Source organism: Mediterranea sp. An20 (assembly GCF_002160055.1).
In the GTDB taxonomy this organism is placed as follows: domain Bacteria; phylum Bacteroidota; class Bacteroidia; order Bacteroidales; family Bacteroidaceae; genus Bacteroides; species Bacteroides avicola.
On the sequence record NZ_NFJV01000013.1, the window covers coordinates 1 to 57,671 of the forward strand.

General features: G+C 46.8%; 43 protein-coding genes, 1 tRNA gene and 3 pseudogenes (1 of these 47 running past the window's edge). 29 read left to right on the forward strand and 18 right to left on the reverse strand.

Features of this window, described 5'->3' with window-relative positions; all coding sequences use genetic code 11:
* Positions 1-641: 641 nt before the first annotated feature.
* The 4 genes from B5F34_RS08900 to B5F34_RS08915 all read left to right on the forward strand — a co-directional run bounded on the left by B5F34_RS08900 (position 642) and on the right by B5F34_RS08915 (position 7,272).
* Positions 642-2,558 (forward strand): fimbrillin family protein, encoded by a 1,917-nt coding sequence (locus tag B5F34_RS08900; RefSeq protein WP_087337582.1) that lies wholly within the window; start codon positions 642-644, stop codon positions 2,556-2,558.
* 464 nt (positions 2,559-3,022) lie between these two features.
* Entirely contained in the window at positions 3,023-4,189 is a 1,167-nt protein-coding gene (gene nagA, locus B5F34_RS08905) for an N-acetylglucosamine-6-phosphate deacetylase (protein ID WP_087337585.1), read from the forward strand.
* 20 nt (positions 4,190-4,209) lie between these two features.
* The gene (gene nagA, locus B5F34_RS08910; protein WP_087337588.1) at positions 4,210-5,379 is read left to right on the forward strand and encodes an N-acetylglucosamine-6-phosphate deacetylase; all 1,170 of its coding nucleotides are present in this window, start codon (positions 4,210-4,212) and stop codon (positions 5,377-5,379) included.
* A 279-nt stretch (positions 5,380-5,658) separates the two neighbouring features.
* Positions 5,659-7,272 carry a DUF6377 domain-containing protein gene (locus tag B5F34_RS08915; RefSeq protein WP_239448897.1) on the forward strand — a complete coding sequence of 538 codons (1,614 nt, stop codon included), beginning with the start codon at positions 5,659-5,661 and terminating at the stop codon, positions 7,270-7,272.
* A 452-nt stretch (positions 7,273-7,724) separates the two neighbouring features.
* Here the strand turns inward: B5F34_RS08915 and B5F34_RS08920 are convergent, their stop codons facing one another.
* A complete protein-coding gene (locus B5F34_RS08920; RefSeq protein ID WP_087337594.1) occupies positions 7,725-9,083 on the reverse strand; it encodes an MFS transporter in 1,359 nt (452 codons plus the stop codon).
* 158 nt (positions 9,084-9,241) lie between these two features.
* A complete protein-coding gene (locus tag B5F34_RS08925) occupies positions 9,242-11,914 on the reverse strand; it encodes a 4-alpha-glucanotransferase (RefSeq protein ID WP_087337597.1) in 2,673 nt (890 codons plus the stop codon).
* 404 nt (positions 11,915-12,318) lie between these two features.
* Here B5F34_RS08925 and pulA point away from each other — a divergent pair, with 404 nt between their 5' ends.
* From pulA to coaW, 3 genes are all read left to right on the forward strand, one after another.
* Positions 12,319-14,316 (forward strand): type I pullulanase, encoded by a 1,998-nt coding sequence (pulA, locus tag B5F34_RS08930; protein ID WP_087337600.1) that lies wholly within the window; start codon positions 12,319-12,321, stop codon positions 14,314-14,316.
* A gap of 753 nt (positions 14,317-15,069) precedes the next feature.
* Entirely contained in the window at positions 15,070-17,229 is a 2,160-nt protein-coding gene (locus B5F34_RS08935; RefSeq protein ID WP_239448899.1) for a DUF5686 family protein, read from the forward strand.
* A gap of 132 nt (positions 17,230-17,361) precedes the next feature.
* Entirely contained in the window at positions 17,362-18,186 is an 825-nt protein-coding gene (gene coaW / locus B5F34_RS08940) for a type II pantothenate kinase (protein ID WP_087337607.1), read from the forward strand.
* 106 nt (positions 18,187-18,292) lie between these two features.
* Here coaW and B5F34_RS08945 read toward each other — a convergent pair whose 3' ends face one another.
* Positions 18,293-19,657: a TrpB-like pyridoxal phosphate-dependent enzyme gene (locus B5F34_RS08945; protein ID WP_087337610.1), complete on the reverse strand. Its 1,365-nt coding sequence runs from the start codon at positions 19,655-19,657 to the stop codon at positions 18,293-18,295.
* A 442-nt stretch (positions 19,658-20,099) separates the two neighbouring features.
* Here B5F34_RS08945 and B5F34_RS08950 point away from each other — a divergent pair, with 442 nt between their 5' ends.
* From B5F34_RS08950 to B5F34_RS08965, 4 genes are all read left to right on the forward strand, one after another.
* The gene (locus B5F34_RS08950; RefSeq protein WP_087337613.1) at positions 20,100-20,681 is read left to right on the forward strand and encodes a DUF4738 domain-containing protein; all 582 of its coding nucleotides are present in this window, start codon (positions 20,100-20,102) and stop codon (positions 20,679-20,681) included.
* 48 nt (positions 20,682-20,729) lie between these two features.
* Positions 20,730-21,407, forward strand: coding sequence for a response regulator transcription factor (locus B5F34_RS08955; RefSeq protein ID WP_087337616.1), 678 nt, complete (start codon positions 20,730-20,732; stop codon positions 21,405-21,407).
* Entirely contained in the window at positions 21,404-22,678 is a 1,275-nt protein-coding gene (locus B5F34_RS08960; protein ID WP_087337619.1) for a HAMP domain-containing sensor histidine kinase, read from the forward strand. The genes B5F34_RS08955 and B5F34_RS08960 overlap by 4 nt, the downstream gene beginning before the upstream one ends.
* Positions 22,679-22,775: 97 nt before the next feature.
* A complete protein-coding gene (locus tag B5F34_RS08965; protein WP_087337623.1) occupies positions 22,776-23,216 on the forward strand; it encodes a PepSY-like domain-containing protein in 441 nt (146 codons plus the stop codon).
* Between the two features lie 3 nt (positions 23,217-23,219).
* On the opposite strand, the gene B5F34_RS08970 is transcribed toward B5F34_RS08965, so the two are convergent.
* Entirely contained in the window at positions 23,220-24,431 is a 1,212-nt protein-coding gene (locus B5F34_RS08970; protein WP_087337626.1) for an L-serine ammonia-lyase, read from the reverse strand.
* A 159-nt stretch (positions 24,432-24,590) separates the two neighbouring features.
* Entirely contained in the window at positions 24,591-27,110 is a 2,520-nt protein-coding gene (locus B5F34_RS08975) for a Smr/MutS family protein (RefSeq protein ID WP_087337629.1), read from the reverse strand.
* Positions 27,111-27,221: 111 nt separating this feature from the next.
* Between B5F34_RS08975 and B5F34_RS08980 the strand changes: the two genes are divergently transcribed.
* Positions 27,222-27,306: transfer RNA gene (locus tag B5F34_RS08980), tRNA-Ser, on the forward strand.
* A gap of 98 nt (positions 27,307-27,404) precedes the next feature.
* On the opposite strand, the gene B5F34_RS08985 is transcribed toward B5F34_RS08980, so the two are convergent.
* Positions 27,405-27,953, reverse strand: coding sequence for a GNAT family protein (locus B5F34_RS08985; RefSeq protein WP_087337809.1), 549 nt, complete (start codon positions 27,951-27,953; stop codon positions 27,405-27,407).
* A 313-nt stretch (positions 27,954-28,266) separates the two neighbouring features.
* Between B5F34_RS08985 and B5F34_RS17340 the strand changes: the two are divergent.
* Positions 28,267-28,475: pseudogene (locus B5F34_RS17340) on the forward strand (IS1595 family transposase); the annotation flags it as partial.
* Here the strand turns inward: B5F34_RS17340 and B5F34_RS08990 are convergent.
* The 3 genes and pseudogenes from B5F34_RS08990 to B5F34_RS09000 all read right to left on the reverse strand — a co-directional run.
* A pseudogene (locus B5F34_RS08990) lies at positions 28,474-28,680 on the reverse strand (hypothetical protein); the annotation flags it as partial. The pseudogenes B5F34_RS17340 and B5F34_RS08990 sit on opposite strands and share 2 nt — an antisense overlap.
* Before the next feature lie 37 nt (positions 28,681-28,717).
* The gene (locus tag B5F34_RS08995; protein WP_087337632.1) at positions 28,718-29,365 is read right to left on the reverse strand and encodes an HAD hydrolase-like protein; all 648 of its coding nucleotides are present in this window, start codon (positions 29,363-29,365) and stop codon (positions 28,718-28,720) included.
* Positions 29,358-29,960, reverse strand: coding sequence for a sugar O-acetyltransferase (locus B5F34_RS09000; RefSeq protein WP_087337812.1), 603 nt, complete (start codon positions 29,958-29,960; stop codon positions 29,358-29,360). The genes B5F34_RS08995 and B5F34_RS09000 overlap by 8 nt, the downstream gene beginning before the upstream one ends.
* 103 nt (positions 29,961-30,063) lie before the next feature.
* Here B5F34_RS09000 and B5F34_RS09005 point away from each other — a divergent pair, with 103 nt between their 5' ends.
* On the forward strand, positions 30,064-30,906 hold the full coding sequence (locus B5F34_RS09005) for an AraC family transcriptional regulator (protein WP_087337635.1): 843 nt from the start codon (positions 30,064-30,066) through the stop codon (positions 30,904-30,906).
* 112 nt (positions 30,907-31,018) lie between these two features.
* On the opposite strand, the gene B5F34_RS09010 is transcribed toward B5F34_RS09005, so the two are convergent.
* A complete protein-coding gene (locus B5F34_RS09010; protein ID WP_204245591.1) occupies positions 31,019-31,606 on the reverse strand; it encodes a DUF2271 domain-containing protein in 588 nt (195 codons plus the stop codon).
* A gap of 8 nt (positions 31,607-31,614) precedes the next feature.
* Positions 31,615-32,043, reverse strand: coding sequence for a PPC domain-containing DNA-binding protein (locus B5F34_RS09015; protein ID WP_087337638.1), 429 nt, complete (start codon positions 32,041-32,043; stop codon positions 31,615-31,617).
* A 261-nt stretch (positions 32,044-32,304) separates the two neighbouring features.
* On the opposite strand from B5F34_RS09015, the pseudogene B5F34_RS09020 reads away from it, so the two are divergent.
* The 6 genes and pseudogenes from B5F34_RS09020 to B5F34_RS09045 form a co-directional block, all read left to right on the forward strand.
* Positions 32,305-32,502: pseudogene (locus tag B5F34_RS09020) on the forward strand (AraC family ligand binding domain-containing protein); the annotation flags it as partial.
* Between the two features lie 401 nt (positions 32,503-32,903).
* Positions 32,904-33,176, forward strand: a complete 273-nt coding sequence (locus B5F34_RS09025; RefSeq protein ID WP_087337818.1) for a co-chaperone GroES — start codon at positions 32,904-32,906, stop codon at positions 33,174-33,176.
* A gap of 90 nt (positions 33,177-33,266) precedes the next feature.
* On the forward strand, positions 33,267-34,892 hold the full coding sequence (gene groL, locus B5F34_RS09030; protein WP_087337641.1) for a chaperonin GroEL: 1,626 nt from the start codon (positions 33,267-33,269) through the stop codon (positions 34,890-34,892).
* Between the two features lie 191 nt (positions 34,893-35,083).
* On the forward strand, positions 35,084-36,109 hold the full coding sequence (locus B5F34_RS09035; protein ID WP_087337644.1) for a low specificity L-threonine aldolase: 1,026 nt from the start codon (positions 35,084-35,086) through the stop codon (positions 36,107-36,109).
* Positions 36,110-36,244: 135 nt separating this feature from the next.
* Entirely contained in the window at positions 36,245-37,204 is a 960-nt protein-coding gene (locus tag B5F34_RS09040) for a J domain-containing protein (protein WP_087337647.1), read from the forward strand.
* 15 nt (positions 37,205-37,219) lie between these two features.
* Positions 37,220-37,516 carry a chaperone modulator CbpM gene (locus B5F34_RS09045; protein ID WP_087337650.1) on the forward strand — a complete coding sequence of 99 codons (297 nt, stop codon included), beginning with the start codon at positions 37,220-37,222 and terminating at the stop codon, positions 37,514-37,516.
* 105 nt (positions 37,517-37,621) lie between these two features.
* Here the strand turns inward: B5F34_RS09045 and B5F34_RS09050 are convergent, their stop codons facing one another.
* The gene (locus tag B5F34_RS09050; RefSeq protein WP_087337821.1) at positions 37,622-37,933 is read right to left on the reverse strand and encodes a GNAT family N-acetyltransferase; all 312 of its coding nucleotides are present in this window, start codon (positions 37,931-37,933) and stop codon (positions 37,622-37,624) included.
* A gap of 212 nt (positions 37,934-38,145) precedes the next feature.
* Here B5F34_RS09050 and B5F34_RS09055 point away from each other — a divergent pair, with 212 nt between their 5' ends.
* The 7 genes from B5F34_RS09055 to B5F34_RS09085 all read left to right on the forward strand — a co-directional run bounded on the left by B5F34_RS09055 (position 38,146) and on the right by B5F34_RS09085 (position 43,787).
* Positions 38,146-38,538 (forward strand): DUF4783 domain-containing protein, encoded by a 393-nt coding sequence (locus B5F34_RS09055; protein WP_087337653.1) that lies wholly within the window; start codon positions 38,146-38,148, stop codon positions 38,536-38,538.
* Positions 38,535-39,383 carry a carboxylating nicotinate-nucleotide diphosphorylase gene (gene nadC / locus B5F34_RS09060; RefSeq protein WP_087337656.1) on the forward strand — a complete coding sequence of 283 codons (849 nt, stop codon included), beginning with the start codon at positions 38,535-38,537 and terminating at the stop codon, positions 39,381-39,383. The genes B5F34_RS09055 and nadC overlap by 4 nt, the downstream gene beginning before the upstream one ends.
* Before the next feature lie 603 nt (positions 39,384-39,986).
* Positions 39,987-40,541, forward strand: coding sequence for a sigma-70 family RNA polymerase sigma factor (locus B5F34_RS09065; RefSeq protein ID WP_087337825.1), 555 nt, complete (start codon positions 39,987-39,989; stop codon positions 40,539-40,541).
* The gene (locus B5F34_RS09070) at positions 40,525-41,625 is read left to right on the forward strand and encodes a hypothetical protein (RefSeq protein WP_087337659.1); all 1,101 of its coding nucleotides are present in this window, start codon (positions 40,525-40,527) and stop codon (positions 41,623-41,625) included. Before B5F34_RS09065 ends, B5F34_RS09070 begins: the two co-directional genes overlap by 17 nt.
* Positions 41,626-41,638: 13 nt before the next feature.
* The gene (locus tag B5F34_RS09075; protein ID WP_087337662.1) at positions 41,639-42,196 is read left to right on the forward strand and encodes a DUF4943 family protein; all 558 of its coding nucleotides are present in this window, start codon (positions 41,639-41,641) and stop codon (positions 42,194-42,196) included.
* Between the two features lie 32 nt (positions 42,197-42,228).
* A complete protein-coding gene (locus tag B5F34_RS09080) occupies positions 42,229-42,795 on the forward strand; it encodes a DUF4858 domain-containing protein (protein WP_087337666.1) in 567 nt (188 codons plus the stop codon).
* A 53-nt stretch (positions 42,796-42,848) separates the two neighbouring features.
* Entirely contained in the window at positions 42,849-43,787 is a 939-nt protein-coding gene (locus tag B5F34_RS09085; RefSeq protein ID WP_087337669.1) for a nitronate monooxygenase, read from the forward strand.
* An 86-nt stretch (positions 43,788-43,873) separates the two neighbouring features.
* Here B5F34_RS09085 and ald read toward each other — a convergent pair whose 3' ends face one another.
* On the reverse strand, positions 43,874-44,977 hold the full coding sequence (gene ald, locus B5F34_RS09090) for an alanine dehydrogenase (protein ID WP_087337672.1): 1,104 nt from the start codon (positions 44,975-44,977) through the stop codon (positions 43,874-43,876).
* Between the two features lie 147 nt (positions 44,978-45,124).
* Positions 45,125-47,353, reverse strand: a complete 2,229-nt coding sequence (locus B5F34_RS09095; RefSeq protein WP_087337675.1) for a S9 family peptidase — start codon at positions 47,351-47,353, stop codon at positions 45,125-45,127.
* A 244-nt stretch (positions 47,354-47,597) separates the two neighbouring features.
* On the opposite strand from B5F34_RS09095, the gene B5F34_RS09100 reads away from it, so the two are divergent.
* A complete protein-coding gene (locus B5F34_RS09100) occupies positions 47,598-48,152 on the forward strand; it encodes a DUF4890 domain-containing protein (RefSeq protein ID WP_087337678.1) in 555 nt (184 codons plus the stop codon).
* Between the two features lie 244 nt (positions 48,153-48,396).
* Here B5F34_RS09100 and B5F34_RS09105 read toward each other — a convergent pair whose 3' ends face one another.
* From B5F34_RS09105 to B5F34_RS09115, 3 genes are all read right to left on the reverse strand, one after another.
* Entirely contained in the window at positions 48,397-49,731 is a 1,335-nt protein-coding gene (locus tag B5F34_RS09105) for an MATE family efflux transporter (protein WP_087337681.1), read from the reverse strand.
* A 108-nt stretch (positions 49,732-49,839) separates the two neighbouring features.
* Positions 49,840-51,699 (reverse strand): membrane protein insertase YidC, encoded by a 1,860-nt coding sequence (gene yidC, locus B5F34_RS09110; protein ID WP_087337684.1) that lies wholly within the window; start codon positions 51,697-51,699, stop codon positions 49,840-49,842.
* A gap of 50 nt (positions 51,700-51,749) precedes the next feature.
* On the reverse strand, positions 51,750-53,363 hold the full coding sequence (locus B5F34_RS09115) for a CTP synthase (protein ID WP_087337687.1): 1,614 nt from the start codon (positions 53,361-53,363) through the stop codon (positions 51,750-51,752).
* 242 nt (positions 53,364-53,605) lie between these two features.
* Here B5F34_RS09115 and B5F34_RS09120 point away from each other — a divergent pair, with 242 nt between their 5' ends.
* Complete coding sequence (locus tag B5F34_RS09120) at positions 53,606-55,216, forward strand: DUF3078 domain-containing protein (protein ID WP_087337690.1); 1,611 nt, start codon at positions 53,606-53,608, stop codon at positions 55,214-55,216.
* 347 nt (positions 55,217-55,563) lie between these two features.
* Here the strand turns inward: B5F34_RS09120 and B5F34_RS09125 are convergent, their stop codons facing one another.
* Positions 55,564-57,671: the 3' portion of an elongation factor G gene (locus tag B5F34_RS09125; protein WP_087337828.1), read on the reverse strand. It continues 49 nt past the right edge of the window; 2,108 of the gene's 2,157 nt are visible here — the last part of the coding sequence; its start codon lies off the right edge, out of view; the stop codon is at positions 55,564-55,566.

Sequence of the window (57,671 nt, forward strand, 5' to 3'; positions counted from 1 at the left end):
ACACCTGCTTTGTTGCGGGGCTGGTCATTTTCCACAGTAGAGAGGAATGTCGGGAAATCCACGGACAGGAAGTGGAAATTTCCTGCTGTCTGAGTGTTGTGTTTCCTTATTATTTTAACTTGTGATACGTTGAGGTGGAGTTAGGAAGTGAACTCAAGAACTTGTCGGCCGTTTGTGCTGGAGGAGTTCTTTCACTTCCTAACTTTTTTGTTTAAGAGGAAGTGGGAGGATGACTGTGGTAATATTGGGTCAGTTGATATTCCACCTTTTGTGTTCGTAAAAGCGTTTTCTAAGTATTAGTAGGTATATCTAAGTGGTTAAATTCGGTTAATTTTGACCGTAGCGGGAGAGTTTTATCAAAAGAAATATAGGCTGTTTTGTTTTATGCTAAGGCTGTGATTTGCTGTATAATTACTGCGTGTTAAGTTCTGTTTTTTTTAATAAATGGTTCAGAGCTTGGTTCCGAGAAAAAATTCCATTCTATTGTTTATGACAAAAAAAGCCTTACCTTTGCGGAGGCGTTTCCGGAGGTGCCTCGCTGAAATTAGATAAGTCGTGCGAAGGACATTTGGAGATTCCGCGGGTAGAGAAAATCTCTATCTGACTATTTTTGTTTTACTTAACCTTATTATTTTAACACCATGAAGTTAAAAAATAGGTGGGAAAAGTTTATTTTTCCCGTTTGTTGCTGCGTCTTATTGGGACATGCAGCTTGTGTTAATGAAATCTCCACAGATGTGGAGGAAAGTGATGTTCCTATAACTTTCTCGTTAAAAATCAAACCGACTTCTGTAACGAAAGCGAGTGGCTCTTCTTTTGAGGAGGGTGACCGTATCGGTCTGTATGCTATGGTGAGTGGCAACAGTGTAAGTGACAATCGCTACATTGATAATTTGCTGCTGACTTGTAGTGAGGCTGACAAGCTGGTTCCAGAACGGGTTGTGTTTTATCCGGAGGGCAACGTAGGATTGGACTTTGTTGCCTATTACCCCTATTCTAAAGAAGGCGTATCAAGTGGAAGTTCGTTGATTCCTGTTGCTTTACGTACCGATCAGAGCCAGGACAAAGATTATTCCAACAGCGATTTCATGACAGCCTCCCGCGATGCAGTTGTCGGCTCTGATGAAGCTGTAGTATTAGAGTTTGAACATAAACTGAGCAAGGTCAAAATCGCTTTGGTTCCTATGGGGGATGAAAGCGCAGAGGACATGCTGGAAGCTAATCCGAAGTTTGTTGCAACCGGCTTCTGTACACAGGCCAGTTACAATCTGGCAGAAGATTCTTTTGAAGATTTTAAGAATCCGGCTGACATTGTATCTCACGGTGAGTGGAAAGTGGAAGACGGTAAGCTGGTAGGGCATGAATTTATCCTGCTTCCGCAGAGCATTGACGGTAGCCAGTCGTTCCAAATGGAGTTGAACGGGAGAATATATACCTGTCCTTTGCCGTCGATGGAGAAGTTGGACAAAAACTGCCAATACCAGTTGGATATTAAGGTGACAGAGTCTGACAGCCATGTGCTCAGTGGTGTGGTTGCTTCCATTAAAGAATGGCCGGCTGTGGTAGACTTGGAGGATGTAACAAATGACGACAGCCACAAAACCGTGCATCTGTCCGTTCTTAGTTTTGAGACTTCCAATGTCTACCGGGTGCACATGAACGGTAGAGAGGTGGCAGAAATCTGCAAGGAGTATCTGCTTTCGGATGCCCTGGCTTCTGTAGCGATAACTTCTTATCCGATAGGGGAAGACGGAAAAGCTGACCTGACACGTGGCACTGTACTTCAATTGCTTGATTCAGAAGATAATAATTGTGGTGGCACTCTTTCTTGGGATGTGGATAAGAATACATTCCAATATACCGCTGGTGACAAGCCTTCTTTGTCGTGCATCTATTTTGATGAAAGTGGAGTGTTGTGTACGACAAAGCCCGAACAGCCTGCTTCCGTAAACGTCATTGCCCATACATTGCGTGATTTACGGACTGATCTGCGGGAATACCCCATTGTGAAAATCGGCACTCAATATTGGATGCGTGAGAACTTGAAGGCTGACCGCTATCGGAACGGTTCCAAGCTGACTGCCCAGGATGAACTGAATGAAAATGCCGGATATTTTTATGTAAGCAATTATGTGCTTTATTTCTATAATGGTGGCTCCCTGTTGGCAGGCGAACTTAGTCCGGAGGGCTGGCGTATTCCTACCTTGGAAGATTGGGATCGTCTGAATGCTTATGTCAAAGGTGATGTGTCGTTGCTGAAAAATGGTAAATGGGAAATATTGCCCGGTTATGATGAAGATGAGGATAGTTCGGAAATTCAACCTGCTACGAACGAAACCATGTTTAACCTGCGCGCTTCCGGCATATGGCAGACAGACGGCCATGTGAAGGCATGGCAGATGGTTGGCTTCTGGAGTTGGGATGCTGAAAAAGATACGATTCCTGAGAAGACTGTGTTTTTCGTTGGACAGAGTAACGAGATGGTGAAAGACAATACGATGTCAACAGGTCATGATTTCTACAAAGGTCTGGCTATTCGTTGTGTAAAGGCTGACTGACTTATCCCAATTGATTTATTTTGAAGAATCCCCTTTTCTTTCCTCCATTTCCCGATTTCTCCCGGTGAATAATGGCGGATGGAGGAGGGGATTAATCTTTTGTTTATCAAAGCTTTGCTCCTTATATATTGTGAGTTGGGTTCTTATATATAGGAAGTCCGTTTCTTATCTATTGGAAATGAGCCTCTGATAGCTTAGGTGGCAACTCAGAATGGATTCCGTGCGGCTGTTCGTAGTTCGTGGTCCATAGTTTGTCGCTGCATGTTTAGGGGGAATATTTCAGGTATGTCTGATGAAGTAAGTTCGTCCGACAAGTCAGGCTTTGTGTCTGATAGGGTAGAGACACAGTCACGTTTGCTATAATTAACTTTTCGCCTTAAAAAATAGTTGGCTTGTCAAATCCTATCCATTGGGAATATTAATTAATTTTGCAGCAAATAAAATTTTTAAATAACCTCGTCTATATGTTAACACAAATTTTTAATGCCCGTATTCTTACCCCTCAGGGATGGCTCAAGAATGGTTCTGTTTTGATCAGGGACAATAAGATTCTTGAAGTAATCAATTGTGACCTGCCTGTTGTGGGCGCAACACTTGTTGATGCTAAGGGAATGTATATCGTTCCTGGGGGTGTGGAGATACATGTTCACGGTGGAGGTGGACGTGATTTTATGGAGGGAAGCGAAGATGCTTTTCGTGCAGCAATTAAGGCACATATGCAACATGGTACAACCAGTATTTTTCCAACCTTGTCTTCCTCAACCATACCGATGATTAGGGCCGCGGCTGCTACAACGGAGAAATTGATGTCAGAAACCGATTCACCGGTATTGGGTCTTCATCTGGAAGGTCATTATTTTAATATGAAAATGGCCGGGGGACAGATGCCTGAAAACATAAAGAATCCCGATCCGGAAGAATACATTCCTTTGCTGGAAGATACACACTGCATCAAGCGTTGGGATGCGGCTCCTGAACTTCCCGGTGCCATGCAATTCGGTAAGTATATAACTTCTAAAGGTGTTCTGGCTGCTGTGGGACATACACAGGCTGAGTATGAGGATATCTATACGGCCTATCAGGTAGGATATACACATGCTACTCATTTTTATAATGCCATGCCGGGATTCCATAAGCGGAGCGGTTATAAATATGAGGGAACTGTAGAGAGCATTTATTTGATGGATGACATGACGGTGGAAGTGGTGGCCGACGGTATTCATGTGCCTCCCACTATTTTGCGCCTTGTTTATAAAATCAAAGGCGTGGAAAAGACAGCCCTGATTACAGACGCATTGGCATGTGCTGCCAGTGATAGTAAGGAAGCATTTGATCCTCGTGTTATTATAGAAGATGGCGTGTGCAAGTTGGCCGATCGCTCTGCTCTGGCAGGAAGTATTGCTACGATGGACCGTTTAATCCGCACGATGGTTCAGAAAGCCGAGATTCCTTTGGAAGATGCTGTGCGTATGGCTTCGGAAACTCCTGCACGCATCATGGGAGTAGCAGACCGTAAGGGTACATTGGAGAAAGGTAAAGATGCTGATATTCTTGCTCTTGATGAAGACTTGAATGTGCGTGCTGTATGGTCTATGGGTAAAATCGTGGAAGGTACCAATACTTTATTTTAAATCGATAAAAATAGAAAGTTATGTTGACACAAATTATAAATGGACACATTCTGACTCCTCAAGGATGGCTGAAAGATGGTTCAGTGCTTGTGGATGACGGGAAAATATTGGAAGTGACCAATAGCGACCTCGCTGTAATCGGTGCGAAAGCCATTGACGCCAAAGGTATGTATATAGTTCCGGGGTTCATATCCATGCACAGCCATGGGGGCGGAGGATATGATTTTACGGATGCTACTCCTGAAGCTTTTCAGGCTATTGTTCAAGCTCATTTAAAGCATGGTGCTACCTCGATATTTCCTACCTTATCGTCTACTACATTTGATGTGCTTCGCCAGGCCGTTGCAGTATGCGATGAGTTGATGCAGAAGCCAGACAGCGTTGTTATGGGATTGCACATTGAGGGACCATATCTCAATAAGAAAATGGCGGGGACACAGTGGGGCGATTTTTTGAAGGATCCTGACCCGGAAGAATACATTCCTTTGCTGGAAAGTACCCAATGCATTAAGCGTTGGGATATTAGTCCGGAACTTCCTGGTGCACATGATTTTGCACGATTTACTTCCGGACGTGGCATCCTGACTGCTATTACTCATACAGAAGCCGAATATCCGGAAATAAAGTCTGCATTTGAAGCTGGGTTTACGCATGCTGCCCATTTCTATAATGCCATGCCGGGATTCCACAAACGTCGTGAGTATAAGTATGAAGGTACGGTGGAAAGTGTTTATTTAATGGATAATATGACCGTGGAAGTCATAGCTGACGGTGTCCATCTGCCTGCTACCATTTTGAAGTTGGTATATAAATTGAAGGGGGTAGAGAAGACTTGTCTGGTAACGGATGCTTTGAAGTATGCTGCTTATAATGGCCGGACCATTGACGACTCTCGTTATGTAATCGAAGATGGAGTATGTAAATTGGCTGATCATCAGACACTGGCAGGTAGTATCGCTTCGATGGATAAACTGGTACAGACCATGGTAAAGAGTGCAGGCATTCCGTTGGCTGATGCAGTACGTATGGCTTCGGAAACACCTGCTGCAGTCATAGGAGTCGCTGATCGTAAGGGTACACTTCAGAAAGGGAAAGATGCGGATATTGTCATTCTTGATAAAGACGTGAATGTACGTTGCGTATTTTCTTATGGGAAAATGGTTGAAGGTACCAATACATTGATCCATTAAGGGCTTCTTTGAAAGCTGTAAGGATATATCAGGATTTGAAAAGCGGAGGGGTTGAATAACTCTTCCGCTTTTTGCAACAGAAAGTTTTCCGGAAATGGATGGTTCTACGATTTCTTGAATTGGGTTAGTCAAGTTAGGCGGATATAACTGTATGATGGGAAGTAAGATGAAGCAACAGAGAGAGGCTGCGGTAATTTTCTTCTGATTTTCTTCTCTTTTTTTTGTGCTTTATATATGATTTTCTCTTATCTTTGTCTAAATTATGAAATACATTTAAGCATGAAGGCACATTTCCCATTATTAATTTGTCTGCACTTGCTATTGTGGTTACCTTTTGTGGTTCAGGAGTCACAGAGCAAGGGGCGTGAATACCTTTTGCCTATATTGGAAGAGTTGGATGATGCCGTTGAGCATAAGAAGCAATATCATACCCAAAAGGAAGAAAAGATACAAGCCTTGAAACATCAGTTGATGTATATGTCCGGGGAGATTGAGCAATATGAATGTTATGGAAAGTTGTTTGAAGAATATCTGCACTATCAGGCTGATTCGGCCGTGTATTATCTGAACCGGCAGTCGGAGTTGCTGCCATTGGAGGAATATGAAAACGGAGAAGAAGAAGTGCTTATCGACCAGGCTGCTGTGATGGGAGTAATGGGCATGTATGCCGATGCCTTGCATGTGTTGGAAAAGATACAGCCGGATAAATTGAACCCGGAAATGCGGGCGAAATATTACCGGGCATGTCGCTCTTGCTATGGCTGGCTGGCAGATTATACCATAGAACAGAGAGTTAAACAGAAATATTTGGAGAAAACGGACCAATACAGAGATTCTATCTTGTTGGTGGACATACCTATCACTGCTGATATTGCGCGGGCTGAACGGGCTGCTTTGAATGGGCGTGCCGAAGAAGCTGTTGCCATTTTAGAGAAATATCTTCCTGCTGGAACAGATGATATGGAAACGTTGTCTTACCTTAATTATACCATGTACGAAGCTTATCTGGCTAAGGGAGATGTGGAGAAACAGATTGAATACCTGGCACGTACGGCTTTATGGGACATGAAACGCGTGGTGCGTGAATATGCTTCGTTGCATAAATTGGCTCGACTTTTGTATGAACAGGGCGATATAGACCGGGCTTACAATTACCTGAATTGTTCGATGGAAGATGCTGTGGATTGTCATGCACGTCTGAGGTCCTTGGAGGTTACCGAAGTTTATCCTATCATTGACCGGGCCTATAAAGAAAAAGAGGCTCATGAGCGTGCTGTGGTGACAGGGTTGTTGATTGGCATCAGCGTAGTGTCATTGTTGTTAATAGCGGCTGTCTTTTATTTGTATAGTTGGATGAAGAAGTTGACAGCCATGCGGCACAATCTCAGTGAAGCCAATCTGCAGCTACAGGCGGTCAATCAGAACCTGGAGCAAACGGGTAAAATCAAAGAAGTGTATATTGCCCGGTACCTGGATCGTTGTGTGGGGTATTTGGACAAGTTGGAGCAATATCGTCGTTCTTTGGAGAAGCTGGCCATGGCTTCGCAAATCGAAGCATTGTTCGCGGCCATCCGTTCTGACCAATTCTTGCGTGATGAGCGGAAAGCGTTTTATCGCGATTTTGACCATTCTTTTTTGGATCTTTTCCCGCATTTCATTGAGGATTTTAATAATCTGTTGGTAGAAGACGGACGGATTGTGGTGAAGCCGGGAGAATTGCTAAATACTGAGTTGCGTATTTTTGCATTGATACGTCTGGGGGTAACAGATACCAACAGCATTGCTCATTTCTTAGGTTATTCTATAACGACAGTTTACAATTATCGCAGTAAATATCGTAACAAAGCACTGGGGAATAGAGATAAGTTCGAACAAGAAGTGATGAAAATCTAAGGAAAAGTGTTTTCTTGTTTCTTTCTCCGGGTGAAGGAGAAAGGGAGATGCTTATGGGGGATGAAGCTTAAAGCCGTATAAAAGACGAAGAGCAAGGATGGATTTTCCATTAAAAAAGGAATAACTCTGATTCTTTTTGCGGAAGAAGTTTAGGAATATGGCTGCTTCTTCCTATTTCGCTGTGAAATAAGCTATTGATTCGTGTATATTATACTTTCGCTTCTTAGCTATTGGAAGCGTGTTTCTAAGCGTTTGGAAATTTACTTCTGAGCGCTTAGCCATTTCCTTTGAAGACCCGTGGAAGGCCGGTCTGGCATTGGGTGTTATCCGATGTTAAGATGTTTTGCTACGGATAAAGCGGATTAAACAGATTATTCTTCCTTGTTAACCTGTTTAATCCGCTTGTAAAGAACTGCTTGTGTGCACTCTGTTTTGAATGCAACAGTGCCTTTTTATTCCTTTTCCTTGATTATACCTACGCAGCAAGCGCCCGCAATAAGCAGTATGCCTGCCAGTACCAGCATGTTTACTTCGGGAGGCACGCTGCCGGGAGTAGTGAATATTTGCAGAATCTGTCCACCCGTAGCGGCTGCCACAATCTGCGGTACACAAATGGTTCCGTTGAACAATCCTAAATAAGTGCCCATGTGCCCGCCGCTCAGCGAGTTGGTCAGGATAGTGAACGGCAATGCCAGCATAGCAGCCCATGCGCATCCTATCAGCAGAAACGACACGAACAGCAGGTATTGGTCGTGGATGAAGGAGGTGGAGATAAATCCCAGTCCACCCAGAATCAAACTGAGAGAATAGGCGAGTTTACGGTTTTTGAAGACAGGCAATACGATGGCCCAGATAACCGAGCCGATGGCCTGTATGGCAAAAAGAATGCCTACCCAGTCTCCGGCAGTCTGGTATTGTTGAGATTGCGTGTTGAGTACCAGCGTTGTCACTCCGTCTTTCACCGTTTCGACAGCGGGGGTATCGAATACGTTGGCTGCTACGGTTCCGTTGGTGTAGGTCCACATGAACATGAAAGCTGCCCAGCAAAAAAACTGCACCAGACCCACTGTCCAGAAGGCTTTGGGAGCCTTGAACAGCAGTCTGAATACATTCACCTTTTCTTCTTTCTCTTTCTTGCTGATGCCGTGGTATTCGGCATATAATTCGGGAGGATACTCCTTTACCTTCAATGTTGTATAGATGACACAAAGGATAAGGATGGCTGCACCGATGTAGAAAGAATAAATGACGGAATTGGGTATGACACCTTTGGGAGCCACGTTGCTGATGCCGATGGCGGCGAAGATGAACGGGAAAAGATAGCCAGCCAGGCTTCCGGCATTGCACAGGAAGCTTTGTATGGCATAGGCAAGCCCCTTTTGCTTTTCGTTTACCATGTCACCTACCATCATTTTAAAGGGTTGCATGGCGATGTTGATGGAAGTATCGAGCAGCATTAGTGAGAAAAGGCCGAATATCATGGCTGCGGAGACGCTCATGCCAAAACTGCCGGCATTAGGCAGCATGCACATGACAAGTACAGCAATGATGGCTCCTACGAACAGGTAGGGGATGCGTCGGCCGAATCGGCACCAGGTGCGGTCGCTGAACATGCCTATGAGCGGCTGCACGATGATACCTGCCAGGGGAGGCAGAATCCAGAAATAACTCAGGCTGTGCGGATCTGCTCCCAATGTGGAGAAAATGCGGCTGATGTTGGCACTCTGCAAGGCGTAGGCTATCTGTACGCCGAAAAATCCGAAACTAATGTTCCATAGCTTCGAAAAACTTAGATTGGGTATTTCTTTCATGATGTTTTTAGGGTTTGTAGATGCGATATAAAGGTTTCTCTCTTTCTGCCTGGTTTCACGCGGCTCTGTGCAGGGAGGTCACGTTTTCCCCGGTAAGGCGATGCAGACGACATCACCTTTTCCGGGGAAGAAGCGGGAAAGATGGCGGGAAAAACCGATTAACGTCCACACTCGTCAATCATCCGGCGGATTTTGTGGTTAAATTCATCTTGTTTCATCAGGTCTTCCAAAGTGATGTGCATGCGCCAGCGCCAATAATGGTGCGGGTTGGCAGGAATGTTGATGCGTTCGGCGGCAATGTCCGGGTTGCGTAGCGTTTCGTCCATCGAAGTCCAATCCTGCCAAGTCAGTATACACAACATGGAAGGGCTGTAGAGATGGCGCCGTACCACATCCTCGCACAACCATCCCGGCGCATGTTGGGGCATTTCTCCCCAATGTTTCAATTCATGGTAGAAAAAACGTGCCGATACGTTGCGGTCTTCCTCCCACCAGCCTCGGAAAGTGCTCATGTCGTGTGTGCCGATGGTGCAGACGGAGCGGAAAGGGTAGGAGCCTACGTGTCCGAATTCGTCTTCGGGCCGTTTGGGCATGCGTTGAATTTCAAGCGACAGAATTTGTAATTGTTCCATTACCCAAGGTACGCAGTCGGGCACCATGCCTAAGTCTTCGCCGCATACCAGCATCGGGGTAGATTGCGTCAGTATGGGTAGTTTCTTCATCGCTTCGTTATACCAGAAGTCGTTGTGCCGTCGGTAGTAGTAATCGTTGTACAGTCGATTGAAGGCATCTTTCTCTTGTTGGTTCAGTTGGCGGTAGATGAAATCATTCTGCACAGCGATGCGTGGGTGATACATGGCGGGATTGTCGCGGTCGGGCACGAACAGCACATTGCTGACAAGGGAGTAAAGGCCTTCTTTCAGGTTATTGCTTTCGGCGTCTTCCTTGTTGGCAAAGTAAGCCTCAATCTTACGCTGTGTGTCGAACTCAGGGCGCATGTCGTAGATGTCATCGTGCAAATGCCTTACGAATGTGTCACGCACTTCTTGGGCATGGGAGCCGAAGATTTGGTTGAGCATGAAGTCGTTGATGAATGGTCGGGTCATAAAATCCTTTTGGAAGTGTAGCCCGTAGCTTTGTATTTCGTCTACGCTCATCGGTAGGGCAGGCACGAACTGTCCCAACAGACCGTGTACAGAATGTAAGGGAATCTCCCAAATGCGGAAGAAGCCCAGAATATGGTCTATGCGGTAGGCGGTGAAGTAGTCTGCCATTTTGCGGAAACGACGTTGCCACCATTGATAACCGTCTTTTTCCATGGCTTTCCAGTTGTAGGTTGGCATACCCCAGTTTTGCCCTTTGGTAGAAAAGGCATCGGGCGGAGCTCCGGCTTGTCCGTTCATGTTGAAGTAGTAAGGTTCTACCCAGGCTTCTACGCTGGTGCGGCTGATACCTATGGGAATATCTCCTTTTACGATGACGCCCCGTTCTCTACCGTAATTGCAGGCGGCCAGTAACTGAATATGCAGCAAGTATTGCACGAAACAGTGGAAAGTTGTTTCCTGATAGGCTTCATTGTCAGGCGAGCAGAGGTCTTCTGCAAGTTCCTTGCGGTAAAAGCTGTAGTCTTGCCATTGATGGAAATCAGGCGTATGGAAGCGATCGCGCAAATAGCAGAAGGCAGCATATGGTTGCAGCCACTCTGCATTTTCCCGATAGAAGTTCTGGTAGTCTTCCAAAGCCAGGATATTTTCTTTCTCCTGTTGGAAAACCGCTTTTAGATAAGCCCGTTTCCAATGGTTTACCTCTTCATAATCTACCTGGGGCAGACTGTTCAGTTCCTTGCGCTTCTGTTCGAATGAGATAGCGGCTTCAGTATCGTGTAAGGAAGGTAATTGTCTCAGGTCAACATACATGGGATGAAAGGCATAGATGGAGATGCTGCTGTAGGGGTAGGAATCTGTCCAGGTGCCAGTCATGGTTGTATCGTTGATGGGGAGTACTTGTACGGCACGTTGGTGAGTATCTGCCGCCCATCCGATGAATGTCTTCAGATCGCCGAAGTCGCCCACACCGAAGCTGCCTTCCGAACGGATGGAGAAAACGGGTATGGCACATCCCGCGATTTTATAGTTCTCGTCAGGAAAGAAGATTTCCTCTTCGGGGCATACATACGTTTCGCCTGGTTCGAGTGAAGGGATGTGGGAAGTGTGATTGTCGTGTGCTTCCCACGCGGTGATACTTCCGTTTTCGGGATTAACGATGACATATTTATATTCGAAGTCGGGAGGAAGCAGAGCGGAGTCGATGGCTACTTGCCAGACGTGAGGGCGTATTTCGTGCAGACGCAACGGAGCAGACTTACCCCAGTTTCCTAAAGCTGGGCAATTGCCTGCGAGAGCTGGAATACGGTGTTGGATGCTGCTTGAAGGAAATAAAGCTCGGAATACGACATTTGACTTTCCTTCGGCGTGAGGTAGACATGTCGTCCCGGAGACGGCTTCATGTCCACAGAATGCCGAACTGAAGCGATAGGATGCTGCCGGCAGGTCTCGCCAGTTGTCTTGCAGAAGATAATGGGCGTTTTCATCGGTGGGCGGACAAAAGACGTGTGGAATAGCACCGAACTCGCGGCGTATGCTCCGTCCTTCGCGACAGACTTCATAGCGGTAGGTTATGGGTGCGCCGGAGATTTCCGGTGTGTAATAACCCTGTCCGTGCCAGTTATATCCGTCGACGGTAGATAGTCCAATAACCGTCTCTTTGCCGATAAGAACTTGGAGGCTCTCGCCCCACGTGGTGTAATACTGAATGCGAAAGGTAATTGTCATATTGGTATTAGTAAACATTTGTGGCGCAAATGTAGCGAGAGAAGATGAAAGGTCCTGTCAAAAGAATGAAAATATAAATCAATTTAGCCTAAAATATGGCCTGTAGCTATCTGTAGAGTGGTTTCGTTGAAATGAAAATATAAATGGATTATAAGGTTGCGCAGCGTTTTTGTCGAGTACCAGCTTATTTTATCTGCCGGATTCTATCGGTCGAAAAAGGCATTTTAATCTTTAAACAGCTTCTGTCTATTTTAAAAAATCAGAGTAGCCTTCCTTGATTATCAATGGGATAATGCTAAAATGATTTCTATTTTCTTTTTACTGCCTGTTATTTTACAGAGAAACGGATTATCTTTGCGGAAAATCCAGTTTTTTTATTATTATTACATCTAAAGAGTTACTCCATGAAGTTGAAACACTTATTGATTCTGCCGGTTTTGACGGCGGTAGGTTGCCAGCAAATGCAGCAAGGCAAGTATGATTCGTATGACGATTATCCTGTGGTAAAAGGAGATTGGGAGGAAATGACTTATACTCCTCAATCTACCCGGTTCGCGCTTTGGGCTCCTACAGCCGAAGAAGTGAATGTAAAGCTCTATGCTGCCGGAGAAGGGGGAGAACCTTCTCAGGTATTGGCGTTGAAACCGGGCGACGACGGCTTGTGGCATACGATGGTGGAAGGGGATTTAAACGGACAGTTTTATACGTTCGACGTGAAAGTGGCAGGCAACTGGCTGGGAGATACACCGGGTGTGTGGGCCAAGGCAGTAGGCGTGAACGGCGACCGGGCTGCCATCATCGATTTGAATGTCACTGATCCGGAAGGTTGGGAGCAGGATACACGTCCGAGCTTGAAGAGTTTTGCCGATATAATCCTTTATGAAATGCATCACCGTGATTTCTCCATCGATTCTCTTTCGGGCATTGAACACCGTGGCAAATTCCTGGCTCTGACCGAGGAAAACGCAAAAACGGCTCTGGGACAGCAGCGCACAGGCATAGCTCATTTGAAAGAACTGGGCGTGACGCACGTACACATACTTCCTTCTTTTGATTTCTCATCGGTAGATGAAACAAAGCTGGACCAGCCTCAATACAATTGGGGGTATGACCCGAAGAACTACAATGTTCCTGAAGGGTCGTATTCTACCAATCCTTTTGACCCTGCGGTTCGCATCCGTGAGTTCAAGCAGATGGTCATGGCTTTGCACAAGGCCGGTATCCGTGTGGTGATGGACGTGGTCTACAATCATACGGCTGTGACTGAGGGTAGTAATTTCGAGCGCACGGTGCCCGGATATTTCTATCGCCAGACTCCCGAAGGCAAGTTCGCCAATGCTTCCGGATGTGGCAATGAGACTGCTTCCGAGCGTGCCATGATGCGTAAGTTTATGGTGGAGAGTGTCAAGTATTGGGTAGAGGAATATCACATTGACGGTTTCCGGTTCGACCTGATGGGGATTCACGACCTCGGCACCATGCGTGCCATTCGTCAGGCGTTGGATGAGATAGATCCTACCATTTATATATATGGTGAAGGGTGGGCAGCCGGTGCCCCTCAGCTTCCGGCTGATTCGCTGGCAATGAAAAACAACATTGACCAACTGGAGCGGATTGCCGCCTTCAGCGATGAGTTTCGCGACAGTTTGCGTGGTCCCTTCGGCAATGATGCGCAAGGAGCTTTTCTGGCTGGTCTGAAAGGACATGAGGCCGGTATCCGTTTTGGCATTGCCGGCGGCGTGGAGCACCCGCAAGTGAATGACGGAGAGCATCAGGTGCCTAAGTTCTGGGCGCTTCAACCTGCCCAGTTCATAAGCTATGTGAGCTGTCACGATGATATGTGTCTTGCCGACCGTCTGAAAGCGACCATGCCCGATGCTTCGTTGGAAGTGCGTAAGGCTTTGCATAAGTTGGCAGAGACTGCCGTACTCACTTCGCAAGGCGTTCCTTTTATTTTTGCAGGCGATGAAGTGATGCGCGACAAGCAAGGTGTGCATAATTCTTATAACAGTCCCGATTCAATCAATGCCATTCGTTGGGCTTTGAAGAAGCAAAACCGTGATGTCTTCGATTATGTATGTGGCCTTATTGAGCTTCGCAAGGCGCACCCTGCTTTCCGTATGGGCGATGCCAAGCTGGTTAGGGAACATTTGGAATTCCTGCCCGGTACGGAGGATAATGTCGTGGCATTTTGTTTGAAAGGGCAGCCATGTGGCGATACATGGTCGGACATCACGGTCGTATTAAACGCGCGCGATGAGGCTACGACGCTTACTCTGCCTGAAGGCTCCTGGCAAGTAGTGTGCCGGGATGGTCGGATTGAACCGACGCGGGGATTGGGAACGATGCAGGGAGGCAAAGTGCAGGTCGGTGCCCGTTCTGCCCTTATCTTACACCGTTGAGCAATTGTTGTAGGACTATAGAAATCAATGCTGTAGAGGCACAGGGGCAAGAAACTTGGGGTTTCTTGTGCACTGTGCCTTTTGTTTGGGGAAAAAATGAATTTTGATTTTTTCTTTGTTAATAGGTTCAAAAGTATAGGGAGAACATGCTTCATTCCAAGGATAATGCCTATATTTGTTCCTTGAGATTAGTGGAAGTGATTTAAAATTTTGTGATAAGTATTTGTCGGAATTGGGTTTATGTCAAATGCTGAGGCACGGAGGCACAGAGCTTTTCCCGTGTCTGTCCGGGCAGAAGCGGCAGGAAAAGTAGAAAGCGCCGGATTCGCTACACCGCGGGCTGGAAACTATTCTTTGGAGAAGGTTGCGGAGTAAGGTTCCTGCTGAGGCTGACAGGTATAAAACAGTTGATGTCTTCGTGCCTCTGTGTCTGATATGAATCAATTCTTGCCAACTGCTTATAGCAGGGATGGATGATGCAACCATATTGGAGGCAAATTCCAAAGGTATAAGAAGCGGACTTCTAAGATATAAGAAGCAAGCTTGTTGTATATAGGAATTAATCATCTGATTACTAATAAAATGAGCGGTTTCCTATAAGGGGCGTTTACTCATGGGAAAAGTTTAAATCACTTTGCTGTGAAACAAGAAAGATTGAAACGGTTCGTCTACATATTAATCATTCTTCTGTTGCCGGTCGGTATGTGCGCTAAGAAACGGGTATCCTTATCGTCATCTGACTGGGAGACTCGTATGGCTGATTCTCTGATGTCGCGTGTCATTTTTTTCGCGCCAATGTATGAAGAAGCTGTGGGGGCTTATAAAGCGGAGATTTATGTGAAGGGGCGTATTAATATCCGCAAGCAGAATTTTCTGTTGCGTTTCTGGCCTTCTATTTTCCGGTTGCGCAAGGGGGTCCGTGAGTATATGATGGAAGCTTATGGCGATTTGAATTATACTTCACCAGACCATTACGATCACCGTATCAGGTCGGTGGCAGGCACTACATCGGAGTTCTGGCAGATGGATCACCGTTTGCCGGAATATTTTCATATCAATGTCTATTCTTCTTCCCTGTTGGGTGATAAGCTGATTTCACCATTGTCTCCGAATGCCCACAAGTATTATAAATTCAGGGTAGATTCGGTTTGGGGACCCGACTATCAGCGCGAATACAAGATACGTTTTATGCCCCGTAGCAAGAGTTTCCAATTGGTGGGAGGCTATTTTGTGGTGACGGAGAATGTGTGGAGTATTCGCGAAATGCGTTTTGCCGGCCGTTCAGAATGGTTCGCTGCCACGGTGCTGCTCCGGATGGGGGAGGTGGGAGAGGCCGATGAGTTTTTGCCGGTAAGCTGTAATGTCGACGGCTATTTCGGGTTGTTGGGTAATAAGATAGACGGTGATTATACAGCTTTGCTGGATTATAAGGAGATTACACCCCGATTCCCGCTTCAGGATGAACAAAACGAAGACAAGAGCCGTTATGATTTGACTTCTTCTTATATCTTGCGTTGTGATACCAATGCTTATGTGCGTGATACGGCCACTTTTAACAAGCTGCGTCCGATTCCTCTTTCCCCTCATGAGAAAGTGCTATATGCCGATTTTTTCTCCCTGAATGATTCCGTGTCCAAGAAAAAGAAATCTAAAAACAAACACCTTCAGTTCTGGGGAGAAGTGGGCGATGCTCTGATTAATGACTATACCATTAATTTTGCCAAGTTGGGAAGCATCCGTTGTTCTCCTCTTGTCAATCCGCTTCTTATCAGTTACAGCGGTTCCAACGGCATTTCTTATCGCCAACAGTTCAAGTATAACCGTCTGTTTCCCGGCGATCGTCTGTTGCATATCGTTCCTCAAATCGGTTATAATTTCACCCGTAAGGAGTTTTATTGGTCTGTGAATACGGATTTCGGTTACTGGCCCCGGAAGCGTGCTGCTTTCCATATCAATATCGGCAATGGCAACCGTATTTATAGCAGTGATGTTTTGGACGAGCTGAAAGCCATGCCGGACAGCCTTTTTAATTTTGACAAAATTCATCTGGATTATTTTAAGGATCTCTATTTCCGTTTGCGGCATACCTGGGAGATTGTGAACGGATTGACTTTAGACGTAGGTCTGTCTATCCACCGGCGTACAGAAGTTGAGCGTTCTAATTTTGAATTTATCTTCCCGGAAACACCTGCCGTCAAGTCGATTGGAAACATTCCCGATGAAGGTAGCGATGATACGCCAGTGATTCCTGCTTTTGATCCTTCAGTTTTAAAACGTTTCCGCCATGCTTATAACAGTTTTGCTCCCCGTGTCGTTCTGACGTGGACTCCCGGTCAGTATTATTACATGGACGGAGATCGCAAGGTAAATCTCTATTCGAACTATCCTACGATATCGGTCGATTGGGAGCGGGGTATAGGTGATGTCTTGCCTAATTCAGGTACTTATGAACGTATAGAGCTTGATTATCAGCACCAGATACCTATAGGGTTGATGCGAAACATATATTATCGTTTAGGTTGGGGTAAATTTACTAACCAGAAAGAACTCTATTTCGTAGATTTTGCCAATTTCTCCCGCCATAACCTGCCCGTCGGGTGGAACGATGAAATAGGGGGCGTCTTTCAGTTGCTTGACGGTCGTTGGTATAACTCTTCCCGGGAGTATTTCCGGGCGCATTTGATGTATGAGGCTCCTTTCTTATTGATGCGGCATTTAATGAAATATACCCAGTATGTACTGAACGAGCGTTTATATTTCAATGCGCTGGTTGTTCCTCATCTGAAACCTTATCTGGAGATAGGTTATGGCATAGGGACACACATCTTTGATTTTGGCGTTTTTGCTAGCTTTGCCAATTGGGATTACCAGGAAATAGGCTGTAAGTTTACTTTCGAATTGTTCAATCGCTGACAATTTATGGATGAAGAAGCGTTTTCTATGTTGTATGTGTATTGTATTCGAGTAGTTTCTATAATTTTTTCATGAAACCTGTATGTAATATATGCTAAATGCCTACCTTTGCCGCAAAAATAGTAGAAGATTATGGGAATGGTTATCGGAATAGATGTAGGTGGCAGTACAACGAAGATAGTTGGCATTGAGAACGGGCGTATTCAGTCGCCTATGTTCATAACCGCTGCCGACCCTGTCACTTCATTGTTCGGCGCTTTTGGTAAATATATTTATGACAATGGCATTGCGCTTTCTGATGTAGAGCAGGTCATGCTTACGGGGGTAGGAAGTGCTTATGTGGACAGTCCTCTTTATGGTTTGCCTACCAATAAGACGGATGAATTTCTGGCCAATGGATTGGGAGCCCGTCATGCTGCCGACAATGACCGTTTGATAGTAGTCAGTATGGGTACAGGGACTTCATTGGTGCGTATCGACGGCGAAAGCATCTGCCATATCGGCGGCATAGGCATTGGGGGAGGTACGCTGCAAGGACTGGCCCGTCTCTTATTGAAGACAAGTAATATTCGTCAAGTGGCAGAACTTGCGCAGAATGGAGATGTTACTCATGTAAATCTGTTGATAGGTGATATTTGCAATATGGCCTTACCTGATTTGCCGGTTAATGCCACTGCTTCGCTATTAGGAAAAGTCGATAGAGATGCATCAGAAGCTGATATTGCCTGTGGAATTATTTATATGGTATTGCAGACTATCGGACAAGCTGCTATTTTGTCTGCCATCAACAGTAAAATAAAGGATTTTGTGCTGATTGGCAATCTGACTCAACTTCCGCAATGCCCTGAAGTCTTCTCCAAAATAGAATCTCTTTATCAGGTACGTTTTCATGTTCCTCCCTATGCCGAATACCGCACTGCGATAGGAGCGGCTCTGGCTTATATGCAAAAAAAGTAGACCCTTTTGTAGAACTGGTCGTCTTGCATGATAAATCGGCTATAATGTTGTCTGCCAATTTGTATCAGTTGACAACATTATAGCCGTTCTTTTAGGTACAGGACGTTTATAGCTGGTCTATTTCGTCCAGATTCTTTTGGATTTCCTGGTCGCTTAGTTCGTAGTTCATAAGGTCGCCTGCCAAATATTTGTCATACGAGGCCATATCAATCAGTCCATGCCCGGAGAGGTTGAACAGAATGACTTTCTCTTCACCGGTTTCTTTGCATTTGTTGGCTTCCCGTATGGTAGCTGCGATGGCGTGGCATGATTCCGGAGCGGGTATGATGCCCTCTGCCCGTGCAAAAAGACATCCTGCTTCGAATGATTCGAGTTGCTGAATATCTACAGCTTCCATCAGTTTGTCTTTCAGCAGTTGTGATACGATGACACCTGCACCATGATAACGCAACCCGCCGGCATGTATGTTGGCAGGGGCAAAGTTGTGTCCTAAGGTGAACATAGGAAGCAAGGGAGTGTAACCGGCTTCATCTCCATAGTCATAGCGGAATTTACCGCGGGTCAGTTTGGGGCATGAAGCAGGTTCGGCAGCTATGTATCGGGTTTGTTTCCCTTCCAGGATGGTGTGACGCATAAAAGGGAAAGCGATGCCTCCGAAGTTAGAGCCTCCACCGAAGCAGGCGATTATCATGTCGGGATATTCGCCGGCCATTTCCATTTGTTTTTCTGCCTCTAAGCCGATGATGGTCTGGTGGAGTGTTACGTGGCTGAGCACGGACCCCAGGGTATATTTGCAGTTGGGAGTAGTGCGTGCCAGTTCAATGGCTTCGGAGATGGCTGTTCCCAGCGAGCCCTGGTAGTTGGGGTGGGCAGTCAGGATATCTTTACCGGCGCGGGTAGACATAGAGGGTGACGGGGTGACTTGTGCGCCGTATGTCTGCATGATGCTACGCCGGTACGGTTTCTGTTCGTAGCTTATTTTGACCTGATATACGGCAGCTTCCAGTCCGAAAAGTCGGGCTGCATACGACAAGGCTGCTCCCCATTGTCCGGCACCGGTTTCAGTTGTTACATTGGTCACGCCTTCTTTTTTGCAATAATAGGCTTGCGGTAGGGCGGAATTCAGTTTGTGCGAGCCCATGGGACTGACACTTTCATTTTTGAAATAGATATGTGCAGGAGTTCCCAGAGCTTTTTCCAGTCCATAAGCACGAACCAGAGGGGTACTGCGGTAATACTTGTACATATCGCGTACTTCTTCAGGTATTTCAATCCATTTATCTGTCTGGTTCAGTTCCTGCCGGCAGAGTTCTTCCGCGAAGATGGGATAAAGGTCTTCCGGCTTCAACGGCTGGTGGGTAGACGGATTGAGCGGAGGCATGGGCTTGTTTACCATGTCAGCTTGTATATTATACCAATAGCGGGGAATGTCTTCTTCCTCCAGCATGAATCTTTTTCTTTTATCGCTCATAATCTTTGTATTTAATTAGTAGTGGGCAAATGTAAGCATTAATTTTTTAACTTGGAAAGATTGTTTGCAAAAAGTTTCTCCTTCTTGTTCAAATCAAACAATTTGTCATTGCAGCGTTCGCTCTTCGGCATCGTATTTCTTGGACGTTCCGGCTTTGATTACCGAACGGCAGATTTCTACCCTTTGTGGGTAAACCTCTTATATATGAGAAGCAAATTGCTAAGGTATAAGAAGCGGATTGCCAATATGTAAGAAGCAAACAGCCGATATGGCAGACGAAAATATTGAGTCACACTATGCTGCCAGATGCCGGGAGGATATCTGCGCCATCCTGAGTAAAAGTGCTTGGGAAAGGAATGGTGGCTGGTACTTTTCTGTGTTTGAAGCTTGTATATGTCCGCTCCTTTTCGTTCCTTTGCTCCGGATTTCATAGCGATATACAATGAAAGTATTGACTTTATTAAATGCAGGCGGTTTGTTGTTCGCCGCCATATTGTTTATTTCATGTTCACAGCATCAGACGGATGAGGAAGCGTCTGACGATGCGGTTCATGTGGTAGCTAAAAATGACAGCGAAAAGAATGTGGCCGTGCGTATGCCTTTGTCTGATGTGACAACCAGTTTCCAGCTTCAGGGAAAAGATTATGAAGCCCGTATATTCCGTTCTCCTGACGAGACTATGCCCAAAGTCAAGAACGAGCAAGGAGATGAATTCGTTGATAACAGCATTACGTTGCGTGTGACCAGCGAGGGTAAAATCCTGTTAAACCGTTCGTTTACCAAAAGCAGTTTTGCTTCGTTGCTGAACGACCGTTTTTTGAAGTCTGCCATTTTGGAAGGTATCGTTTATGACACGGTGGTGGATGGGAAGGCTCGTTTTGCGGCCAGTGTGAGTTATCCGGAATCCGACCTGTATGTCCCCATCCACCTGTTGGTCTCTGCCAGCGGGCAAGTGTCGATAGAAAAAGCTGAGCTTTTGGATGATTTGGGCGATGAGGCCGGAGACCGGTACGAGAAACGATAAATAGCTGATTCCAATATTTTTCCAGTTTTATCCGTTTACTTTGCAGCCATGAAGATATTAGTAGTAGAAGATGAGCAGGATTTGCGTGAAACCATCCGCACCTCTCTCCAAAAGGAAAAGTTTACTGTTGAAACCGCATCCGATTTTTTTTCGGCGCTGGACAAAATCAACGATTATGACTATGACTGCATCTTGCTGGACATTATGTTGCCGGGAGGAAGCGGGCTGGATTTGTTGCGCGAACTGAAACGTCTGCGTCGCAATGACAGCGTGCTTATCATTTCTGCCAAAGACTCGCTGGACGACAAAGTGGACGGCCTGGAACTGGGAGCCGATGATTATCTGACAAAACCTTTCCACTTGGCCGAATTGAATGCCCGGGTAAAATCATTGATAAGACGTCGGGTAGCCCAGGGAGACCTGACTGTGTCGTTGGGCAACCTGACGCTGGATCCGGACAAGCACCTGGTGCAGGTAGAGGGGGCTCCCTTGCAATTGAACCGTAAGGAATATGACCTGCTCTATTATTTTGTAGTCAATCCTAATCGCGTCATCAATAAGATGAGCCTGGCAGAATCTGTATGGGGAGATAATATTGACCAGGCCGATTCTCTGGACTTTATTTATTCTCAGGTAAAGAATCTACGTAAGAAACTGAAGCTGGCCGGAGCTACCGTAGAGCTGAAAGCGGTTTACGGATTTGGTTACAAATTGTCTGAAGTATGAGACTCCTGCATTATACCTATCGCAAGCTGTCCATATTGCTCTTTCTGCTGATGGCAGGGTGGGGGGTCTTGTTCTATTATGCCATAGTGGAAGAAGTGGTGGATGAGACAGACGACACGCTGGAGAATTATGCCTATCTGCTGATAAAAGAAGTGTTGCGCGATCCTTCTCTGTTGAATACGAAGGGCAACCTGATGTCTGTGTATAGTTTCCGCCCCATTAGCGAAGCTGAGGCGTTGGATTACCGGGAAGTGTTTTATGATTCGTCTATTTATGTGGAGATAGAAGACGAGTATGAACCGGTGCGCGCCATGAAGACAGTTTTTCGTATGGCAGACGGCCAGTTTTATGAGTTGACACTGATGATTTCTACGATGGAGCGTGACGATTTGCGCATTGCCATGCTTTGGTATCTGAGCGGTCTTTTTATTTTGCTTGTGGTATGTACTTCCATCGGTATCCGGTGGGTGCTGAAAGGAGTTTTCCGTCCTTTGCACAAGCTATTGAATTGGATTCGGCACATCCAGCCGGGCAAGGCAGTACCTCCATTGGACAATCCGACACAGATACGTGAATTCCGCCAGTTGAGCGATGCGGCCGTAAGTATGGCAGGAAGGAGCTACAAGGCATACGAAGAGCAAAAACAGTTTATAGAAAATGCTTCGCATGAACTGCAGACCCCCTTGGCTATTGTCCGGGGAAAGGTGGAGCTTCTGGCTGAGAGCGAAACGATGACCGAACAGCAGATGAAAGAACTGGATGCTATCTATGCCACGTTGAACCGGGCCGTGAAATTAAACCGTTCATTGCTGCTCCTTTCCCGCATCGAAAACGGTCAGTTTACAGAAATGGAAGATGTGTCGGTAGATGATATTCTGGATGGAATCCTGCCGGATTTGATGGACATATATGAGCACAAACAAGTGCGTCTGTCGCGTCAGCGGGGGGAGGCTCCTTTTATAATCCACTGCAATCATTCTTTGGCGCAGATTATGCTTTCCAATCTGGTGAAAAACTCCCTGCTGCATAACGTAGAGAAAGGCGAACTGCAGATTATTACTACGCCGGATTCTTTGCAGATTAAAAACTCAGGGGATGCTCCTTTAGATGGTGGGAAACTGTTTCAGCGTTTTTATCATCCGGTGAAAGGAAAGAAAGACTCCAACGGGCTGGGGCTTGCTATCGCCCAGACTATTGCCCGATCCGTATCTTTGGATTTGAGTTATCGGTGGGAAGAAGGGATGCATTGCTTCTGTTTGGTTAAAAAATAAAAAATATAGTCCGGAAATAGGCAAATCCAAAAAGCTTCCAAATTTGATGCGGTTCTTTGTGCCGGATATAAATTAAACACTTAAACAAGGAAAAAGTATGAAAAAGATTTTGTCTGTCTTGTTGCTGATGGTTATGTTTGTCCCCTATACTTTAGCAGGAGATATCATCACACACGATGCAAAAAAGTTGCCGGCTGCTGCACGCACTTTTATCAGCACTTATTTTGTAGAAGCCCAGATTTCGCATATTAAGATTGAAAGTGAACTGTTTCAAACCAAGAAGTACGAAGTGCTTCTGACCGACCGCACAGAAATAGACTTTAATGGCGACGGCGAGTGGCTGGAAATAGATTGTGACAACGCCGCTGTCCCCCAAGAAGTAATCCCTTCGTATGTGGCAGAGTATGTAAAAACAAACTATCCCGGCGCTTTTGTTACTAAAATCGAACGCAAACGCCGGGAAGTTGAAGTAGATTTGAACAACGATTGGTCTTTGACCTTTAATCAGAAAGGGGAGATTATCGACATAGATGACTGACCTTTACATCGGGTGGTAATCTTTGGCAAGGCCTCCTTCTCCAGTCTCCTTATAGAGCGAAGGCAGGTCGTTGCCTGTTTCTTTCATAACTTCGATGACTTTGTCGAAAGACACACGGTGCATGCCATCGGTGAAAGATGCATAGAGGTTGGCATCAAGGGCACGTGCGGCAGCATAGGCATTGCGTTCGATACAAGGAATCTGCACCAAACCGCATACGGGGTCGCATGTCATGCCCAGGTGATGTTCCAATCCCATTTCGGCAGCGTATTCTATTTGTGAAGGCGTGCCTCCGAACAGTTGGTTGGCAGCGGCTGAAGCCATAGAACAGGCAACACCTACTTCGGCTTGGCATCCGGCTTCGGCGCCCGATATGGAAGCGTTGGTCTTTACAATATTGCCGATAAGCCCTGATGTGGCCAAGGCCCGCAAAATACGCGTGTCGCTAAAGTCACGACTTTTGGCCAAATGGTAAAGTACGGCGGGCATTACTCCACACGAACCGCAGGTTGGAGCTGTAACTATGACCCCGCCCGATGCATTTTCTTCGCTGACTGCCAATGCATAGGAGAAGACCAAGCCGCGCGATTGCAGGGATTGTTTGTAGCCGCAGGCCTTGATATAGTACATGGAGGCCTTGCGCCGCAGGTTAAGTGGACCGGGTAAAACACCTTCGGCATCCAAGCCACGTTTCACGGCTTCTTGCATGGTCTTCCATACTTCATACAGATAATCCCAGATGTCGCTGTCCTCACATTCTTTCACATATTCCCAATAGTTTTTGCCGGTCCGTTCGCACCATTGCAGGATTTCTGTCATGTGCTTCATTTCATATACTTCCGGAGTGTTGATAGAGTTTTCTCCATCGTGTTCTTCGGCCAAGGCACCTCCACCTATGCTGAAAACAGTCCACGAGTCAGTGGGTTGGTTGTCTTTGTTCAGCGACTCGAATTTCATGCCGTTGGGATGGAATGAAAGGAAGATTTTCGGTTCCCAAATGATTTCCACCGGGGCAACGGGTTGCAGAGTCTCGATGATGGCGGTGTTTGTCATGTGTCCTTTGCCAGTGGCAGCCAGGCTTCCGTAGAGGGTAACGCGAAACGAAGCGGCTTCCGGATGGCGTCCCAGAAAGATTTGTGCGGCTTTGCGCGGGCCCATCGTATGACTGCTGGATGGGCCGGTACCGATGCGGTAGATTTCTTTGATTGACTTCATGGTTGTAAGATGTTTATAAAGTATTTCTAATTATATATTTTCCTCTGATTTTAATAGTTAATCGTTTGTCAGCGGTAATCATCCAGGTATAACTTTTGTGGCTGATGGGGAAGAACTGTAAAATGTATGGGCTGTTCTTGACATATTATTTCCAGTTTCCTATTGTAAGTTTACCACGGTGATACCTGCTCCTCCGAATTGCACATGTTCGTCGGCAAAGTTGCGTACGCCAGGTACTGTCTGTAGGTATTGGCGGATAAGTGTACGCAAGATGCCAGTGCCGGTGCCGTGCAGGATGCGTACGCGAGGTACTCCCACCAAGATGGCATCGTCGATAAAGTAAGTGACGGCTTGAAGAGCCTCATCCCCTCTCATTCCACGCACATCGATGTCTTGTTTGAAGTGCAATTTCTTTTCATGCATGCTGTCTTGCGTTTGCGTGCTGATAAAGGTGCTTTTAGTAGATAGCTCATTTTGTTTGGGCAAGGCATTGGTCGGTTCCAGACGGTCGATATGCACGGTGGTTTTCAAATTCCCGAATGCTACGGTAACGTTTTTCCCGTTTATTTCCAACACTTCTCCTGCTACCGTTTGTCCTTTCATTTTGACGACGCTTCCTGGTACGATGCCTGCACGCCGTTTAGCCTCTTCTTGTGCTTTCCTTTGCGCTACCTCTGCTTCGGAAAGAACAGGACTTTTCTTCGACTTCTTGCGATTTTGTTTTTCGCGCAGTTTTTCCATCTTGCGGGCTATTCTTTCTTCTTCCTCACGGTTACCTGTTTCTTCGATGGATTGGCGGAAGTCTGTTAATTCCTGGCGTGCCTGACGGGTTCTTTCTTTTTCTGCTTGTGCTTCTTTGATGCTACGTATAGTATTCTCGATACGCGCGTTGGCCTCTTGCAGCAGATGATCGGCTTCTTCTTTAGCCTTTCGTATGATTTCCTTGCGCGATGCTTGCAAGTCCTCCATTTCCTTTTGATAGCGGGCAATGGTTTCTTCCATTTGTTTTTCGCGTTGGCGGATAGATTGCCTCTTGTTTTCCCAGTATCGCTTGTCGCGTACGATGTCTTGCAGATATTTGTCTGCATTAATGTATTCGCTGCCCACTATTTGTGAGGCATCGGCAATAACCTCTTCGGGCAATCCTATCTTGCGTGCAATCTCAACGGCAAAAGAACTTCCGGGGTTTCCTATCTGTAGCTGAAAGAGAGCTTGCATTTGGTGTCGGTCGTAAAGCATGGCTCCGTTTATCACTCCCTCATGATCTTCGGCAAAATGTTTCAGGTTTTGATAGTGTGTGGTGATGACGCCAAACGCTCCTTTTTGGTTGAATCGTTTCAGTACAGCTTCTGCAATGGCCCCGCCAATCTGTGGTTCCGTACCTCCACCAAACTCGTCTATCAATATCAAGCTCCGTTCGTTGCAATGCTTCATCATTATCTTCATGTTGGTCAAGTGTGAGGAGTAGGTACTGAGGTCGTCTTCGATAGATTGTTCATCGCCGATGTCGATAAAGATGCTATCAAATATGCCGGCATGGCTGCTTTCATGCACAGGTATGAGCAATCCGCATTGAAGCATGTATTGCAATAAGCCTACAGTTTTCAGGCAAACTGATTTGCCCCCGGCATTAGGTCCGGAAATGATGAGGATACGCTGTTGCCCGTTCAGTGTAATGTCTAACGGAACAACCTTTTTTCCATGTTTAGCCAATGACATTTGCAGGAGTGGATGAATGGCTGTTGCCCAATCTATAACCTGTTTATCTGCCAAATCGGGCTTTAATGCGTGTGTCTCTTCTGCAAAGAGTGCTTTTGCCCGGATGAAATCTATTTCAGCCAGAAATTCATAAGAAAGGAGAATATCTGGAATAGAAGGCCTCAACTCATCAGAGAAAACCGTGAGTATACGTATGATTTCCCTTCGTTCATCGCTTTCCAGTTCGCGGATGCGGTTATTGGCTTCCACAACCTCGGCGGGTTCGATGAATACGGTTTTTCCGCTGGCAGATTCATCATGGACAATTCCTTTGATTTTTCGTTTTAGAGCCGGCGCAACAGGGATTACCAGTCTTCCGTCACGCATAGCAGGTGTAGCATCTTTATCAACCACACCTTCTGATTGGGCATTGCGTAAGATGCTATTGAGTGTTCTTGAGATACTTCCCATTGTGCTGCTCAGTTCGCGTCGGATGCGTGCCAACTCGGGCGAAGCATTGTCTTTTATCTTGCCATAAGGAGAAAGTATATTGTTGATGCGTGTAATAAGCTGCGGAAAGGTCAGAATATCCTCTGCCAGTCGTCGTAAAGCAGGGTAAGGATTGCTCGAATCTTGTTCCTCATCTTCTTTCAGAAGAAAACGTACAATGTCTCGGATAGTTTCCAAGGAGCGGCGTAAATCGAACAATTCCTGTTCGTCTAAATACATACCTTCTATTCTGATTCTTTTTATCGAAGGTCGTACATCAAAAAAATATTGTGCCGGGAAGTTGTCCGCTTCTTGCAAGATACGTACGAACTCCTCTGTCTGCTCCAAGCGTTCTTCTATCTCCTGAAATTGGTTAGAGAAAGCCATATCGGTTACTCTTTCTTCACCGAGTGTACTGAGGCATTTTTCCTTCAGTATCAGTCTGATTTGTTCAAAGCCTATTTTAGGCTCAAAGTTATGTGGGTATATCATGGGTGCAAAAATACAATTATTTCAGGAAAAACTAAGCAATAATTTTGCAGAATTAAAAAGAAGTTGTACCTTTGCAGCGCTTTTAAGGAGTACAACTCTTTTGGAGACAAAGGAGAGATGGTAGAGTGGTCGATTACAGCGGTCTTGAAAACCGCCGTACCGAGAGGTACCGGGGGTTCGAATCCCTCTCTCTCCGCAATAAACGCTGGAAATCAGCAAATTGAAAAATAAACGCCCGATTTTACATCCGAGAATGTAAAGTCGGGTGTTTTATTATTTCCCCAATTCCTAAAATCAGCCCTTGGTGCATGACCGTTGAATCTGAGATTCGAAAAGCTCCATTTCTATGCAATTCCAAATCTCACCGAGGCAAGTGTAGCTTTCTGTCTTTTCTCTTTGAACTTGCTTGAATCCCACGGCTTCATAACAATGTATTGCAGATGGATTATTTTCAAATACACCAAGCGATACTTTAGTTGCGCCTAATTCTTTGTGGGCATAATCAATAGCCATACCGACAAGCTTTTTGCCCAGACCGAGACCTCGCTTTTCATCATCAACTATTACGAATCCAAGTCGCCATTCTGAATTTTCAGGGGTTGGCTTTCTGAGTGTTATATAACCAATGACTTCCGCAGCATCAACCATAGTAAGAGCAATTGATGAATGTCCGTCTATGTATTTGTCATGATGTGAGTTAATATCATCTGCCGTGACAGGGTAACGCGAATACCTGTCGGCACACCATTGACGCATTTGATACTCGTTTTTCAGCCATCCGGCAATAATATTTGCATCAGCCGGATGGAATTCTCTCAATCGTAAAAGAATATCGTTGCTCATATTCATTGTTTGTTTTGCTCCTCAGCCCAACAGAGCGGATTATTAAATGCAGAAGCGTGGACTGCAACGCCGCGTTTTAGTTTGTAGGTCGTAGGAAACCTTTGATGCAGATGTGACAATAGTAGCTCACGCTATATGCATGAGAACCACTATGCTATCTCTTGCATCGGTTTCTGAATTTCCTACATTCACAAACTACAAGATGAGCATAACGCTTCTTTTTTCTTATGTCTTGGGAAGAGTTGCCTCTATCCGAATGTAAAATTAGTTATTTTATTGATGTTTTGGCATAATATAGACGGATTTGAAAGAGTTGACTCTTTTGAATTTTTCCGAAGTCTATCCGGACGAGGAATCCTGCGTGGAAAACCTGCGCCGCTTCCGTGAGGAGCATGGCCTTTCTGCATCCGTTGCGGGCATGAGACCACGCTCCGTTCCGGCACGGTGATGCAGGGAAGCAACCTGCCCGTGCTTGACTGGTTTGTCACGATGTTTCTTCTGACGGCGACCAAACGTGCTATATTCCAGGTTTTTGATTCTTGAAAAAGGATATTTCTTCTTTTGATGCAAATACATAAGTTTGTAACTGGTTCTTCAAATCAATTAGAATATTCTGTAAACGATGTACCATTGAAAGAGATGTTTCAATAATATCATAGCCGTAGAGGTCGATTTCATCAATCTCTAAATCTATTTGTGCCAATAATTTGTTTATTTTCTCTTTCATCATATTCTGTTACAGGTGGCTTATCAGAAAGTCGGACTTATTGGGGTAGAAGGTAGTTGTGGAGGGACGGTATATCGTAAAAAACATTCTTATTATGCCTTACTAAATCTTGTGCAGCCATTTCAGATACTCCCCATGCGGCAGAAAGACAATCTACTCCGATTGTTTTACATGCCATAATATCAGCAATGGTATCTCCGATGTATACCACTTCATAGGCGGATAAATGATAGCTTTGCAGTAACCATTTCAACGAATCCGCTTTTATGTTTCTCTCGGCACTGCCGGTCAGGATTTTGTCAAACAAAGTGTTCATATCAAATTGCTGTAAAGTGATGTCGCAGCTCTTTGACCCTTTCCCCGTTATAAGTGCCACGATAATACCGCTTTGTTTCAAGTCGGTTATCAGTTCCCGTATTCCGGGAAATGGTCGGGGACACATCTGTTCATGCAGATTTTTATAGATTGTATAGAAATCTTCTAATGCACGTTCTTTGTGTGGAGTATCTATAATACTCCCTATCATTCCTTGCTCGTTTAAGCCGAAGGTCTGTATCACATCGTCATCCGACAATTCGTGTCCGATATAAGGTGTTACAGCTTTTTTGAAAGCCCGTATGCATAAGGGGATGGTATCACCAATGGTACCGTCCAAATCAAAAGCTACTAATTTAATTTTACTCATGGGGAAGATTGATTTTACGAATAACTTTACAAGGATTTCCTACTGCCAAACTGTTTTCAGGAATAGATTTAGTTACAACACTTCCTGCACCTATTACGCTTCCCTTGCCGATAGTAACACCCGGCAAGATGATGACACCTCCACCAATCCAACACCCATCCTCAATGGTGACAGGTAAAGCGTAGGTATGCCGAACATATTCGATTCCATCAGGCGTTTCTACGGGCGTCAGACGTTCGTTCAATTCTATGGGATGCGTTGCTGTATAGATTTGTACGTTGGGGGCAATCAAAACATTATTTCCAATGCTGATTTTATTGCAATCCACCAATGTACATCCTGTGTTGATGCTGACATTGTTGCCAATATGGATATTACAGCCATAATCACACACAAAAGGATTGCCGACGGAAACTTTCTCGCCGATGCTTCCGAGCATTTCTTTTAGAACAGCCCGCCTTTCTTCCCTGCTTTCGTAGGGCAGTGCGTTATATTTCAACAATAACCTGTGAGTCTTTCTCTTAAACTCAATAAAGATAGGGGCATGGCAATCGTACCATTCTCCGGACAAACATTTTTTTAATTCATCGTTCATACTCATTGCTTTTAATATCTGAGGCAAAATTATACATATTCCGCATGATTTTCCTGTATTATTTTTCTTTTTATCTGTATCTTTGCGTTCAAACAGCTTTCGTATGAAAAGAGAAAATCTGCACCAGCCATTTGAAATATTATTCAGTGAGTTGGACGAATCCACATTGAAGGAACACGACCATACTTTTTTTGAGTTGGTTTATATCTTGACAGGCACGGGTATTCAGTGGATAAACAATCACAAGTTCCCTTACCATGATGGGCACTTATTTATGATTACGCCGGGAGATATACATGCGTTTGACGTACACACCAAGACGAAATTCGTCTATATTAAATTCAATGACATATACATACATTCGGCAGTATTTGGCGCAGACAATATTCAACGTTTGGAGTTTATCCTTCAACACGCTAATCATCAGCCGGGCTGTATCTTGCGGAACATAACAGATAAATTACTGGTGAAACCTATGATAGAAGCCATTATACGTGAATATACGAACAAACATTTGTACAGTACGGAAATCATCACGCAGCTAATCAATACCATCATTATCGTAGTTGCCCGCAATGTAGCCATGTTCCTGCCGGAAAAGCTGGATGAAAACTCAACCGAAATGTCATTGAACATTCTGCAATATATCCAATCCAATATCTATCATCCCGATAAGATTAAGGCAAAAGCCATCAGTCAGCATTTTGGTATTTCCTCCAACTATTTAGGGAGATATTTTAAGAAGCAAACCAATGAAACCATGCAACAATATATTTTGAATTATAAAATGAAGATGGTAGAAAACCGACTTCTGCATACCGATATGCGAATCAATGAAATCGTAGAGGAACTTGGATTTACCGATGAGAGCCATTTGAACCGATTGTTCCGTAAATATAAGGGTGTTAGTCCAACTGATTTTAGGAAAAGGAATCAGCAGATGTAAATTCTCACGTTTAGTGCAAGGTGTGCTTTTGACACACCTTCTTACTGTTTTAAAGTATTCACCCTTTCATTTCCCCTTTCTTTTGTGCTCATTTAACGGGCGTTTCTTCTTTTTACTTCGCCACCACGTAGGTCATTTTTACTTCCGTTATCATGTTCTTATTCTTGGGGGAAGAGTCATGATAATAAGTAGTTACGGGAATGGATGACTGCTTCTGGTTCCCCCAATCTACTTTACCCAAACAGGTTACCCGGCTGTTCCAATACAATGTGCCTTCAATATAAATGGTATAGATGCCATCCGCTACTTGTCTGTGTTTGTCATCTGTGCCATCCCAAATGTAGTTCAATGTTCCGTTGTGTGGAGTGGCTCCTGTCACGGCATCAATTTGGGCAGCTGACATCTCTTTCGGTTTGGCTTTACTGACCCATGTCGGTATGGCTTCTTTCCGATAGGCATAACCGCCTTTAACCGTGAAAGGGGTGGCGTAAATTGTCCGTATCAGTTTGCCGTTTTTGTCTTCTATCCAGATGGCATACTGACTGGAAGCGATGCCTCCGCGTAGGAAATTAAATGAGATTTCCACGTATTCCTCTTCTACGGTGTTTGCTTTTGTTTCCTTTTGGGCTTTTACTTGAGAAGCACTGCAACTTTGTGCGTAGAAGACTGCTGATAATAATATTGCGACCCAAAACTTCATGCTCATCTTTATTCATCCAGTTTGTAACAATTGAGTCCTATGGAAGGATCATAGACACGCACGACGGTATCTGTGAAATCTTCGACTATGAATTCTCCCGCTCCGTTCAAAGTTGCGGAGAGCAAGTGTCCGGCTAATGCGGAATAGTCACTGCGACCTACGGTTATGTGCAAGTGCAAATACACTTTCCCGTTCAAGGTAGAGATGTTGCCTGTTAGATTGGCTATCTCCATTTGTTCATGGAAAACTTGGTCTACATACTTTTTGGTCTCAGGGTGAAAGAATCTGAGAGTCAGTTCATCGATAGCTCCAATACCATAAATGGCCCCCGACTTAATATTTTTCTCTTCACAAAAGACAGTCAGCGCTTTCACTATTTCTTTGTGGTTCTGGATGGAGACAACATATTTGTTGCCGATTTGTTTGTATGTGTACATAATTATAATGGGTTTTGTGCGGAGTCGTTAGACTGTTTCCGTCTCATGACTTGACATTTCCGACAACTGCCTGCGGTTTTACTGATTCAACTTTCGTCTTCCCAAAGGGACCAAGACAAGGGGGAGAAGGTGCCGCTAATAAGCTTACCGTCTATTCCCTTTCATTCGATGTTGCAAAGATAGGAGTAAAAAAAGAAATAGCGTTTCACTATATTTGCCATATCGTCTATTATATTTGCAGCCAAACTAAAAGAATGCGAAATGTTAGTGTTAGAGTGGCAGATTATTCATGACAGAGCGACTTTGTGCAGTCATATTTCCTATCCGCGTTTTGTGCTTCCTCTGCATAGGCATGTAGAGTTTGAAATCATGCTGTTTACGTGGGGAAGCGGCAAACAATTTGTTGGTGAAAGAGTATCGGACTATAAGGCCGGCGATGTTGCTCTCATAGGAAGCAATTCTTAAGCGATAAGGAATATTTTTCCAAGCTATAAGGAGCTGGCTTCCAAACTATAAGGAGCTGCCTTGTTATATATAAGAAGCAAGTGGTTGTTTTACAGTGTAATACCAGATATCATCATGCCAAGCGCAGTATGGCAGGCTACCCGGATTCTAAACTTCAATTACTTGCCTGCCTGTTTCCGCGGTTTTATTACAGTTTTGCCGTGAGCCATGTGGCTGCGCATACAAAAAGTCATGTGCTTCTGTCGTTTTGGCAGAATATAGCCTCGTCTTGTCACGTTTTTGTGTTTGGCACACTTTTGGCAAGGGATTCAGCGCTTGCGTTTGACAAGTGTATTAATATGATGAGTATTAATAGCGAACATATAAATTGTATAACATATAAAAACGTAATGATTATGAACATTAAACCTTTGGCAGACAGAGTGGTGATACTCCCTGCACCTGCAGAAGAAAAGACAGTGGGTGGAATCATTATCCCCGATACGGCAAAAGAAAAGCCTCTGAGAGGCGAAGTGGTAGCAGCCGGAAACGGTACGAAAGATGAAGAAATGGTACTGAAAGTAGGTGACCAAGTGCTGTATGGCAAATATGCTGGTACGGAATTGGAACTGGATGGAACCAAATACCTCATCATGCGCCAGAGCGATGTCCTCGCTATATTAGGATAAAAAATTGAGAAAGGAAGGCGAAGGCGGGGAAACTTGCGTGAGCACAACTTCCAAAAACATTTAATCTGTAAAACTAAAAAATAAGAAATCATGGCAAAAGAAATTTTGTTTAACATAGATGCCCGTGACCAATTGAAGAAGGGTATCGATACATTGGCTAACGCTGTAAAGGTAACATTGGGCCCGAAAGGACGTAATGTCATCATTGAGAAGAAATTCGGTGCTCCCCACATCACTAAAGATGGTGTAACGGTGGCCAAAGAAGTAGAGTTGGCTGACGCATATCAGAATACGGGTGCGCAACTCGTGAAAGAGGTTGCCAGCAAGACTGGTGATGATGCCGGTGATGGTACGACGACTGCTACCGTATTGGCTCAGGCTATTGTAGCTGAAGGCTTGAAGAATGTTACAGCCGGTGCAAGCCCTATCGACATCAAGAGAGGTATTGATAAGGCTGTCGCTAAGGTGGTAGAATCCATCAAGTCTCAGGCCGAGACGGTAGGAGACAATTATGATAAGATTGAGCAGGTAGGTACTGTTTCGGCTAATAACGATCCGTTGATTGGTAAGCTGATTGCCGATGCTATGCGCAAGGTTTCGAAGGATGGTGTTATCACTATTGAAGAGGCTAAGGGAACCGATACGACTATCGGCGTGGTAGAAGGTATGCAGTTCGACCGTGGTTATCTGTCGGCTTACTTCGTAACGAACACGGAAAAGATGGAGTGCGTGATGGAAAATCCGTACATCCTGATTTATGATAAGAAGATTTCTAACCTGAAGGATTTCTTGCCTATCTTGGAACCTGCTGTTCAGACAGGCCGTCCGCTGTTGGTTATTGCAGAAGACGTAGACAGCGAAGCTTTGACAACATTGGTTGTAAACCGCCTGCGCAGTCAGTTGAAGATTTGTGCAGTGAAGGCTCCGGGCTTCGGCGACCGTCGTAAAGAGATGCTGGAAGATATCGCCGTTTTGACGGGTGGTGTTGTCATCAGCGAAGAGAAGGGTCTGAAGTTGGAACAGGCTACTATCGAAATGCTGGGTAGCGCCGAAAAGGTTACTATCACGAAGGATAACACAACTATCGTGAATGGTAATGGCGATAAGGAAAACATCAAGGAGCGTTGTGAGCAAATCAAGACTCAGATTGCTGCCACGAAGTCTGACTACGACCGCGAGAAACTGCAGGAACGTCTGGCTAAGTTGTCTGGTGGTGTGGCTGTGCTCTACGTAGGTGCTGCTTCTGAAGTGGAAATGAAGGAGAAGAAAGACCGTGTAGACGATGCTCTGCGTGCAACGCGTGCTGCTATCGAAGAAGGTATTGTTCCGGGTGGTGGCGTAGCTTATATCCGTGCCCTCGATGCTTTGGAAGGCCTGAAGGGTGACAATGCCGATGAGACTACAGGTATTGAAATCATCAGACGTGCCATCGAAGAGCCGCTTCGCCAGATTGTGGAGAATGCAGGTAAGGAAGGCGCTGTAGTGGTTCAGAAAGTTCGTGAAGGCAAGGGTGACTTCGGTTACAATGCACGTACGGATGTTTATGAGAATCTGCATGCTGCCGGTGTGGTTGATCCCGCTAAGGTAACTCGTGTGGCTTTGGAGAACGCTGCTTCTATCGCCGGTATGTTCCTCACCACAGAATGTGTCATCGTTGAGAAGAAGGAAGAGAAGCCTGAGATGCCGATGAATCCCGGTATGGGAGGCATGATGTAATCGGAGGTTTTTCCCTGATTTTGTAACATATAAGTAAAAAAGACCGTGGTGTCCGTTAAGGATGCTGCGGTTTTTTTGTATCTGCAGGTTTCGCAAGTTGGAGAATTTTCTGTTACTTTGCGGGATACTCTCAAGCTGTTTTTCTCTATGGTAAGAGAGGGCAGGGAAGAGGATTTTTTTAATTGTTATTTATGAGAAGTTTTGCATCAGACAACAATTCCGGTGTTCATCCTTTGGTGATGGAAGCCTTGGCAAAGGCCAACTGCGACCACGCAGTTGGTTACGGCGATGACCCTTGGACAGAAGAAGCTGTCCAGAAAATACGTGAAGCGTTTACACCCGACTGTATGCCCTTGTTCGTTTTCAACGGGACGGGCAGCAATGTGGTGGCTTTGCAACTTTGTACGTCGTCTTATCATTCTATTCTTTGTGCGGAAACAGCCCATATTTATGTGGACGAATGTGGAGCACCTGTCCGTATGACAGGTTGTCAGATTAGACCCATACAAACACCTGACGGTAAACTGACACCGGAGTTGGTGCGGCCTTACCTGTGCAATTTTGGCGAGCAACATCATTCGCAGCCGGGCGTGCTGTATATCTCACAATGTACGGAATTGGGGACGGTATATACTCCGGAAGAGATTCGTGCGTTGGCAGATACCGTACATGCGTGTGGCATGTATCTGCACATGGACGGTGCGCGTCTGGCTAATGCTTGTGTGGCTTTAGAGAAGAGCTTCCGTGAGTTGACAACCGATTGCGGAGTGGATATTCTGAGCTTCGGCGGCACTAAGAATGGCTTGATGATGGGAGAGTGTGTGGTGATTTTCCATCCTGCGCTGAAGAGTAAGGCTCGTTTTGTGCGCAAGCAATCGGCACAATTGGCTTCGAAGCTCCGTTTCCTGTCATGTCAGTTTACCGCTTATCTGACAGATGACTTGTGGCGTAAGAATGCCTCTCATGCCAATGCATTGGCGCGTCGGCTTTATGCTGAATTGCAGAAAGTGCCAGGTGTGCGCTTCACGCAGAAAATGGAGAGTAATCAGTTGTTCCTTACGCTTCCGCGTCCGGTTATCAACCGTTTACTTCAGAAGTATTTCTTTTATTTCTGGAATGAGGCGGCCAACGAAATCCGTTTGGTGACTTCGTTTGATACTACCGAGCAGGATGTGGAGGAATTGGTGGCAGAGATAAGAACTTGTATGGCAGATTGATGTCGGTTAGCAAGACTGGTGGTGGAGAGAGGCTACACCTTCTTGTGGATTTGCCAGATTTAACTATTTTAACCGATTGGTATATAGATTGGTGTATTATTTGCTCTTCTTTTTTATAAAAAGAAAGGATGAATTATGGCTTATATTGATTATTACAAAGTTCTTGGAGTGGACAAAACGGCATCTCAGGACGACATCAAGAAAGCGTTCCGTAAGTTGGCACGCAAGTATCATCCTGATTTGAATCCGGATGCTCCTTCGGCCAAGGAAAAGTTTCAGGCCATTAACGAAGCCAATGAAGTTTTGAGTGATCCCGAGAAGCGTAAGAAATACGATGAGTACGGCGAGCATTGGAAACATGCTGATGAGTTTGAAGCGCAGAAGAAAGCACAACAAGCGGGAGGTTTTGGAGGTTTCGGCGGCTTTAGTGGTGGTCAGGGATTCCATACTGACGGTAATGGAACCTATTGGTATTCGTCGGATGGACAGGAATTTACGGGGCATGGTGCCGACGGATTTTCCGATTTCTTTGAAGAGCTGTTTGGTCATAGGGCCAGAACACGGAGTGCCGGGTCACGGGGAGGCTTTCGTGGACAGGATTACCAATCTGAACTCCATTTGACGCTGCGTGATGCGGCACAGACACACAAGGAGGTATTGAATGTCAACGGTAAGCAAGTGCGTATTACTATTCCGGCTGGTGTGTCCAATGGGCAAGTCATCAAGTTGAAAGGATATGGCGCAGCAGGAGTGAACGGCGGACCGGCCGGTGATTTATATATCACGTTTGTCATTGAAGACGATCCGGTTTTCAGGCGTCTGGGGGATGATTTGTACGAGGAGGTAAGTATTGACCTCTATACAGCCTTATTAGGTGGAGAACAGTTGGTCAACACGTTGGATGGTCAGGTGAAGCTGAAGGTAAAACCCGGTACGCAACCTGGCACCAAGGTACGTCTGAAGGGGAAGGGCTTCCCTGTATATAAGCAGGAAGGTCTGGCTGGCGATTTGATTGTGACCTGCCAGGTGCATCTGCCCGAACACCTGACAGACCAGCAGAAAGATTTGTTGCAGCAAATGAGAAGTATGAACTGATAAAAATGGTATGCTATGCAAGACGATTTGATTATAATCAGTGATTATTGTGACAAATGCCACATAGAACCCTCGTTTATCGACCTGTTGCAAGAGGGAGGTCTGATAGATATTCAGACGGAAGGAGGGGAGCGTTGCCTGCTTTTCTCGCAATTACCGGATGTGGAGCGTTACAGCCGTATGTATTACGACCTCTCCATCAATATGGAGGGCATTGATGCCATTCATCATTTGCTGGAAAGGATAGGCGAGATGCAGCGTGAAATCATCCGCTTGCGTTCCCGCTTAAGATTTTTGGGAGAGGATTTCTGACAGGAATAACCTTTCCGAAGCTAAGGAGTTAGGCTGATAGTTGGAAGTGTGAGGGGGATAGTATATCGGTATCCCGCTTTCCGGCTATGGGCTTAACTCCTTGTTTTATAGGGAACAGGTTCCTTCTTCCTTATAGTCGGGGCCTATGACGCCTTGGTATTCCGGATGCCGTTGAAGCCACCGTACGGCATAGGAACAAGTGGCCATGGGGGTGAGCCCTTGGGCGAGAGCATAGTCATAAGCTGCTTTTACCAAAGCTGAGGCTATCCCTTTTCCTTCGAGGGGTGGGGGGACAAGGGTATGGCGGATGTCAAGTGCGCTATCGGGTGTGAGGCGATAGGATAGGTAAGCGGTTTCACCATCAAGCACAAGACTGAAACGCTGCATGTCGGGGATATGTTGAATGTTGTACGTCATTGCTACAAAGGTAACGAAAAAAGTTGGGGAAACCATCTTCTTGCCCGAAGAAAAACTTTGGCTTGTGCGCAGATTGTTCAGATTGTCCGTTTTTTCTGGGCTATAGGAAAGCTTTTTCTGCCTTTAGTGTATTGTGAGATTCATTTTCTGTCCGTTTTATCTTGTTTTTTGCAGGAATTGTGTACCTTTGCCTATCATTAAAGCTTAGAGACATGAGAAAGCGGATACTTTTGTTTTTGACCGGTCTCTTTGTGTGGCTGGCTTTGGCTTTGGCTCAAGACGTGCCCGTGGGCGTAATTGTAGCCTTTAAAAAAGGCAATCCCCAAGAGCTGGACAGGTATCTGGGTGAAAAAGTAGACTTAATCATTCAGAATGAGACAACCAGTGCAGACAAGGCTCTGGCACAGGGAACGCTGGCTTCTTTCTTCGAAGGTAAGCAGGTGAAAGGATTCGATGTAAACCACCAAGGCAAGCGCGGAGAGTCGAGCTTTATTGTGGGAACGTTGAAGACAGTGACAGGAAACTACCGGGTGAACTGTTTCTTTCGGCGCGTGCAGAACAAGTATTACATTCATCAAATAAGAATAGATAAGACAGAACAATGACTAAAGAACAAGAATTGATTGACAGGCTGATAGATCTGTCATTTGCAGAAGATATAGGCGATGGCGACCATACCACTCTTTCGTGTATTCCGTCTACAGCTATGGGAAAGTCGAAACTGCTTATTAAGGAAGCGGGTATCTTGGCTGGCATTGAAGTGGCCAAAGAAGTTTTCCGGCGCTTTGATCCCACGCTGAAGGTAGAGGTCTTCATCAACGATGGTGCGGAGGTGAAGCCGGGAGACGTTCCTATGGTGGTGGAAGGAAAGGTACAGTCGCTGCTTCAGACGGAACGTCTGATGCTGAACATCCTCCAACGGATGAGTGGCATTGCTACGATGACTCACAAGTATGCCGAACAGCTGAAGGGTACTCATACCCGTGTGCTCGACACCCGAAAGACTACTCCCGGCATGCGTATCCTCGAAAAGATGGCAGTGAAGATTGGTGGGGGAGTGAACCACCGTATCGGTCTTTTTGATATGATTCTGCTGAAGGATAATCATGTGGACTTTGCCGGAGGCATTGATAAAGCGATTACACGTGCTAAAGAATATTGCAAAGAAAAAGGCAAGAATCTGAAGATTGAAATAGAGGTGCGTAATCTTGACGAACTTCAGCAAGTGCTCAACATAGGAGGAATAGACCGCATTATGTTTGATAACTTCACACCCGAGCTGACACGGAAGGCTGTGGAAATGGTGGGTGGACGTTATGAGACCGAATCATCCGGCGGTATTACTTTCGATACTCTCCGCGACTATGCCGAGTGTGGCGTAGATTTCATTTCGGTAGGGGCTTTGACTCATTCCGTCAAGGGTTTAGATATGAGTTTCAAGGCATGTTGAGGCTTGTATAGAAGGCTGACTTTTTTAGAACAGACACAGAAATACGCGAAGGTACATGGGTTCCGATTGCATGGAGGAAACACCGTGCCGGCGTGTCTCTGTGTTTTTTGTGAATGCAGATGAACTGCTGAATAACTTGAACTTTCTCTAATCGTGCGGGGGGATAGCGGGTTGGTTATGCCAACTGCTTTTCCTGATCACTGGTTTCAAGGTATAAGAAGCAACTTCCTAAGGTGTAAGAAACGGACTTCTAAGGTATAAGAAACAGACTGATTATAGACAGGAACTAACCTCTTGTCAGTCAGCAGGGTTTCAAAGAAGGAATAACTGGCAGGAAGTTCATGGGAAAGTTTAATTTACAGCAGCATTTGAAAGAATCTGTTGGGCTTCTGTTTGGCTTTGTTTCTGACGTGTTTTTTTGTTGCCCTTAAGCAGCATCGTAAGTTACGTGATGGGCAATAACAGAAAGTGGACGGAACAGAATTTCCTATGCCACGGCAGATTCTTAACTTCTTTTTAGAATTTATTCCGCAGCATTTTCTCTTGTGCTGCGTCATATAGATAAAAACGACGCAATGAGGCGTTTGAAAAGGAACTTTGGTATTGGACAGTGAAATAGAGTTGGTTGAAGGTTGCCGGGCGGGAGAGGATTCTGCTCGAAAGGAACTATATACCCTCTATGCACGTGAAATGCTGGCGGTTTGCTACCGTTATACGGGCGATATGGATGCCGCACACGATGTGTTGCATGATGGATTCATCAAGATCTTTACTCACTTCACTTATCGGGGCGAGTGTCCGTTGAGGATGTGGATAAACCGGGTAATGGTGTCACAGGCTCTCGACTATTTGCGCAGGCAGGAGCGTTTTTCCCGTCTGGTGGTGTGCGAAGAGCAGTTGCCCGATATTCCCGACGAGGTGGAGGTGGCAGAAGCTGGCAGCAGATTGTCGGAAGAAGAACTGATGGCTTTTGTGGCCGGGCTTCCTGATGGTTGTCGTACGGTATTCAACCTGTATGTATTCGAAGAGAAATCTCATAAGGAGATTGCCTCTCTGCTCCATATCAAAGAACATTCTTCTACTTCTCAATTGCATCGCGCTAAGAATTTGTTGGCAAAACGCATTAAAGAATATATGGCCCATGAGAGAAAAAAATGACCTGACACAATTGTTTCGTACCCGCTTGGAGCATGCAGAAATGGATGTGCGCAATGGCTTTTGGGAAGCATTGGAGCATGACTTGCATGTTTCGTCGGTTCCGTCGGCGGTCAATAAGCCGACACGGAAGTATAAGGCGTTTCCCTTGAAGCGCTGGATGGCGGCGGCATCGGTATTGCTGCTTCTGGGGGCGGCTGCGTGGCGGTGGTGGCCTTCTGAGACGAAACAGGAGGTTTTGCCTCCTTCCCGGTCGCTGGTCGAGGCAGACGGACGGTATCCCGACACGGGGGCAAGTCCTGTGCTGGCGGAAATCTCGCCCCGGTTGTCTGCCGGAAAAGCTCCTCGTGCAAAGGGCAAAGGCAGTGTGCCCGGCCAGGTGGAGGAAACGGCAGCTGCTTCCGGCGGGGAACCCATGTCAGTTCATGTATCCATCACCATTACTCAAAGGCAATATGGCTCGCGTCAGCCTAACAGACAAAGACACTATCATGCTGCCGGTGACCGCAGCTTTACCGATGGGCATTCTTCGTGGACGGAGGAGGATGGAATGCAGCAGGAAGCTGCCCCGACGACATCGATGGAAGATTGCGGCGCTTTGTTGAAATCGCGCAATTGGGCTTTGAAAGCGTCGTTGGGTACTTCCTTGCCTCAAGGCGATTTCTGTGCTCCCCTTACCGCTGACCTCTCTGTAGAACGACGTCTGACTAAGCGCCTGGCTTTGGAGGCTGGCGTGCAATACAACCGTCTGGCCGGGCATGGAGAAGAAACTTTGCATACACTGGGCATTCCCGTTAAGTTGAATATTCTGTTAGCTCAAAGCTCGAAGGTCGATTTTTATGCTCAGTTGGGTGGAATGGTAGAGAAATGTGTGTCAGGTGCTCCCGACAATAGTTTTGCTGCAGAGCCTGTGCAGGGTTCTTTGCTGGCCGGTTTAGGGGTCAGCTACAAGTTGAGCGACCGTTTGGCTTTATTTGCCGAGCCTTCTGTCTCGCATCATTTCGATTCGGATGCTTCTACCCGTACCCTGCGTACGGAGCGCGCCCTGAATGTCAATTTATTATGTGGTTTACGCATGACTTATTAAGGAATAGATTATTATGAAAAAGAAGATTGTTCTCAAGCAGATATATATAATATTGTGGAGCCTTGCCTTTATAACGCTTTCAAATACATTGCTGACTTCTTGTTCGGAGGAGGAGCTCGACTACAACCATCCCGATGTGGAGGTCTTCGTCAAACAGTTGAAACACGGAGATTTTAAGGTACAGAGCGCGGATGGTGAAAGTCCCATGCCCAAGTTCGAAGTGGAAGACATTGGGCGATTGCTGGAATATGCCGACGACCTTTCTGTTATTCCTTCTTTCCCATTGGCACCGGTATCTTATTCGGCTGGAGGAAAGTTGCGCTTGGGCGAGTGTTTGTTGTGGACGATAGAGACCATACGTCTGGGGCATATAGCTTCTATGGGCTGTAAGATGGTGCATGTCGGAGCTGAGAATTATGAGGGAATCTATTTCCTTTCGGATGAGGAGGTGCAGGATGCAGTGGCACGTTATCGGCATTGGTGGGAGAATCGCAAATATCCCCGGACCATGTGGACCATTGATCCTTGCTGGAATGAGCCTCTGTGTGGCAGCCCCTATATGTGGTGGTAAACACTGATTATTCGTTTCTAACAGGTTTGTAGATGAAGCAGTTACTCTGTTTGATAGGGTTGCTGGGTGGGGCGTTTTGTCCTCTTTTAGCCCAGAACTGGACACCAGAAGACTCTTTACGCCTTCAACAGATGTTGAAGAAGGAAGGGGAAATCCGCCTGAATCAGGAAGCCTTGAGGGAATTGGAGAAGAGTTTCGGTGGAGTACAGCATTCTTCTGAGGATAAGCCTTGGCTGGAACCCAATACGACATTGCCTGCCGATGTCTATGGACGGACTGTCTTGAAAAGGAGGATGCCTCTGTTGAACTTAAACGACCAGTCAGTATATCAAAGTGAGGTAGATACTGCTACGGGTACACCGGGTGACAGCTTGCGCAGACCGCGCCGGCCTTCGGTGAGGGTGGATAATCTGTTGCGCGGCATCCAGATGAAATCGGCAGGGATGCCTGCCCCTACCGGTATGGATTTTATGCAAATCTTTACTAAAGAATTCTGGAACCCCAAAATCAAAAAGCGGAGAGCCCAAACATTGAAGGCGCTGAAGATGTATGGGGATTCTATTACGGTGCATTATAAAGAAAAGCCACGCAAAGAGTAAACCATTGGCAGGGACAGAGTGTTAATAAGAAGAAATCAGTAGCATTGACAATTATGAATAGAATTACATCTCTTTTCGGAATCACTTATCCGATTATCCAGGGAGGCATGGTGTGGTGCAGTGGCTGGCGGCTTGCTTCGGCTGTAAGCAATGCTGGAGGCTTGGGCTTGTTGGGCGCAGGTTCCATGCATCCCGACACCTTGCGCGAACATATCAGGAAATGCAGGGAGGCTACTTCAAGGCCTTTTGGTGTAAATCTGCCTTTGATGTATCCACAGATTGATGAAGTTATGCAGTTGGTGGCAGATGAAGGAGTCAGGATTGTGTTTACTTCTGCAGGGAGTCCTCGAAAATGGACGGGGTGGCTGCATGAACGGGGCATTACGGTGGTGCACGTTGTCTCTTCTTCGGTGTTCGCGCGAAAGGCTGAAGAAGCGGGGGTGGATGCCATAGTGGCCGAAGGTTTCGAAGCAGGAGGACATAACGGACGCGAAGAAACCACTACGCTCTGTCTCATACCTGCCGTGCGTCGGGCCACAGAACTTCCTTTGATAGCGGCGGGAGGAATTGCTACAGGAGCTGCTATGCTGGCTGTGGAAGCATTGGGCGCGGAAGGAGTGCAGATTGGTACTCGCTTCGCTTTGACAGCCGAGAGTTCGGCCAGCGAGGTATTTAAGGACTATTGCTTGAATCTGAATGAGGGAGATACGCGTCTCTTGCTGAAAAAACTGTCACCGACTCGTTTGGTGAAAGGCAAGTTCCTTGATGAGGTGAGCCAAGCAGAAGATGCCGGGGCTTCGGTGGATGAACTGCGGACACTTTTGGGCAAAGGACGTGCCAAGCGTGGCATTTTCGAAGGAGATCTGGAGGAGGGAGAGTTGGAGATTGGTCAGGTTGCCTCGCTTCTGAAAGGGAAAGGTATTCAGACCGTAGCTGAGGTGATGAAAGAATTGACCGGTGAGTATGAGGAAAGATTGTCTGCCTTGAGGTAACAGGAACCTAATACTTATGTAACGGATGGAGTATGAGAAGATATCTGTATGCTCCATCCGTTTTTTGTTTGTTTAGGCAGTCGTACTCAGAAGAGCGGTGTGTAAGGCAGGTTGAATACGTCGGCTACAGCCTTGTAAGTCACCTTCCCGTCTGCAATGTTCACTCCCAAAGCCAGTGCCGGATCGTCCTGGCAAGCTTGTTTCCAGCCTTTGCAGGCCAGAGAGATGGTGTAGGGCAGGGTCGCGTTGGTCAGAGCCAGTGTCGAGGTGTAGGGCACGGCACCAGGGATGTTGGCTACGGCGTAGTGTATGATACCTTCCAGCATATAGACTGGGTCGCTGTGTGTGGTAGGGTGTGAAGTCTCGAAGCAGCCGCCTTGGTCGATGGCTACGTCCACCAGTACGCTGCCGGGTTTCATCAGTGGGAGCATGTCGTGGGTGATGAGGTGGGGTGCCTTGTCGCCGGGGATAAGCACGGAACCAATAACTAAGTCGGTTGTTGGTAACTCAGTACGTATGTTGTGAGCCGATGAGTAGAGTGTTTTGACGTTCTTCGGCATGATTTCGCTCAGGTAGCGCAGGCGGTCCAGATTGATGTCCGTGATGGTAACCTCGGCTCCCAGTCCGGCGGCCATCCAGGCTGCATTGGTTCCCACGGTGCCTCCACCCAGAATGAGTACCCGGGCTGGGCGTACACCTGGCACGCCACCCAGCAGGATGCCTTTACCTCCTTGCGGTCGTTCGAGAAAACGGGCACCCTCTTGCACAGACATACGTCCGGCCACTTCGCTCATCGGTATCAGCAGGGGCAGGGAATGGTCGGCTTTTTCCACTGTTTCATAGGCAATGCACACGGCACCGCTCTTCAGCATGGCTTCCGTCAGGGTTTGGTCGGCGGCAAAATGGAAGTAGGTGAACACGACCTGGTTGTGTCGGATGAGGTCGTATTCCGGTGCGATGGGTTCCTTGACCTTGACAATCATCTCTGCCCGTGCATAGGTTTCTTCGATGGTGGGCAGGATTTCGGCTCCCACAGCCACGTAGGCCTCGTCGGCGAAGCCGCTGTTCTGTCCGGCTTCATGTTGCACATACACCTGGTGTCCACGACGGGTTAATTCGGCCACGCCAGCCGGAGTCATCCCTACGCGGTTCTCGTTGTTCTTAATCTCTTTAGGTATTCCGATAATCATGGTAGTTGGTTATTTAAGTGAAACACGCCCGCAAGTTAGCGAATTTACCGGTTCGCTGTTCTTGCGGGCGTGTTGTTTTACAACATAATTATCGGGTGGAAGTGCCCCTGTCCTTGTGCAGGTAGGGGTATTGGGGAATGTAGGTTCTTACTCTCCCTCTTTGGCAGGTTTCAGCCAGCGATCCAGCCAGGCGAAGAAGGTGCGTTGCCACAATACTCCGTTCTGCGGCTGGAGCACCCAGTGGTTCTCGTCGGGGAAGATGAGCAGTTCGGCCGGGATGCCGCGCAGCTTGGCTGCATCAAAGGCGGCCATGGCTTGGTTGGCCAGGATTCGATAGTCGCGCTCGCCGTGGATGCATAGGATAGGCGTGTCCCACTTGTCCACAAAGCGATGGGGGGAGTTGGCGAAGGTGCGTTGCGCCGTCTCGTTGTCCTTGTCCCAATAAGCGCCACCCATGTCCCAGTTGGCAAACCACTTTTCTTCGGTTTCCAGATACTGCATTTCCATGTTGAAGATGCCGTCGTGGGCAATGAAAGCCTTGAAGCGTCCATCGTGATGCCCTGCCATCCAATAGACGGAGAAGCCGCCAAAGCTGGCTCCCACGCATCCTAAGTGGTCACGGTCTACGAAAGGTTCTTTCGATACCTCGTCGATGGCTGTCAGCAAGTCTTTCATGCACTGGCCGCCGTAGTCGCCGCTGATAGCTTCGTTCCATTCCGTGCCGAATCCAGGCATGCCGCGGCGACAGGGGGCGACGATGATATAATCGTTGGCTGCCATGATTTGGAAATTCCAGCGGTAACTCCAGAATTGGCTTAGGGGACTTTGTGGACCACCTTCGCAATACAACAAGGTCGGATATTTCTTTTCAGGGTCGAACTGGGGCGGATAGATAACCCATACGAGCATGTCTTTGTTGTCTGTGGTCTTTATCCAGCGTTCCTCTACACGGCCCATCTCTACTTGGTCGTAGATATGTTGGTTTTCGTGAGTCAGTTGTCGACTATGGGCCGATTGGTTCTTGGCAGCTGTACCTGGAGCCACGACGTAGATTTCGTCGGCTTGGCTCATGCTGTGGCGCGTGGCAATGAGGTTGTTACCGCAGAGAGCGATGGAACCGTAGTCGTGCAAGCCTTCCGTCAGCTTGACGGGTGCTTTCTTTTTCTTCCAGTCATTGAGGCCAAGGCGGTAAATTTGCGTAGTGCCATGCCACGTGGCAGTGAGGTAGAACGCAGAGTCCGAAGCCCAGATGTAGCTGTCTACATTGGTGTCGAAACAGAGACTAACATCGTATTTGTAGATGTGGTTTGGGTCGTCCTCGCTGAGGTCAAACACCATGAGGCGGTTGCGGTCGCTCTCGTAGCCGTCGCGGGCCATGCTCTGCCAGGCGATGTAGCGTCCGTCGGGCGAGAACTGCGGGTTGGTGTCGTAGCCACGGTTCTCTTCTTTGCTGGGGGCCAGAATGTCCTTGTCCGATGCGCCAGACAGAGACGGACGCAGCTTGCCGGGGACGTACATCATGGGGTAATCCTTGCACAAGTTGACGGTGGTATCCTTCTCCAGGTCATACAGATAGATGTCTGAGTCGGTAGATACGGCGTATGCCAATCCCGTTTTCTTACGACAAGTGTAGGCTATTTTCTTGCTGTCGGGGCTCCACGCTAATTGTTCGATGCCGCCGAAAGGTTTCATTGGACTTTCGTAAGGTTCGCCTTCCAGCAGGTCCTTCACATTGCTGATAGCCTTGCCGTCGAAGTCGGCCACGAAGGGATGCGGTGCCGAGGTGGTCCATTCATCCCAATGCTTATACATCAGGTCGTCCACGATGATACCGCTGGCCTTGGGCAGGTCGGGATATTTTTCGGCTGTGGTCTTCACAGTCTTTACCTGTGAGATGAAGAGTAGCTTTTTGCCGTCGGGACTGAAAGCGAAGCCTTCAATGCCCCCTTCGTAGTCGGTCAGTTGGCGCCGGTCTGTACCGTCCGGATCCATTTCCCATACCTGACCTGTGCCGCTCTCGTTGCTCAGGTAGGCAAGTTTCTTGCCCTCCTTTATCCATGCGGGCTGGTTTTCCTGCCAGGCGTCTTGGGTCAGTTGCGTGTTGCCGCTACCGTCGGCGTTCATCACGAAGATTTCCGTGTTGCTCTTGTTCTGTTGCACGCTGTAATAGCTTACGGTGTAGGCCACCCTGGCAGCATCGGGCGACACGGTCACGCCGCCTATTCGTCCCATGGCCCAGAGGGCTTCCGGTGTCAGGCGTTTGCCTTCAGTCTTGATGTCCGAGCGTCCGATGAGCAGGGAATCTTTGACTGGTGTCGCTTCCGTTGTTGCCTTGCCTCCGCCACAGGAGGCGGTTGCCAGAATAAGTGCTGACATACACAATAGGTTTACTGGTTTCATATCAAGTTATTTTAATACTGATTGGCGTTTGCATATAGGTTTCATTTGCCTGAAACAGTTTCTGCATCTGCCCTGAACAATCTTTCCTCCGTAAGGGATGTTGCAAGCAGGGACAATTGCGTGTGCGAAGTTACTAATTTAATGTAAAAGAGAGGACTTTCATTAAACTTTTTACATACCTTTGTGTCAAATCTCTGTAATCATTAAACTTAGTTTGTGTATGAAGACAATGAATTTGACATTTGTGTGTCTGTTGGTCTCTTTACTGATGGGGGCTGGCAGTGTGAAAGCGCAGGATAGTGGACGTGATTATTCGGAGGAACGTCTGCGCGTGCGTGCCGAATGGATGGCTCTCAACATGGCCGAGCGTTACGGGCTGGACGAGAATCAGGTGAAGGAACTGACCGAGGCTAACGTGACATGGCTGAAGCAACGTGGCGAAACAGAACCGTTCCGGCGTTTTGACGGTCGTCGCGACTACCGCCGCCATCATCGCCAAGGGCATCGTGCTTACCGTCACGGCGGTTGCTGCGGAGCACCGCGCCATGCCGATTATTGCTGCGAGGCTTATTGCGCAGACGGACATCATGCGCCAGACTGTCCCTATGTGGACGGCCGTCGTGCGCCTTTGTCGAAAGAAGAAATAGAGAAATTTGAGGCCGAGCGCAAGAAGGCTGTCGAAGAGCGCCGTGCTGCCCGCGATGCTTACGAGCAGAGTCTGCAGAAGATTATGACCGAGGAGCAGTATAAGGCTTACACAGAACGGAGACGTTGACCGGAAACGTTGTTTGATTCAACAAAAAGGGAGTCTGGAATTGGTTTGGACCGTTTCCAGACTCCCTTTTCCGTGTGGCGCCTTTGCCGGGTGTCTGCTGTGCATCTCCTTTGCAGTCGTGCTGCAAAGCCCTTTTCCGGTTGCTGCAAAGCGGTTGCGGGTTTACTGCAAAGGTATTGCAAATTTCTGCAGAGAAGCTGCCGAGTTCTTGCAGTGTTATGTGGTTGTGAACACGACGGAGTTATTAGATTTGCTTACCTACCCACTTACCATATTTAATATAAAGCCAGCAGAACAGTAGGATGAATACTCCATATATCAGGTCGGCACTCCAGCACAGAGCCACGTCGAGGCGGAGGAAGAGAATAATCCAGGTGATGTAGGCCGTGTAAATGACCAGACTGCTCAACTCCAGCGCCAGGGCAGTCCGCGTGTTGCCCGTGCCGGATACCGACTGGAAATAGACGTTGGCAGGGACGAGCATCAGGTAGGTGGCACACATCATCCACATGGAGGGAACGGCGGCCTGACGCAGGTCGGGCATGTCGGTATAGATACTCAGAATGACTTCCGGGAAAATCGTGAACAACAGGGCCAGTGGCAATACGAAGAGGTAGGCCAGCCGGATGTGCTGGTGGATGAGACCCGGCACTTGGGCAGAGTGTCCCCGTCCGATCAGATTACTTGTCAGCGACCCGCAGGTAGAGGCGAAAGCCATCATTACCATGAATAGAATACCTGAAGCACTGCGTACGATGTTGGTCACAGCCAGGGCCCGCTCGCCCAGATGCTCGATGTAGAGAAAGAAAAGGAACCACGTGGCCAGAGAGAAGAAGTTCTGTACCATCGTCCAGAGCGACACGCTCATCATGCGGCGCAGCACTCCCCGGCAGAAGCGGGGCACACGGTCCAGTCCGTACTTGCGGATGTCAATACGGCGGCGGGTGTAGATGATGAAGAAGAGCAGCGATACCCCCTCGGCCAGCGACGAACCCAATGCGGCGCCGGCAATGCCCATTTGCGGGAATCCAAAGTTTCCGAAAATAAGGATGTAGTTGAACACCACATTGCTCAGCACCATGACTACCGAGTTAAGCGTCAGCGTCTTTGTCTGCACTGTACCCAGGAAGAAGGCACGGAAGATGACAGCACTGAAAGAGAAGAAGGCACCGAACACGCGCCAATGCAGGTAGTCCTCGGCAGCGCGGCACACCTGGGGTGAGGAGATGATGCGCTCCAGAATCATGGGCGACAGGAAATAGCTGAGTGTGAACATCACTGCAGCCAGAACCGTCTGGAAGTAGATGCCGTGATAGAACAGCAAGCCTATCTCGCGGTAGTTTCCTTCGCCGTTGCGCCGTGCGATGAGAATCTGTGTGCCTATGCTGAAGCCAAAGGCTACCATAAAGATAACCATGTAGAATACGCCGGCAATGGCCGATGCACCCAGTTCTACTTCGCCCACGCGGCCCAGAAAGGCGGTGTCTGTCATACCTATCATCTGCTCCATGAGTAGACTGATAAGGATGGGATAGGCTATGTGCCAGATTTGTTTGTTGGTGTATTTCGTCGTTTGCATAAGTCGTTCAATCTGCTAAAGTTGTTCAAATCTGTATGAATCGCAAAATAAAGGCCGTGTTTCATCTATGCGAAGCACGGCCTTTTGTGTTAATTAGGGAAGGTCACATTAATGTTTGCCTCCGCGTTCCATGCGCTGTCTTTGCATCTCCTCGGCCTGCTTCTGCATGGCTTCCAGTCGGGCAGCGAATCCGGTCTTGCGCATCTGGCGCGGGTCTTTCTTGTTGGCTTCCAATTGTGCCAGCAGTTTAGCCTCGTCCGTCGTACGGCGCAGGATAATGGTGGTCACCACGCTGATGAGGGTTGAGATGAAGTAGTAATAGTTGAGGCCTGATGGATAGTCGTTCAATATGAACAGGAACATGACAGGCATCAGGTATTGCATCCACTTCATAGCAGCCATCTGCGGGTTGGCTCCCGTGTCTTGCTGTTGCATCATGAACTTGGCATTCAGAATGTTGGTCACAGTCATCAGCAGGCAGAACAAGCTGAGGTGGTTACCCATAAACGGGATGCTGAAGGGGAAGGTGATGAGGGCGTCATACGTCGACAGGTCATCTGCCCACAAGAAGCTCTGCTGCCTCAGTTCGATGGCACTGGGGATAAACATGAACAGGGCTATAATGATAGGTAACTGTAACAGCATCGGTAGGCATCCGCCCATGGGGCTGACTCCATACTGGCTGTAGATACCCATAATTTCTTGCTGCTTCTTCATGGCATCTTCCTGCTTGGGATACTTCTTATTGATTTCATCGATTTTAGGCTTTAGCACGCGCATCTTGGCAGATGACATGTAGGTTTTCCAAGTTGTGGGGAAGATAACAATCTTGACGATAAGCGTCAGCAGCAGCAATACGATACCCATGCTCAGTCCCCAACCTTGCAACCAGTCAAAGATATTGATGATGATCCATTTGTTTACCCAGCGTATGATAGGCCAACCCAGGTAAACCAGACGGTTCAGTTCCCACTTCTCGTCACGTCCTTTATCCAGAGCCGTCAGCGTCTTATAGTGGTTGGGGCCGAGGTAGAGATAGAGACGGGTGGGAGAGGCACCGGTAGGATCGAAAGCCGTGTTCATTTCGGCACTGTAATCCTTGATGTATCCGCTGCCCTTTTGATCCATTTTCGAGGTGAGGTGCGCTTTTTCAAACCCCGCTTCGCTCAACAGCACAGCCGAAAAGAACTGATTCTTGAAAGCTATCCAGTCCAGACGTTCGGCAACCTGCTGCTCGTCATCTGCATTGGCTGAAAGGTAGTCAGTACCTTCGCCTTCTATTTTATAAGTCAAATCGGCCAGTCGGTTCTCGTAGGTATATCCCTTTTCTATCTGTCGGGCACGTTCGCGCCATTCGATGTCTACGTGTTTATTTGTGGCAGCCAGTTTGCCTTCCATACCTACAGCCCGTATATTGAAATCTACCAGGTAATTGTCTGGGTGCATGGCATACTCGAAGTCGATGTAACTTGTGCTGTCGGCTTGGAGACGCATCGTCACGGTACTGTCCGTACGGTTGACAGGTGTGAAATAGTAGTCCTTCGACTGTATGGTTTCCTCCAAGTTATAGAACAAAAAGTTCAGCGAGGCATCGCCTCCCCGAAACAATGTCAGGGGCGTTTCCTTGTCTTGTTCTTTATATTCTTTTAATATCGACTGGTAGATAGAGCCTCCCTTCGTGTTCAGGGTCAGGCTGGCTACGTTATTCTCTATCGTAATCAATTCTTCCTTGCCTTGCAGTGCTTGGAAGAAAAGTGCAGTCGAGTCATTGCGCAGGGCTGCTTTCTCGTTTGCCAATGCAGCTTCGGCTTTAGCTTTCAGTTCGGCTTCGCGTTGTTGCACCTGGGCGATGGAGTCATAATAGTGTTGCTGGGCTTCCAGTTGCTCTTGGCTTGGGCGGCTCAGTATGCTGAAGCCCACCAGCAGTATGCCTATGAGGACCAGTCCTATAATGGTGTTTTTATCCATTGAAACGTATGCTTATATAATTATGTGCTAATATATATAGATGTAGATGCTTATTTCTGTTCATTTTCGATGGCTGCCTTGACAAATGCCAGAAACAGTGGGTGCGGATGCAGCACCGTACTGCTGTACTCGGGATGGAATTGGGTACCGACATACCATTTCAAGGCAGGAATTTCCACTACTTCCACCAAGTCCGATTCGGGATTGATACCCACGCATTTCATGCCAGCTTCTTCGTAAGCCTCGCGGTATTGGTTGTTGAATTCATAGCGATGCCGATGGCGTTCCTGTATGTGTTCAGTGCCGTATGCTTCGTATGCCTTGCTATCTTTCCGTAGTACGCATTCGTAGGCACCCAGTCGCATGGTACCGCCCATGTTGGTGATAGACTTCTGTTCTTCCATGATGTCAATGACATTGTGAGGAGTCTTCTCGTCCATCTCGCGGCTGTTGGCATCGGCCAATCCCAGCACATTGCGTGCGAATTCGATAGCCATGCACTGCATACCCAGACAGATGCCGAAAGTTGGAATGTCATGTGTACGGGCATATTTGGCAGCTACCAATTTGCCCGGTATACCCCGTTCGCCGAAGCCTGGTCCGATAAGTACACCAGACATGCCTTTCAATGCTTCTGCCACGTTGTCATCTGTCAGCTTTTCGCTGTTCACGAAGTCCACTTCTACCTTACGGTCGTTGTAGGTGCCAGCTTGCGACAAAGCTTCGCGGATAGACTTATAAGCGTCTTGCAGGTCGTACTTTCCTACCAGTGCTATGTGTAGTGGTTCGGTGCTTTCAGCCTTATGCCGACGTTCAAGGAAAGCACGCCACGGTCCCAATCCTGGAGTATCGCCCACGGGAAGTCCCATTTTCTTTAAGATGGTGGCATCCAATTTTTGCTCTTGCATAAGGATAGGCACTTCATAGATTGTAGGAGCATCGATACTCTGCACCACAGCTTCTTCGTCCACATTACAGAATTGGGCTACCTTCTTACGTAAGTTGGCGTTCAGATTGTGTTCAGCTCGCAATACCAGGATGTCAGGCTGTATGCCGGCGCTTTGCAATTCCTTTACAGAGTGCTGGGTAGGTTTCGTTTTCAGTTCTCCGGCAGCGGCTAAGTAAGGCACATAGGTCAGGTGCACCACCAGTGCATCGCGACCTAATTCCCATTTCAATTGGCGGATACTTTCCAGATAAGGCAGTGATTCAATATCACCCACAGTACCTCCTATTTCGGTAATGACAAAATCGAATTTATATTTGTTGCCCAGCATCTTCACGTTGCGTTTGATTTCGTCCGTGATGTGCGGGATAACTTGTATCGTTTTACCCAAGTAGTCTCCCCTGCGTTCTTTGTCGATGACGCTTTTGTATATGCGTCCCGTGGTGATATTGTTGGCTTTGGTAGTCTGTATTCCCAGAAAACGCTCGTAGTGTCCCAAGTCCAGGTCTGCCTCGTGTCCGTCTACGGTCACATAGCATTCGCCGTGTTCATACGGATTCAGGGTACCCGGGTCAATGTTTATATACGGGTCGAATTTCTGGATGGTTACTTTATAACCTCTTGCCTGTAGCAACTTGCCGATGGAGGAGGAGATGATGCCTTTACCCAATGAAGAGGCCACTCCGCCGGTTACGAAAATGTACTTTGTTTCTCCCACAGTTATAAGTTTTTATATTGAGTGTTCTAAGTTAAGCGCGGTTGATTCGGGCAGTGTCAAACTATCTGTCTGACGGATGCCTTCTGCTTCAAATGAATCGTTTACCGCCAATTTGTTTGCAAAAGTAGGAAAAAAAAGAGGAAGAGCCTACGTTTTCTTAGAACATTTCTCAAAATGCCTTTGGCACTCTGTGATTTTAAGCTAAATTTGCACTCTGAACAAAGAAACCTAAATGGGATAAAATGATGAGGAAGATCAAATTTGTTTATTGGATGTGTCTGATGTGGGTTTGTGCCAGTACGACGTGGGCGCAAACAGTTTCCGACTCGTTAAGTGTAAAGGAACCTATTCGTTCCGAAGTCAGTGTCGATACACTGTCATTGTCAGTTTCTGACAGCTTGAGTTTGTCTGCGGCCGATACCTTGGTTTTGTCTGCAGCTGATACGTTGAATTTGTCTGATGCCGACACTCTGGTGGCGGATACTGCGAAAGTAGGAGCCAAAGTGCGCAAACGTCGCCCGGAATTGCCTGATTGGATGAAACCTTATTTCGTGTTGAAGCTGATGCGTGATAAAAGTACGGGGAAATATAAGTTGGATACGGTGTCTGTGGCCTATGAACGTCTGTTAGGAGTATTGGAATATTTGAATGATCCTACTACTCCCGAACGCTATCTGACGTATGATGCAGATTATTACCTTTTATTTATGCCTTTTACATATTATAAACGTCCTATCAGGCGCCTTTCTGAGTTGCATTGGAGTTTCGATGAGGGGCTTGATTCGCTTCGTGCTCCTGAACCCGAGTTCTTATCCATAGAAATGGCTCCTTTCAGAAGAATGGAGAATGAGAGCAAACGTGTGGACAAAACCCTGTTAGTGGCTTACATTAACCGGATGGATCGGGTAGTTTGTACGGAAGACCAGCTTGAAGATGTCCAGATTTTCCAAGACAAGATAACAAAAGAAAAGAAGCCGCGTTCGTCGGTATTGAAACTTTTTGCGTCAGAAAGCATGAAGTATGTAAAACCGGATGACGAAGCCGAGGTTGTCATCCATAAACCTAATTGGTGGGTTACGGGGGGAAGCGGCTCTTTGCAGTTTGCCCAGAACCATATATCAGACAACTGGTATAATGGTGGTGAAAGCACTCATTCTTTATTGGGAAATCTTCAGCTTTATGCTAACTATAACGATCGTGAAAAATGGCAGTGGGAGAATTTGCTTGATGCCAAGTTGGGGGTTATTTCTGCACCTTCGGATGAATATCACAACTATTTGATCAACAATGACCAGTTGCGCATTGCATCTAAATTAGGTCTGCAGGCTGTCAATCGTTGGTATTATACCTTAACGACAGAATTCAAGACGCAGTTTTGCAACGGTTATGGGGCCAACAGTCAGACAATGAGTGCTGCTTTTCTTTCGCCTGCAGATTGGACTACCGGTATCGGTATGGATTATAAACTGAACAAATCAAAAGTGACGCTTTCTGTTCAGCTTTTGCCTTTAACGTATACGATGAAGATTGTGACTAATCCAGAAGTAGATGAAACCGCTTTGGGCTTGGAAGAAGGGCATACAACGAAACATGATTTCGGCTCTCAAGTCAAGGCTAATTTGACATGGAATATTTTTTCGTTTGTTACAGTTACCTCTCGTTTCGATTATCTGACATCGTATGAGACAGTACGCATTGAGTGGGAGAATACATTTAAATTTATCCTTAACCGCTATTTGTCTGCTACACTTTACGTCTATGGCCGATACGATGATGGAGTGGCACCTGCAGAAAATGGGTCGTATTTTCAAATCAATGAGAATTTAGGCTTTGGCCTGAACTATACTTGGTAGAGCGTGCATGCCCAGTACGTAAAATGGATTGTCGCATGATTTATTTTGGGGCAGATTTGCGCAGAGGTGCGAAGGCATGAAGCTCTTCCATTTTGTCCGGACAAGAGCAGAGAAAAGGGCAGGTACAGATATTGCCAGTGCCTGCCTTTTTTGTTTAATATAAATTCACTCCGTGCATTTACATTTCTCGTTCGCAAATGTAAATGACGAATGTATGAAATTACTCCGCAAAAGCATCATACCGTCTGCCGGTGAAAAAAGAAATATCATACAAAAAGAAAGCCGCCATTCCCTTCTTTGCAAGAGACAGCGGCTTCCATTTAAAAAATATACCCCAAACGATTTGGTTATTCCTCGTTCTGTTTTTCTTCGAATTCCTTAATCAGTTTTTCCTGCACATCGCCAGGTACAAGTTCGTAGCTTGCAAACTTCATAATGAACGAAGCCCGACCTCCTGTCAGAGAACTCAAGGCCGTAGAATAGGAGGACATTTCCTTCAATGGCACTTTAGCAATCAGTTTCTCATAACCGGCTTCGCTGCTCATGCCCATAATCATGGCACGGCGACCTTGCAGGTCACTCATTACGTCACCCATTTTGTCGGACGGCACGAAAACTTCCACGTCGTAAATGGGTTCCAAGATTTTGGGACCGGCATTCTTGAAGGCATCGCTAAATGCATGACGGCCAGCCAGCATAAAGGATATTTCATTGGAATCAACCGGGTGCATCTTGCCATCATATACGATAACACGTACATCGCGGGCATACGACCCAGTTAATGGTCCTTGTTCCATGCGTGACATGACACCTTTCAGAATGGCAGGCATAAAGCGGGCATCGATGGCACCTCCTACTACACAATTCACAAAGACAAGCTTGCCACCCCATTCCAACGCTACCTCTTCCGTGCTCTTGACATTCATCTTGAACTCCTGACCATTGAACTTGTAGGTATCCGGAGCAGGCATACCTTCATAATAAGGCTCTACTATCAAGTGGACTTCGCCGAATTGGCCAGCGCCGCCAGATTGCTTTTTGTGCCGATAATCTGCGCGAGCAGCCTTTGTTATTGTTTCCCGATAAGGGATACGAGGCTCTTCGTAGATGACCTGTAACTTCTCGTTGTTCTCCAAACGCCACTTCAGCGTGCGCAAGTGGAACTCGCCCTGTCCGTAAACAATCGTCTGGCGCAATTCCTTGGATTGTTCAACTATCCATGTAGGATCTTCTTCGCGCATACGGTTCAGGATAGACATCATCTTTTCCGTATCAGCCTCATTGACTGGACGAATGGCGCGCGAGTACTTGGGGTTAGGATATTTGATAAAGTTAAAGCGGTTTTCTGACCCTTTGGCGTTCAAGGTATTTCCGGTATGCACATCTTTCAGTTTCACCGTACAGCCTATATCGCCAGCCACCATTTCCTCCACTTTGATACGGTTGGCGCCGGCGCAAGCATAAATTTGGGCGATTCTTTCCTTCGAACCACGGTCGGCATTAGTAAAGTCGTCACCTTCATGCACCGTGCCGCACATTACTTTAAAATATTGCACATCACCGATATGCGGTTCTACCGCCGTCTTAAAGAAATACAGCGAAGTAGGAGCTTGGGGGTCGGGTTTTACAACCTCACCGCGGGTGTTATGCACAGGCGGCATTTCGTCTACAAACGGTACTACATTGCCCAAGAACTCCATCAGGCGGCGTACACCCATATCCTTACCTGCACATACGCAGAAAACGGGGAACATGCCGCGCGCTGCCAGTCCCTTACGGATGCCCTCGCGCATTTCATCCTCTGTCAGCGAGTCGGCTTCAAAGAATTTCTCCATCAATCCTTCATCATGTTCAGCGGCAGCTTCCACCAAGGCTTTGTGCCATTCCGTAGCCTTTTCCATTTCTTCAGCCGGGATTTCCTCAATGGTAGGAGCACCGCCTTCGGGTCCCCATGAATATTTTTTCATCAAAAGTACATCTATCAACGAATTGAAGTTGGGTCCTGTGGCCAGCGGGTACTGCACAGGCACGACTTTGGGTCCGTAAATGTCTTTCAGCTGTTCCAGCAGCATGTCATAGTCACACTTCTCACTATCCAGTTGGTTTACCAAGAAGATAACCGGCTTGCCCAATTTTTCTGTATAGCGGAAATGATTTTGTGTACCCACTTCCACACCATACTGGGCGTTCAGCAACAAGATGGCCGTATCGGTTACATTCAGAGCCGTGATGGCTGCTCCTACAAAGTCGTCACTGCCCGGACAATCAATAATATTCAGTTTCTTACCATTCCATTCTACATGAAATACGGTAGAGAATACAGAATAACCATATTCTTGTTCTACAGGGAAGTAATCGCTGACGGTGTTTTTGGCAGTGATTCTGCCGCGGCGTTTTATAATACCACTCTCATAGAGCAAGGCTTCTGTGAGAGTGGTTTTACCTGAGCCATCAT

Bases quoted from the DNA above. Each gene is read 5' to 3' on its own strand.
- B5F34_RS08900 (WP_087337582.1), top strand. From the start codon at position 642: ATGAAGTTAAAAAATAGGTGGGAAAAGTTTATTTTTCCCGTTTGTTGC.
- nagA (WP_087337585.1), top strand. From the start codon at position 3,023: ATGTTAACACAAATTTTTAATGCCCGTATTCTTACCCCTCAGGGATGG.
- nagA (WP_087337588.1), top strand. From the start codon at position 4,210: ATGTTGACACAAATTATAAATGGACACATTCTGACTCCTCAAGGATGG.
- B5F34_RS08915 (WP_239448897.1), top strand. From the start codon at position 5,659: ATGAAGGCACATTTCCCATTATTAATTTGTCTGCACTTGCTATTGTGG.
- B5F34_RS08920 (WP_087337594.1), bottom strand. From the start codon at position 9,083: ATGAAAGAAATACCCAATCTAAGTTTTTCGAAGCTATGGAACATTAGT.
- B5F34_RS08925 (WP_087337597.1), bottom strand. From the start codon at position 11,914: ATGACAATTACCTTTCGCATTCAGTATTACACCACGTGGGGCGAGAGC.
- pulA (WP_087337600.1), top strand. From the start codon at position 12,319: ATGAAGTTGAAACACTTATTGATTCTGCCGGTTTTGACGGCGGTAGGT.
- B5F34_RS08935 (WP_239448899.1), top strand. From the start codon at position 15,070: ATGGCTGATTCTCTGATGTCGCGTGTCATTTTTTTCGCGCCAATGTAT.
- coaW (WP_087337607.1), top strand. From the start codon at position 17,362: ATGGGAATGGTTATCGGAATAGATGTAGGTGGCAGTACAACGAAGATA.
- B5F34_RS08945 (WP_087337610.1), bottom strand. From the start codon at position 19,657: ATGAGCGATAAAAGAAAAAGATTCATGCTGGAGGAAGAAGACATTCCC.
- B5F34_RS08950 (WP_087337613.1), top strand. From the start codon at position 20,100: ATGAAAGTATTGACTTTATTAAATGCAGGCGGTTTGTTGTTCGCCGCC.
- B5F34_RS08955 (WP_087337616.1), top strand. From the start codon at position 20,730: ATGAAGATATTAGTAGTAGAAGATGAGCAGGATTTGCGTGAAACCATC.
- B5F34_RS08960 (WP_087337619.1), top strand. From the start codon at position 21,404: ATGAGACTCCTGCATTATACCTATCGCAAGCTGTCCATATTGCTCTTT.
- B5F34_RS08965 (WP_087337623.1), top strand. From the start codon at position 22,776: ATGAAAAAGATTTTGTCTGTCTTGTTGCTGATGGTTATGTTTGTCCCC.
- B5F34_RS08970 (WP_087337626.1), bottom strand. From the start codon at position 24,431: ATGAAGTCAATCAAAGAAATCTACCGCATCGGTACCGGCCCATCCAGC.
- B5F34_RS08975 (WP_087337629.1), bottom strand. From the start codon at position 27,110: ATGATATACCCACATAACTTTGAGCCTAAAATAGGCTTTGAACAAATC.
- B5F34_RS08985 (WP_087337809.1), bottom strand. From the start codon at position 27,953: ATGAGCAACGATATTCTTTTACGATTGAGAGAATTCCATCCGGCTGAT.
- B5F34_RS08995 (WP_087337632.1), bottom strand. From the start codon at position 29,365: ATGAGTAAAATTAAATTAGTAGCTTTTGATTTGGACGGTACCATTGGT.
- B5F34_RS09000 (WP_087337812.1), bottom strand. From the start codon at position 29,960: ATGAACGATGAATTAAAAAAATGTTTGTCCGGAGAATGGTACGATTGC.
- B5F34_RS09005 (WP_087337635.1), top strand. From the start codon at position 30,064: ATGAAAAGAGAAAATCTGCACCAGCCATTTGAAATATTATTCAGTGAG.
- B5F34_RS09010 (WP_204245591.1), bottom strand. From the start codon at position 31,606: ATGAAGTTTTGGGTCGCAATATTATTATCAGCAGTCTTCTACGCACAA.
- B5F34_RS09015 (WP_087337638.1), bottom strand. From the start codon at position 32,043: ATGTACACATACAAACAAATCGGCAACAAATATGTTGTCTCCATCCAG.
- B5F34_RS09025 (WP_087337818.1), top strand. From the start codon at position 32,904: ATGAACATTAAACCTTTGGCAGACAGAGTGGTGATACTCCCTGCACCT.
- groL (WP_087337641.1), top strand. From the start codon at position 33,267: ATGGCAAAAGAAATTTTGTTTAACATAGATGCCCGTGACCAATTGAAG.
- B5F34_RS09035 (WP_087337644.1), top strand. From the start codon at position 35,084: ATGAGAAGTTTTGCATCAGACAACAATTCCGGTGTTCATCCTTTGGTG.
- B5F34_RS09040 (WP_087337647.1), top strand. From the start codon at position 36,245: ATGGCTTATATTGATTATTACAAAGTTCTTGGAGTGGACAAAACGGCA.
- B5F34_RS09045 (WP_087337650.1), top strand. From the start codon at position 37,220: ATGCAAGACGATTTGATTATAATCAGTGATTATTGTGACAAATGCCAC.
- B5F34_RS09050 (WP_087337821.1), bottom strand. From the start codon at position 37,933: ATGACGTACAACATTCAACATATCCCCGACATGCAGCGTTTCAGTCTT.
- B5F34_RS09055 (WP_087337653.1), top strand. From the start codon at position 38,146: ATGAGAAAGCGGATACTTTTGTTTTTGACCGGTCTCTTTGTGTGGCTG.
- nadC (WP_087337656.1), top strand. From the start codon at position 38,535: ATGACTAAAGAACAAGAATTGATTGACAGGCTGATAGATCTGTCATTT.
- B5F34_RS09070 (WP_087337659.1), top strand. From the start codon at position 40,525: ATGAGAGAAAAAAATGACCTGACACAATTGTTTCGTACCCGCTTGGAG.
- B5F34_RS09075 (WP_087337662.1), top strand. From the start codon at position 41,639: ATGAAAAAGAAGATTGTTCTCAAGCAGATATATATAATATTGTGGAGC.
- B5F34_RS09080 (WP_087337666.1), top strand. From the start codon at position 42,229: ATGAAGCAGTTACTCTGTTTGATAGGGTTGCTGGGTGGGGCGTTTTGT.
- B5F34_RS09085 (WP_087337669.1), top strand. From the start codon at position 42,849: ATGAATAGAATTACATCTCTTTTCGGAATCACTTATCCGATTATCCAG.
- ald (WP_087337672.1), bottom strand. From the start codon at position 44,977: ATGATTATCGGAATACCTAAAGAGATTAAGAACAACGAGAACCGCGTA.
- B5F34_RS09095 (WP_087337675.1), bottom strand. From the start codon at position 47,353: ATGTCAGCACTTATTCTGGCAACCGCCTCCTGTGGCGGAGGCAAGGCA.
- B5F34_RS09100 (WP_087337678.1), top strand. From the start codon at position 47,598: ATGAAGACAATGAATTTGACATTTGTGTGTCTGTTGGTCTCTTTACTG.
- B5F34_RS09105 (WP_087337681.1), bottom strand. From the start codon at position 49,731: ATGCAAACGACGAAATACACCAACAAACAAATCTGGCACATAGCCTAT.
- yidC (WP_087337684.1), bottom strand. From the start codon at position 51,699: ATGGATAAAAACACCATTATAGGACTGGTCCTCATAGGCATACTGCTG.
- B5F34_RS09120 (WP_087337690.1), top strand. From the start codon at position 53,606: ATGATGAGGAAGATCAAATTTGTTTATTGGATGTGTCTGATGTGGGTT.